The organism is Pelagimonas sp. (genome assembly GCF_050633425.1).
In the GTDB taxonomy this organism is placed as follows: domain Bacteria; phylum Pseudomonadota; class Alphaproteobacteria; order Rhodobacterales; family Rhodobacteraceae; genus Pelagimonas.
In genome coordinates this window covers 57,672-114,221 of sequence record NZ_JBOEGM010000013.1, presented here as the reverse complement: position 1 = coordinate 114,221, position 56,550 = coordinate 57,672, and the positions used below count along the sequence as shown (strand labels likewise).

At 53.5% G+C, this 56,550-nt stretch carries 57 protein-coding genes, 1 tRNA gene and 1 pseudogene (1 of these 59 cut by a window edge); 37 read left to right on the top strand and 22 right to left on the bottom strand.

Annotation, left to right across the window (positions count from 1 at the left end; genetic code table 11):
* The 7 genes from ACRBB0_RS11680 to ACRBB0_RS11650 all read left to right on the top strand — a co-directional run.
* On the top strand, positions 1-741 hold the 3' portion of the coding sequence (locus tag ACRBB0_RS11680) for a thiamine pyrophosphate-dependent dehydrogenase E1 component subunit alpha (protein WP_431374610.1). The gene continues 246 nt to the left of window position 1, outside the view; only the last 741 of its 987 coding nucleotides appear in the window; its start codon lies off the left edge, out of view; the stop codon is at positions 739-741.
* 20 nt (positions 742-761) lie between these two features.
* Positions 762-1,787 carry an alpha-ketoacid dehydrogenase subunit beta gene (locus tag ACRBB0_RS11675; RefSeq protein WP_431374609.1) on the top strand — a complete coding sequence of 342 codons (1,026 nt, stop codon included), beginning with the start codon at positions 762-764 and terminating at the stop codon, positions 1,785-1,787.
* A 70-nt stretch (positions 1,788-1,857) separates the two neighbouring features.
* Entirely contained in the window at positions 1,858-2,091 is a 234-nt protein-coding gene (locus tag ACRBB0_RS11670; protein ID WP_431374608.1) for a biotin/lipoyl-containing protein, read from the top strand.
* On the top strand, positions 2,088-2,774 hold the full coding sequence (locus ACRBB0_RS11665) for a 2-oxo acid dehydrogenase subunit E2 (RefSeq protein WP_431374607.1): 687 nt from the start codon (positions 2,088-2,090) through the stop codon (positions 2,772-2,774). The genes ACRBB0_RS11670 and ACRBB0_RS11665 overlap by 4 nt, the downstream gene beginning before the upstream one ends.
* The gene (locus ACRBB0_RS11660) at positions 2,771-3,469 is read left to right on the top strand and encodes a lipoyl protein ligase domain-containing protein (RefSeq protein WP_431374606.1); all 699 of its coding nucleotides are present in this window, start codon (positions 2,771-2,773) and stop codon (positions 3,467-3,469) included. The genes ACRBB0_RS11665 and ACRBB0_RS11660 overlap by 4 nt, the downstream gene beginning before the upstream one ends.
* A 33-nt stretch (positions 3,470-3,502) precedes the next feature.
* Positions 3,503-4,093: a hypothetical protein gene (locus ACRBB0_RS11655; protein ID WP_431374605.1), complete on the top strand. Its 591-nt coding sequence runs from the start codon at positions 3,503-3,505 to the stop codon at positions 4,091-4,093.
* Positions 4,094-4,108: 15 nt separating this feature from the next.
* Entirely contained in the window at positions 4,109-5,686 is a 1,578-nt protein-coding gene (locus tag ACRBB0_RS11650) for a GMC family oxidoreductase (protein WP_431374604.1), read from the top strand.
* A 67-nt stretch (positions 5,687-5,753) separates the two neighbouring features.
* On the opposite strand, the gene ACRBB0_RS11645 is transcribed toward ACRBB0_RS11650, so the two are convergent.
* Positions 5,754-7,472: a sigma-54-dependent Fis family transcriptional regulator gene (locus ACRBB0_RS11645; protein ID WP_431374603.1), complete on the bottom strand. Its 1,719-nt coding sequence runs from the start codon at positions 7,470-7,472 to the stop codon at positions 5,754-5,756.
* 117 nt (positions 7,473-7,589) lie between these two features.
* The gene (locus ACRBB0_RS11640) at positions 7,590-7,928 is read right to left on the bottom strand and encodes a carboxymuconolactone decarboxylase family protein (protein WP_431374602.1); all 339 of its coding nucleotides are present in this window, start codon (positions 7,926-7,928) and stop codon (positions 7,590-7,592) included.
* A gap of 642 nt (positions 7,929-8,570) precedes the next feature.
* Between ACRBB0_RS11640 and ACRBB0_RS11635 the strand changes: the two genes are divergently transcribed.
* On the top strand, positions 8,571-9,815 hold the full coding sequence (locus ACRBB0_RS11635; protein ID WP_431374601.1) for a hypothetical protein: 1,245 nt from the start codon (positions 8,571-8,573) through the stop codon (positions 9,813-9,815).
* 380 nt (positions 9,816-10,195) lie between these two features.
* Here ACRBB0_RS11635 and ACRBB0_RS11630 read toward each other — a convergent pair whose 3' ends face one another.
* On the bottom strand, positions 10,196-10,564 hold the full coding sequence (locus ACRBB0_RS11630) for a winged helix-turn-helix transcriptional regulator (protein WP_431374600.1): 369 nt from the start codon (positions 10,562-10,564) through the stop codon (positions 10,196-10,198).
* A 92-nt stretch (positions 10,565-10,656) separates the two neighbouring features.
* Here ACRBB0_RS11630 and ACRBB0_RS11625 point away from each other — a divergent pair, with 92 nt between their 5' ends.
* Entirely contained in the window at positions 10,657-11,103 is a 447-nt protein-coding gene (locus ACRBB0_RS11625) for a nuclear transport factor 2 family protein (protein WP_431374599.1), read from the top strand.
* A gap of 252 nt (positions 11,104-11,355) precedes the next feature.
* The gene (locus ACRBB0_RS11620; RefSeq protein WP_431374598.1) at positions 11,356-11,622 is read left to right on the top strand and encodes a transposase; all 267 of its coding nucleotides are present in this window, start codon (positions 11,356-11,358) and stop codon (positions 11,620-11,622) included.
* Between the two features lie 1,261 nt (positions 11,623-12,883).
* Here the strand turns inward: ACRBB0_RS11620 and ACRBB0_RS11615 are convergent.
* From ACRBB0_RS11615 to ACRBB0_RS11575, 9 genes are all read right to left on the bottom strand, one after another.
* The gene (locus ACRBB0_RS11615; protein ID WP_431374597.1) at positions 12,884-13,948 is read right to left on the bottom strand and encodes a serine hydrolase domain-containing protein; all 1,065 of its coding nucleotides are present in this window, start codon (positions 13,946-13,948) and stop codon (positions 12,884-12,886) included.
* Positions 13,949-13,960: 12 nt separating this feature from the next.
* Positions 13,961-14,944, bottom strand: a complete 984-nt coding sequence (locus ACRBB0_RS11610) for an alpha/beta fold hydrolase (protein WP_431374596.1) — start codon at positions 14,942-14,944, stop codon at positions 13,961-13,963.
* Positions 14,941-15,975 (bottom strand): serine hydrolase domain-containing protein, encoded by a 1,035-nt coding sequence (locus ACRBB0_RS11605; RefSeq protein ID WP_431374595.1) that lies wholly within the window; start codon positions 15,973-15,975, stop codon positions 14,941-14,943. The genes ACRBB0_RS11610 and ACRBB0_RS11605 overlap by 4 nt, the downstream gene beginning before the upstream one ends.
* A gap of 28 nt (positions 15,976-16,003) precedes the next feature.
* Complete coding sequence (locus tag ACRBB0_RS11600; RefSeq protein ID WP_431374594.1) at positions 16,004-16,666, bottom strand: hypothetical protein; 663 nt, start codon at positions 16,664-16,666, stop codon at positions 16,004-16,006.
* A gap of 33 nt (positions 16,667-16,699) precedes the next feature.
* Positions 16,700-17,551, bottom strand: a complete 852-nt coding sequence (locus tag ACRBB0_RS11595; protein ID WP_431374593.1) for an SDR family oxidoreductase — start codon at positions 17,549-17,551, stop codon at positions 16,700-16,702.
* A 28-nt stretch (positions 17,552-17,579) separates the two neighbouring features.
* A complete protein-coding gene (locus ACRBB0_RS11590) occupies positions 17,580-17,780 on the bottom strand; it encodes a hypothetical protein (RefSeq protein ID WP_431374592.1) in 201 nt (66 codons plus the stop codon).
* 11 nt (positions 17,781-17,791) lie between these two features.
* Positions 17,792-18,151 (bottom strand): glycine zipper family protein, encoded by a 360-nt coding sequence (locus ACRBB0_RS11585; RefSeq protein WP_431374591.1) that lies wholly within the window; start codon positions 18,149-18,151, stop codon positions 17,792-17,794.
* Positions 18,152-18,398: 247 nt separating this feature from the next.
* Complete coding sequence (locus ACRBB0_RS11580; RefSeq protein WP_431374590.1) at positions 18,399-19,592, bottom strand: helix-turn-helix domain-containing protein; 1,194 nt, start codon at positions 19,590-19,592, stop codon at positions 18,399-18,401.
* 364 nt (positions 19,593-19,956) lie between these two features.
* Positions 19,957-20,973, bottom strand: coding sequence for a helix-turn-helix domain-containing protein (locus ACRBB0_RS11575; RefSeq protein ID WP_431374589.1), 1,017 nt, complete (start codon positions 20,971-20,973; stop codon positions 19,957-19,959).
* 106 nt (positions 20,974-21,079) lie between these two features.
* Here ACRBB0_RS11575 and ACRBB0_RS11570 point away from each other — a divergent pair, with 106 nt between their 5' ends.
* A complete protein-coding gene (locus ACRBB0_RS11570) occupies positions 21,080-21,919 on the top strand; it encodes an alpha/beta fold hydrolase (protein WP_431374588.1) in 840 nt (279 codons plus the stop codon).
* 791 nt (positions 21,920-22,710) lie between these two features.
* Here the strand turns inward: ACRBB0_RS11570 and ACRBB0_RS11565 are convergent.
* Positions 22,711-24,594, bottom strand: a complete 1,884-nt coding sequence (locus ACRBB0_RS11565; protein WP_431374587.1) for a PhoX family protein — start codon at positions 24,592-24,594, stop codon at positions 22,711-22,713.
* A gap of 213 nt (positions 24,595-24,807) precedes the next feature.
* On the opposite strand from ACRBB0_RS11565, the gene pth reads away from it, so the two are divergent.
* The 3 genes from pth (at position 24,808) to ACRBB0_RS11550 (ending at position 27,105) form a co-directional block, all read left to right on the top strand.
* A complete protein-coding gene (pth, locus tag ACRBB0_RS11560) occupies positions 24,808-25,494 on the top strand; it encodes an aminoacyl-tRNA hydrolase (RefSeq protein WP_431374586.1) in 687 nt (228 codons plus the stop codon).
* A gap of 67 nt (positions 25,495-25,561) precedes the next feature.
* A complete protein-coding gene (locus ACRBB0_RS11555; protein WP_431374585.1) occupies positions 25,562-26,728 on the top strand; it encodes a serine hydrolase domain-containing protein in 1,167 nt (388 codons plus the stop codon).
* Positions 26,725-27,105 carry a DUF2237 family protein gene (locus ACRBB0_RS11550; protein ID WP_431374584.1) on the top strand — a complete coding sequence of 127 codons (381 nt, stop codon included), beginning with the start codon at positions 26,725-26,727 and terminating at the stop codon, positions 27,103-27,105. The genes ACRBB0_RS11555 and ACRBB0_RS11550 overlap by 4 nt, the downstream gene beginning before the upstream one ends.
* Before the next feature lie 28 nt (positions 27,106-27,133).
* Here ACRBB0_RS11550 and ACRBB0_RS11545 read toward each other — a convergent pair whose 3' ends face one another.
* The 6 genes from ACRBB0_RS11545 to ACRBB0_RS11520 all read right to left on the bottom strand — a co-directional run bounded on the left by ACRBB0_RS11545 (position 27,134) and on the right by ACRBB0_RS11520 (position 32,847).
* The gene (locus ACRBB0_RS11545; protein WP_431374583.1) at positions 27,134-28,288 is read right to left on the bottom strand and encodes a slipin family protein; all 1,155 of its coding nucleotides are present in this window, start codon (positions 28,286-28,288) and stop codon (positions 27,134-27,136) included.
* A gap of 467 nt (positions 28,289-28,755) precedes the next feature.
* Positions 28,756-28,832 (bottom strand) — tRNA-Leu (locus tag ACRBB0_RS11540).
* 274 nt (positions 28,833-29,106) lie between these two features.
* Complete coding sequence (gene trpB, locus ACRBB0_RS11535; protein ID WP_431374582.1) at positions 29,107-30,351, bottom strand: tryptophan synthase subunit beta; 1,245 nt, start codon at positions 30,349-30,351, stop codon at positions 29,107-29,109.
* A 66-nt stretch (positions 30,352-30,417) separates the two neighbouring features.
* Positions 30,418-31,743, bottom strand: a complete 1,326-nt coding sequence (locus ACRBB0_RS11530) for an MATE family efflux transporter (protein ID WP_431374581.1) — start codon at positions 31,741-31,743, stop codon at positions 30,418-30,420.
* A 163-nt stretch (positions 31,744-31,906) separates the two neighbouring features.
* Complete coding sequence (locus tag ACRBB0_RS11525; protein WP_431374580.1) at positions 31,907-32,425, bottom strand: PaaI family thioesterase; 519 nt, start codon at positions 32,423-32,425, stop codon at positions 31,907-31,909.
* Positions 32,425-32,847 carry a PaaI family thioesterase gene (locus tag ACRBB0_RS11520; protein WP_431374579.1) on the bottom strand — a complete coding sequence of 141 codons (423 nt, stop codon included), beginning with the start codon at positions 32,845-32,847 and terminating at the stop codon, positions 32,425-32,427. The genes ACRBB0_RS11525 and ACRBB0_RS11520 overlap by 1 nt, the downstream gene beginning before the upstream one ends.
* Positions 32,848-32,983: 136 nt before the next feature.
* Between ACRBB0_RS11520 and ACRBB0_RS11515 the strand changes: the two genes are divergently transcribed.
* The 22 genes from ACRBB0_RS11515 to selD all read left to right on the top strand — a co-directional run bounded on the left by ACRBB0_RS11515 (position 32,984) and on the right by selD (position 53,268).
* Positions 32,984-33,355 (top strand): MerR family transcriptional regulator, encoded by a 372-nt coding sequence (locus tag ACRBB0_RS11515; protein WP_431374578.1) that lies wholly within the window; start codon positions 32,984-32,986, stop codon positions 33,353-33,355.
* A 264-nt stretch (positions 33,356-33,619) separates the two neighbouring features.
* On the top strand, positions 33,620-34,024 hold the full coding sequence (locus ACRBB0_RS11510; RefSeq protein ID WP_431374577.1) for a MerR family transcriptional regulator: 405 nt from the start codon (positions 33,620-33,622) through the stop codon (positions 34,022-34,024).
* 29 nt (positions 34,025-34,053) lie between these two features.
* Entirely contained in the window at positions 34,054-35,829 is a 1,776-nt protein-coding gene (locus ACRBB0_RS11505; protein ID WP_431374576.1) for an acyl-CoA dehydrogenase C-terminal domain-containing protein, read from the top strand.
* 215 nt (positions 35,830-36,044) lie between these two features.
* On the top strand, positions 36,045-36,257 hold the full coding sequence (locus tag ACRBB0_RS11500; protein ID WP_431374575.1) for a hypothetical protein: 213 nt from the start codon (positions 36,045-36,047) through the stop codon (positions 36,255-36,257).
* 15 nt (positions 36,258-36,272) lie between these two features.
* The gene (locus ACRBB0_RS11495; protein WP_431374574.1) at positions 36,273-37,406 is read left to right on the top strand and encodes an acyl-CoA dehydrogenase family protein; all 1,134 of its coding nucleotides are present in this window, start codon (positions 36,273-36,275) and stop codon (positions 37,404-37,406) included.
* A gap of 361 nt (positions 37,407-37,767) precedes the next feature.
* Entirely contained in the window at positions 37,768-38,406 is a 639-nt protein-coding gene (locus ACRBB0_RS11490; protein WP_431374573.1) for a glutathione S-transferase family protein, read from the top strand.
* Positions 38,407-38,421: 15 nt separating this feature from the next.
* Positions 38,422-39,633: an acetyl-CoA C-acetyltransferase gene (locus ACRBB0_RS11485; protein ID WP_431374572.1), complete on the top strand. Its 1,212-nt coding sequence runs from the start codon at positions 38,422-38,424 to the stop codon at positions 39,631-39,633.
* Positions 39,634-39,641: 8 nt separating this feature from the next.
* On the top strand, positions 39,642-40,526 hold the full coding sequence (locus tag ACRBB0_RS11480) for a hypothetical protein (RefSeq protein ID WP_431374571.1): 885 nt from the start codon (positions 39,642-39,644) through the stop codon (positions 40,524-40,526).
* Positions 40,523-41,008 carry a hypothetical protein gene (locus ACRBB0_RS11475; protein ID WP_431374570.1) on the top strand — a complete coding sequence of 162 codons (486 nt, stop codon included), beginning with the start codon at positions 40,523-40,525 and terminating at the stop codon, positions 41,006-41,008. Before ACRBB0_RS11480 ends, ACRBB0_RS11475 begins: the two co-directional genes overlap by 4 nt.
* Positions 40,995-41,462 (top strand): cupin domain-containing protein, encoded by a 468-nt coding sequence (locus tag ACRBB0_RS11470; RefSeq protein WP_431374569.1) that lies wholly within the window; start codon positions 40,995-40,997, stop codon positions 41,460-41,462. Before ACRBB0_RS11475 ends, ACRBB0_RS11470 begins: the two co-directional genes overlap by 14 nt.
* Entirely contained in the window at positions 41,459-41,896 is a 438-nt protein-coding gene (locus tag ACRBB0_RS11465; RefSeq protein WP_431374568.1) for a hypothetical protein, read from the top strand. Before ACRBB0_RS11470 ends, ACRBB0_RS11465 begins: the two co-directional genes overlap by 4 nt.
* Positions 41,893-44,088 carry a 3-hydroxyacyl-CoA dehydrogenase NAD-binding domain-containing protein gene (locus ACRBB0_RS11460; RefSeq protein ID WP_431374567.1) on the top strand — a complete coding sequence of 732 codons (2,196 nt, stop codon included), beginning with the start codon at positions 41,893-41,895 and terminating at the stop codon, positions 44,086-44,088. Before ACRBB0_RS11465 ends, ACRBB0_RS11460 begins: the two co-directional genes overlap by 4 nt.
* A gap of 226 nt (positions 44,089-44,314) precedes the next feature.
* A complete protein-coding gene (locus ACRBB0_RS11455; RefSeq protein ID WP_431374566.1) occupies positions 44,315-44,599 on the top strand; it encodes an STAS domain-containing protein in 285 nt (94 codons plus the stop codon).
* On the top strand, positions 44,596-44,970 hold the full coding sequence (locus ACRBB0_RS11450; RefSeq protein WP_431374565.1) for a response regulator: 375 nt from the start codon (positions 44,596-44,598) through the stop codon (positions 44,968-44,970). Before ACRBB0_RS11455 ends, ACRBB0_RS11450 begins: the two co-directional genes overlap by 4 nt.
* Complete coding sequence (locus ACRBB0_RS11445; RefSeq protein ID WP_431374564.1) at positions 44,970-47,195, top strand: chemotaxis protein CheW; 2,226 nt, start codon at positions 44,970-44,972, stop codon at positions 47,193-47,195. Before ACRBB0_RS11450 ends, ACRBB0_RS11445 begins: the two co-directional genes overlap by 1 nt.
* Positions 47,188-47,655, top strand: coding sequence for a chemotaxis protein CheW (locus tag ACRBB0_RS11440; protein ID WP_431374563.1), 468 nt, complete (start codon positions 47,188-47,190; stop codon positions 47,653-47,655). The genes ACRBB0_RS11445 and ACRBB0_RS11440 overlap by 8 nt, the downstream gene beginning before the upstream one ends.
* Positions 47,652-48,539, top strand: a complete 888-nt coding sequence (locus tag ACRBB0_RS11435) for a protein-glutamate O-methyltransferase (RefSeq protein WP_431374562.1) — start codon at positions 47,652-47,654, stop codon at positions 48,537-48,539. The genes ACRBB0_RS11440 and ACRBB0_RS11435 overlap by 4 nt, the downstream gene beginning before the upstream one ends.
* Complete coding sequence (locus ACRBB0_RS11430; protein WP_431374561.1) at positions 48,539-48,925, top strand: response regulator; 387 nt, start codon at positions 48,539-48,541, stop codon at positions 48,923-48,925. The genes ACRBB0_RS11435 and ACRBB0_RS11430 overlap by 1 nt, the downstream gene beginning before the upstream one ends.
* Positions 48,922-49,281: a hypothetical protein gene (locus ACRBB0_RS11425; RefSeq protein WP_431374560.1), complete on the top strand. Its 360-nt coding sequence runs from the start codon at positions 48,922-48,924 to the stop codon at positions 49,279-49,281. The genes ACRBB0_RS11430 and ACRBB0_RS11425 overlap by 4 nt, the downstream gene beginning before the upstream one ends.
* Positions 49,282-49,366: 85 nt before the next feature.
* Positions 49,367-50,485, top strand: coding sequence for a CheB methylesterase domain-containing protein (locus tag ACRBB0_RS11420; protein WP_431374559.1), 1,119 nt, complete (start codon positions 49,367-49,369; stop codon positions 50,483-50,485).
* Entirely contained in the window at positions 50,482-51,015 is a 534-nt protein-coding gene (locus ACRBB0_RS11415) for a chemotaxis protein CheD (protein ID WP_431374558.1), read from the top strand. Before ACRBB0_RS11420 ends, ACRBB0_RS11415 begins: the two co-directional genes overlap by 4 nt.
* A 93-nt stretch (positions 51,016-51,108) precedes the next feature.
* The gene (gene selD, locus ACRBB0_RS11410; RefSeq protein ID WP_431374557.1) at positions 51,109-53,268 is read left to right on the top strand and encodes a selenide, water dikinase SelD; all 2,160 of its coding nucleotides are present in this window, start codon (positions 51,109-51,111) and stop codon (positions 53,266-53,268) included.
* A gap of 229 nt (positions 53,269-53,497) precedes the next feature.
* Here the strand turns inward: selD and ACRBB0_RS11405 are convergent.
* From ACRBB0_RS11405 to ACRBB0_RS11395, 3 genes and pseudogenes are all read right to left on the bottom strand, one after another.
* Positions 53,498-53,918, bottom strand: a pseudogene (locus ACRBB0_RS11405) (DDE-type integrase/transposase/recombinase); the annotation flags it as partial.
* The gene (locus ACRBB0_RS11400) at positions 53,905-54,081 is read right to left on the bottom strand and encodes a hypothetical protein (RefSeq protein WP_431374556.1); all 177 of its coding nucleotides are present in this window, start codon (positions 54,079-54,081) and stop codon (positions 53,905-53,907) included. The pseudogene ACRBB0_RS11405 and the gene ACRBB0_RS11400, both read right to left, overlap by 14 nt.
* Positions 54,082-54,735: 654 nt before the next feature.
* Positions 54,736-55,035 (bottom strand): hypothetical protein, encoded by a 300-nt coding sequence (locus ACRBB0_RS11395; RefSeq protein WP_431374555.1) that lies wholly within the window; start codon positions 55,033-55,035, stop codon positions 54,736-54,738.
* Positions 55,036-55,498: 463 nt separating this feature from the next.
* Between ACRBB0_RS11395 and ACRBB0_RS11390 the strand changes: the two genes are divergently transcribed.
* Positions 55,499-55,711: a transposase gene (locus ACRBB0_RS11390; protein ID WP_431374554.1), complete on the top strand. Its 213-nt coding sequence runs from the start codon at positions 55,499-55,501 to the stop codon at positions 55,709-55,711.
* Positions 55,712-56,550: the final 839 nt, after the last annotated feature.

Sequence of the window (56,550 nt, the reverse complement as noted above, 5' to 3'; positions counted from 1 at the left end):
GCGAAGGGCGTGGATCTGAAAAAAATGGCCGCTGAGATTTTCGGCAAGGCGACCGGCCTGTCCGGCGGGCGCGGTGGTCACATGCATATCTTCGATGCGGATGTGAACTTTGCCTGTTCCGGCATTATCGCGCAGGGTATGGGCCCCGCGGCAGGCGCGGCACTGTCGCGTCAGATTCAGGGTAAAACGGGTGTCGCCGTGTCTTTCATCGGTGAAGGTGCCGCCAACCAGGGGGCTTTTCATGAGGCGATGAACCTGGCTGCGGTCTGGAAGCTGCCGATGGTGGTGGTGGTTGAAGACAATGCCTGGGGCATTTCCGTGTCGAAAGAGGCCTCGACCGCAATCCAACGCAATTCAGATCGTGCGGCAGCCTACGGAATTCCTGGCCATTTCGTACCAGATAACGATCCTCTGAAGATTTACGAAGTCGCGGGTGAAGCGATTGAGCGGGCGCGCCGCGGCGAAGGTCCGACGCTGATCGAGATCGAAACCTATCGATTGGCCGGCCACTTCATGGGGGATGCAGAAGGCTACCGTCCTGACGGTGAAAAGGACGGGCTATTTGAGAAGGACCCGATCCCGACAATGCGCGCCAGACTACTGGCTGACGGCAATTTCACCGACGCCGAATTGGATGAAATGGAAGCCAAAGCACAGGCTGCTGTGGACGAAGCGATCCGTTTTGCCCGCGAAAGTGCCGATCCGAAACCGGAAGACGCGCTGACAGCCGTGTTCGCCTAAGCGCAGAGGGAGGAAAGACAATGGAAAACGAACGTAAACTGACGATTGCGCGGGCGATGGCCGAGGCCACTGCACAGGAGATGCGCATTGATGACGGTGTTTTTGTCATGGGCGAAGACATTGGTGAACTCGGCGGCGTGTTTGGCAATACGCGCGGCTTGCTCGAAGAGTTCGGCAAGGAGCGCGTACGCGACACGCCGATTTCTGAAACCGGCTTTATCGGCGCGGCCGTTGGCGCGGCGCAAGACGGTATGAAACCCGTGGTCGAGCTGATGTTCGTCGACTTTTTCGGCGTGTGCTTTGACGCGATTTACAACCTGATGGCCAAGAATACTTATTTCTCGGGCGGCAAGTTCAACGTGCCGATGGTGCTGATGACATCGACCGGGGGTGGCTATTCCGACGCGGGACAGCATTCGCAATGTCTCTATGGCAGCTTTGCGCATTTGCCGGGCATGAAGGTGGTTAGCCCCTCCAACGCTTATGACGCCAAAGGTCTGATGACAGCGGCGCTGCGCGACCCAAACCCGGTAATCTACATGTATCACAAGGGGTTACAAGGCATGGGGTGGCTTGGAACGGAAGCGGGTGCCATCACCCACGTCCCCGAAGAAAGCTACGAAGTGGAAATCGGCAAAGCCGCCATTGCCCGCGAAGGGCGCGACGTGACCATCGTGTCGATTGCCCAAGGCGTGCATCACGGGTTGAAAGCCGCCGAAACGCTTGCGGAACAAGACATCAGCGCCGAAGTGGTCGATTTGCGCTCTCTGGTGCCTTTGGACCGTGACACGGTTCGTGCCAGCGTGGCCAAGACCGGGCGCTTGATCGTCGTGGATGAAGATTATCACAGCTACGGCGTCTCGGGCGAGATCATCGCCACTGTGACCGAGAGCAACATGGCCGATCTGAAGGTGCCGCCCAAACGCATCGCCTATCCCGATGTGCCGATACCCTTTGCCCGTGTGATGGAGCAACATTGCCTGCCAAACGCGGACAAGATCGTAACAGCGGCCCGCGATATGTGTAAAGACCCGGTCCCGGCCTGATCCCATCAACAATTCCAGACAACCCAACCTCCCCGATCCGTCGGGGAGGCAACAATAGGAGTATGCCAAAATGGCAACGGATATCATCATAGATCGCGATCTTTGGGAAGGTGACGACGAGTGCGTCATCACAGCTTGGTTGGCAAGCGATGGCGCTCAGGTCTCCGAGGGCGCGTTGATCGCCGAGATCATGACCGCAAAGGTTCAGTATGAAGTGACAGCGCCCGCGAGCGGGACCCTGAGCATCGCAAAAGCACAGGACGAGGTCGCTGGCAAAGGCGATGTCATCGGGTCAATCTCATGACGCTCGAGCTTACTGAACAGACGATCGTCCCCCTTCGCGGTGCGCGGGCGATGATCGCAGACAAGATGGTTGCGTCGCTCCAAACGGCGGCCCAGCTGACCCACCATGCACGCGCCGACATGAGCGCTGTGCTGGCCGCCAAAGCGCGGTTCAAGAGCGACGGGATATCACTTTCGGTCGAAGACCTAGTGATGGGCGCGGTGGTTCAAACACTAAAATCGCACCCGGACATCAATGGAACAATGCAGGGGCGCGAGATAAATTTGTCTGCGGACATTGATCTTGGTGTGGCCATCGCCCTGCCGGGCAACCTGCTTGCCGCGCCTGCGATTTTCAGGGCGGGCGAGATGGACTTGCAACAGCTTCGGGCGGCACGTCGCGACCTGGCCGAACGGGCACGCACGAACAAGCTGACAGTGCCCGAAATGACGGGCGGCACCTTTACGGTGTCCAATCTGGGCCTGTCCAGGGTTGAGCAATTTACGCCGATCATCAATACGCCCCAGATCGCGATCCTTGGCATCGGCCGCGGTGTCGAAACGCCGGTTCGGGAGGGCGGTACACTGGTCTGGAAATCCTATGCCGGGCTGTCGCTAACCTTTGATCATCGCGCCATCGATGGTGCCCCTGCGGCCGATTTTCTGACCCATCTGTGCAAGACGATCGAGGACTTCTCACCATGATCATCGCGCCCTTCGCCTCAGCCGCCGATGGTATCGCGCGTGAGGCCGCGCTGTTGCAGGCCGGGCGAGCCGCCTTGCTGCTGTGGCAGGCAGATGAAAGCGCGCTTGTGCTGCCCTCTGCCATTGCCCGGCGCACGGGCACCCAGTCGGTGATGCGTGACATCAAACGCGCGGGGCTTGGTGTCGTGACGCGCGGCACGGGCGGCGGCATCGTGCCGCAAGGGGCCTGCACTCTGAACCTGGCCATGGTTTTGCCCTGTCCATCTGGCTTTACCCTTGAGGACGGGTATCGTCTGATTTGCGGGACGCTCACCGAGGCGCTGAGCAGATTTGATATCTCGGCTCATACGGGCGCATGTCCGGGGGCCTTTTGTGATGGTGCGTGGAATGTGCTGGCCGGTGAGCGCAAGCTGGCCGGCACCGCGCAACGCTGGCGCAGCACGCGCAGTGGCCGGGTGGCTTTGCTGCATGCGGCAATCCTGCTGCATCTGCCTGACCCCGGCCACTGGGCCGAGCTTTGCCTGCTGCACCAGGCGGCTTTTCCGGACGCACCGGTGCTACGCCCCGAAGCCCATGCGCCGCTTTTCGCACTTATGCCCGAAAATATGCACCAAACCAGCTTTCCCGGAGCGTTGATCAGAGCCGCGGAGGATCGGCTTTCTTCACTTTCGCTGCGCGAAAACCAAGCGGCTTGACCGCAAACAAGAACCCAATTGGGAGGAGACGACATGACTATACCCATTCACCGGCTGAACAGATCTGATGAGACGCACGAAGGCATGAGCCGCCGAATGTTCCTGATGACAACCACCATGGCTGGCATCACGACAAGCGCAATGCTTGGCGGCGCGGCCTTTGCGGCATCAAACGTCTTGAACGAAACACTGGGCGCAAGTCTGCTGCGCATGGTACAGGATATTTACCCGCACCCCGATATTCTGCAGCTGTCGCACTACAAGGCGATTGTCGCGACCGTCACCTCCAATGCCGTGTCCAATTCCGACATGGCCAAAGACCTGACCGAGGGTCTTGGCAAAATTGATGCCAAAGCGCAGGAGCTTTTTGGTGTCCCCTATGTCGACATAGAAAATCCCGATGCCCGCGAGGGTATTCTCAGGCACTTCCAGCATGCCAGCTTTTTCCAAGGAGTCCGCTGGACCGCCTATTTCGGCATCTACGACAATAAGGATGTCTGGCCGCTGCTCGGCTACGAGGGATCCTCGGTCGAGCATGGCGGCTATATCGACCGTGGTTTTTCCGACATCACATTCGTTCCAGAGGGTCCAACCCTCGAAGAACGCATGGCTGAAGTCCAATAGCGGGAGGGCGGAAAAATGGCACAATTTGATCTGAACGACGATAGCGTCGTTGTCATCATCGGCTCTGGCGCGGGTGGTGGCACCTTGGCAAACGAACTGGCCCAAAAAGGTATCAAGTCTGTGGTCCTCGAAGCGGGTAAACGTTTCGACATGGGCGACATCGAAAATGACGAATGGGCGATGTTCAACAAAATCTCCTGGCTGGACAAGCGCTATTCCGGCGGGGGCTGGCACGGGTCTGTGAACCACCCAAATCTGCCCGCCTGGATCGTGAAGGGCTATGGCGGTTCAACGGTCCACTGGGCAGGCGTTGCTCTGAGGTTCAAGGACTATGAGTTCAAAACCCGCAGCACATACGGCAGCATTGACGGGGCCAATGTCGAAGACTGGCCCATCGATCTGGCGGAAATGACGCCTTGGTATGAAAAGGCCGAACTGAAGATGGGCGTGACCGGCAAAACCACCGGCATGCCGCACCTGCCTTGGAACAACGGCTTTCGTGTGCTGGCCGAAGGTTGCCGCCGTACAGGCCGCAGCGATTATCGCTCCGGACCGATGGCGATCAACTCGGTTGAGCGCGACGACCGGCCGGCGTGCCATCAGATCGGCTTTTGTATGCAGGGCTGCGCTATTGGTGCGAAATGGTCGACCATGTATACCGAACTGCCCCGCGCCGAAGACACCGGCAAGTGCGAAATCCGCACCGACGCCATGGTTCTGCGGATCGAGCATGATGACGCGGGCAAAGCGAATGCGGTGGTCTACGCCGACAAGCAGGGCAACCAACATCGTCAGAAGGCGCGTGTGGTCTGCGTGGCCGGGAATTCCATTGAAAGCCCGCGCATGTTGCTCAATTCCGCGTCCAACATGTTCCCCGATGGCTTGGCCAACTCTTCAGGTCAGGTGGGCAAGAACTACATGAACCACACCACAGGTGGGGTTTACGCGGTGCTGCCCGAAAAGGTGCATATGTATCGCGGCACATCCGTGGCCGGGATCGTCGGTGACGAGGTCTATCACGACGCAGGGCGCGGCTTTGCGGGGGGCTATTACCTTGAGTTCCTGTCACTGGGCCTGCCGTTCATGGCGGCCTTCCTTGAGCCGGGCAATACCGGCTGGGGCCGCAGCGTGGCTGGCGCGTTGGAGAACTACGACCGGATGTCCGGCGTCTGGGTGCTCGGCGAAGATCTGGCGCAGGAGCGCAATGGGATCACCCTACATGACAGCGAAGTGGACCAATACGGGTTGCCGGTGCCGATCGTCTCGAAAACGCCGCATAACAATGACTATGAAATGACGTCGCATATGTATGAGACATCCGCTCAAATCTACGAATCCGTTGGGGCCACCGATGTCTATGAGCTGCCGGCCTATCCGGCGACCCACAACATGGGCACGAACCGGATGCATGCGGATGCGTCCAAGGGGGTGGTCAATGCTTTTGGGCAGGCGCATGACATTGACAACCTCTTTGTCTCGGATGGCAGTCAGTTCACGTCGTCGGCGGCCTGTAATCCGACCCTGACCATCGTGGCCTTGGCCATACGGCAGGCGGCATATATCGCGCAGGAGATGAACGCGCAGAACATCTGAGCGATCTGGAGTTACCTCCCTCAATACGGCCGGGCTCTGATGCCCGGCCGTATTTGTTTTGTGATCCCTATTCTGGCCGCTGCAAGCCTTCGGAGGCGATCCAGCGATTTACCGTTGCACGGCTCTTGCCCAATAGCCGCGCGGCCTTTGAGACGTTCCAGTTTGAACTGTCGAGTGCATCCTTGAGCGAAGCGCGCGTTTGGGCTTTGGCGTTTTCTTCGCGCGAGGCAAGCAAGCGCGCCGGTAAATCAGTCACATTGATCCGCTTGCCATTGCCGCAGATCACGGCCTCTCGTATGACGCTGCGCATTTCGCGCCGGTTGCCCGGCCAATGATAGCTGACCAACACATCACGGGCATTGTCGGCGACCTCGAGCGGGTCTGCAAACCCCTCCGCGATCACGTTTTCAAGCACGGTTTCAGGGTCCCGTGCCGCGATGGGCGGCAGTTCCACCACCGATTGACCCAAGAGGTAGAGAAGGCTTTTAGGAATGGTGTCGGCGGCTTCCAGCTCCGCCCAGTTTTTGTCTGTTGTGAACAGCACCGCAGGGGGCTCTGCCTTCGTTTGTGCCTCCATCGGGTCAACATCAAGAAAGCGTTCTAGGGTGATCTGCGCTTGTGGCGGCAGGCTTTCAATATTTCGCAGGATCAATGTTGGAACCACGTTGTCGACAGGATATTCACTGAGAAAATCTAGGCTGTTCAGGGCGTCTTCCAGGTCAACCTCGGCTTGGCTGTTGGCCGCATCGAGTGTTAGCCCCATGGGCGAAATCAGGGATTGTTCTTCCAGCAGGGCTCTTGCAAACCCATCCACGCCAACACCCGGTTCACCACAAATAAGCAGCGGTACGCGATGGGCAACGAGTTTGCGGGCCCGTTCAGCAAGAATTGCAAGCCCACCGCCCTCTGAAATCAGACGGCCCAGTGTTGTTTCTTTTTCCACACGCGCCGCGATGCGTGGCGTATTCGGCTGCGTTACCCTGCGTTGTGGTGGCACAGTGGCTGGCCCACGGAGGGTAATTTCCAGACCTTTAATATCAGATATGTGTTGCCCTGTCAGATTCTGATGCTCTGCAGGGCGTGCGCGATCGCGCCATAGCGGCAAATGCGAGATCACAGTTCCGTCTTCGTCACATGCCACCAGAGTTTCGAAACTTCTGCGTGCCTTAAGGTCGCGCGACAGCACCCGTCCCGTGAGTTTATCGGCATGAAAATTGCGGAAGAGCCGTGTTTGAAATTGCCGCGACGCGCGCCTGACGACCTGTTCACATAGAGCATGTTCTTCTTGCCGGCGGCGTGCTGAGCCGACCAGCGTTATGGTGCCAATCAGATTGTTTTCCGCATCGGCCAACGGTGCGGAACTGCAGCTGAAGTCATGAAAACAATTGTAGAAATGTTCCTCGCCGAAAACTGTCAGAACGCGCCCGCTATGCAATGACATCGCGATACCGTTTGTACCGGCAACACGTTCATCCCAAACCCCACCTCGGACAAGTCCGCTTCTTTGAAACTCCATCTTTAGACCTTCCGGCGCATAGGATTCGATGACAATGCCATCGGCGTCGGTAATCAGCAGACAATATCTTGACCGGCTTGGCAGCACGGCGGAGTTGTCGACCTCAGACACAGCCCCGCCAATCTGATCAAGAAACTTCTCGTTGCGATAAGCGATTTCATTGGCCTGCAATCGGAGGATCGGCGATTTGGTGCTCGAAGACAGGTTATGCAGGGACCGGCTCCGGTCCTTAGAGGACCGAAGTAGATTGTCTATCGATGACCTGTCCATAGACCCTGAAATCGTAAGTTCCTTTCGATTTTCAACTGTTCAAACGGCTTTGTCTTCACTGATGATTGTTGTTCATATATTGCGCTCTGTCCAATCTGGCGTGTCTCGGGCAGGCGATCACGCCAGATCCTCAAGCGCTTCCAGCGCACGGCCACCATAGACCACCGACGGGCCGCCACCCATTTCAATCGCGACCGAGATTGCTTCGATCACCTCTTCCCGGCTGGCTCCATGGTTTAATGCTGCGCGCAGGTGAAACACGATGCAGTCTTCACATCTAATGGCAATCGATATTGAAAACGCGATGAGCTCTTTGGTCTTACTCTGCAAAGCGCTGTCAGCGGAAGCCGCCTTAACGAGCTGGCTGTAGGGCATCATGACCGACGGCGCGGCCTTAAACAAAGCCCCCACTCGTTTGTCTATTGATGTTGCATTGTCTTTATAAGTCGCCGTCACTTTCCGTTCCCCCATCAGACTTATGAGGCCACGATGCAAATGCACATCGCATTCGATTGCGCCTCCCCTTACTACCAAGCATTCGAAACGAGTATTATCGGAGGCTGAAAATCGCGAAACCTCTGAAATGAGTTTCGCATTTGCACACTGAAAACTGTCTCATTCAGCACCAAATGAGACAGTTCTTCAAAGCCGCATGTGCGCCCGGACGCAGAAAATTATAGTAGCAGTCATCTTCCGTCCTAAAGAAATAGCGATGTTTGGCGCGCTCAAATTTTCGTTCGCGCAATGTCTGTTGCCTACACAATCTGTGTTTGGACGCCGTGCGAGAAAAGCGGATTATGACAACAACGAATTGGAGAATCGCGAGAGCGGACTCTCGTCTGAGGGCCAGAAATGTCGGCTTCGTCCGCTGTGCCACAACTCGCCTGTCAAAAATGCTGCAAGATGCTCAAACGGCAGTAATGCGAAAGCTGCATCGCAGCGTTGAAACACTCAGCCAAAGGCAGCTCCGGGCCGAAATTGATTGCTCGTCACTCGCGTCAGCCGAAAAACCAATGCCCCCCCAACATATCTCCTTGATAGTTCACAATATTGCATTCAGGTTTTCGAGGACCCTTGTCATCGTGAAAATGGGATCTGATGTACCTTCTCGTTTTAATTTTTTGCGTTAGCCTGATAGCGCCAGCTTCTGCGTGGGCCATGGATTTCTCGATAGAGAGACTTGATCTGCGGCCCATCCGCCAGCCGACCTTGCACATCACCGCCACTGGAGAAATCCAAACGGGTGACACCGACAAACTAAAGGCCAAGATCGAAGAAGCTGATGTTTCAGACGTCAGGGACGTCCTCATTATTTTCGATAGCCCAGGAGGTTCCTTGATGGAAAGCCTCAGGATGGGGGACTATGTCGCCGACATCCCAGCAATCGTTTCAGCTCAGGTGGGCGCTTCAGATATACCGGATGCGATCTGTGCAAGCGCCTGCGTGTACGCGTATATTTCTGCCGACTACCGCTACATCTCTAACGGTGCGCGTATCGGCATCCATCGGTTTGGATTCACGGAGACGGATCTTGATGGCAATGAGGGTGCCGCAATCGGACAAGCAGTCTCCGGAGTTCTCTCCGAGTACATTCGGAGCCACCGGGTGGAGCCAGATCTGTTCGAGACGGTGTCCTCAATCGATCACAACGATATCCTTTGGGTCTCGCAGAAGGATTTGGAAAAATGGCGTGTCGTCACCAATGGCATTTACGACGAACAAGCCTCCTACATCAACCTGAACGGAAAGATTGCACTGCGCATGAAGCAGGTTGCGATCACCGGAGACAGTTTCCTGACGCTCTTCTGCACGGAAACCGGGGTTGCTGGAGTGGCTGATCTCCATGAGCCTGAACTCGCAGTCTACGGAACTTTCGATCTGGGGATCGATGGTTCATGGTACCCAGTAGACCGCTGGGACCTCCTCGATCGGTCAGACATGCGCGGCAAAGTCGTATTTAATATACCCTCCGAAATGGTACAGCCTGCGATGAGAGCAGAGAAATTCGGCGCGAGGATTGTCTCGCCGGGCGGAGATTTGTTCTTCGGCTTCCAACAGATCATACGAAGCGGATTGCTGAACGAAATGATCCGTAGTTGCCCGACGCAAAACCAGATCGCGGTCCGAACAATGATCGATCAGCATGCCACAGACTATCCAGGGGCAGATCTAACAACTGACGGCATTCGCAATGTCAGCTTTGCACGGTGCAAGTCCATTTGCATGGAGTATGAACAGTGCAATGCAGTGTCATACGTTCAAAACAGATCATGGTGCTGGCCCAAATCTGGCGTAGAGCTCCAAAGGCCTACAGAGGGGGTGATCAGCGCATTCAAGAGATAACGCACGATAATGGCTTCAACCCCGCCCCCCCCCGCCGCGTGCGAGGGCACCGCAGGAAGGTGCCATACAGGTAATCCAGGCATCGCCAGGTGGCATTGACAAGATGAGTGGAAAAGTGTCCCGCACTGCCGAACTCAGTCAAGGTGTTGATCGCGCGAGCGCAGCGAAAGGCCCGTTCGGTGAAACTGCATCCGGCGCGTCCTCACCTGATGAATGTCTCTTATGGGCCGTTAGTGTTGATCGACACCAAGGGCGGAAACCAGACACTGGTTGCAACGGCACCGTCAATTACAGGGCGAAGGCGGTCGTTCAAAGGCCCAGGCTGCAAATGTGTTTGCTGCAGCCTGCATCAAGGTCCGCAATGCGCAGAGAGCTAAGTTTTATTGAGCTGGCGTTGCATCCGCCAAAGGCAGGTTTTCAATATTCGTTTCGACCCAGGTTGCCAGTGCTTTTACGTGCAACGAGACGCCTTGACCGTGTGATGTCAGGCTGTATTCGACATGCGGGGGCATCACATCAAACGATTGACGATGAACAAAGCCGTCCTTCTCCAACGTTTTGAGCGTCTGGGACAACATCTTTTCACTGACGTTCCCAATGATGCGGCGTAATTCACTGAATCTCAGAGGCTTTTCCTGAAGCGCGATCAGTGCCAACAGCCCCCAGCGACTTGTGACGTGGTTGAGCACAACACGAGACGGGCACATTTTGTCCATCACATTCGGCTCAATCTTTTTCTCAATGCTCACCGTGGCTCTCCATACTTACAAAATGGTGCGTACTTTCTTTTTGTTAGCTAGATGCTATCAGGACTTACGTCAACACAAACACGGAGCCCTCCATGAAACATACTTTTAGGACCGCCATTCTCTCGCTCGCGGTCGGCATTACCCCAATCGCGGCCTTTGCTGAAACCGCTCGGGATGTTGTGGTCAAGGCTGTGACAGAGATTTTCGTAAACGGGAACGTTGAGGCCATTGATACCTATTTCGCCGAAGACTACCTGCAACGGAATCCAACCATTCCTTCTGGCAGAGCAGTCATCAAGGAACTGTTTGGGCACATGCCACCAAATTTCAAATACGAGCCGGGAATGATCATCGCGGAGGGTAATCTGGTTGCGGTACATGCGCGCATTACCGGGTTCGGCCCTGAGCCACTCATCGGCGTCGATATTTTCCGCGTTGAAGATGGTCAAATTGCAGAACATTGGGATGTACTGCAGCCAGAGGTTCTGGACACGGCGTCGGGTTTGCCGATGTTCGACCCGATGTCAGAAATCAACTAAAGGCGGCCCGCCGAGGTTCGGATCTTCCGGCTCACGTTGGAGCAAGGTCAGCCCGGCGGCTACGTCATCGGTGTGCCTGCGCGCTACGATGCAATGCGGATATTGGGGGGGGGGCGAAGCTCGTCGACGCCGCAACGCGGAGATCGGGCGGATTGCTGATGGGATGGATGGCTCCTGCTTCAACCGGCGTCGCAATGCGCCATATGACAGCAACAAAATCAGAACCTTGCTGACCAACCAGAAGATCAAGCCATGCACCCACCGAAGAAAAACCGTAAAGAAACAATCGATTACTGCAAGAAAACCTACAAAACCCAGCACAAGGTGGAGAACTTGTTTGCCAAGCTCAAAGACTGGCGGCGTATCGCAACTCGATATGACAGGTGCGCACTTACATTCAAGTCGGCCATCTACCTCGCAGCAACGATCATTTTCTGCTTATCAGTCCTGACCCAAGTAGATGGCATTCCTTCGCCAGACCATCAACGCAAAGTGCCTTCCATCTCCAAGATAATTTGACAGCGAGACGCAATGTCGAAAACCTACCTGGTAGGAAATTCCAGTCGGGGCCAGCCCTGAACGTACTTGATGGTGCGGTTCATCGATGCATGAGCGTTGGAATGCGGTTGTGCCGGATCTTTCTCTTAGGCCGGGGAACCGTGTCGCAAACGCTACTCCTGCTAAGCCCTGTTTGACCGCCAAATCTTGTAGTGCGGTCAGAAGTGGGCCAATCTCTTTCGATACGTGGGCATGTCCCGGACCAGCTGTGTAGGTTAAGCGACTGACATACAGCCATTTCCCTCTTTTCTGATGGCCTAAAGTTTTTTCGCCATCTGTGACATCTGACCACGCGATTGGTTCTTCTATGGCCTTTGTAGAAGTACGAACTGCACACGCAAAACTGATAATGCGCTCGCCTTCTTCGCTTACGAAAATACCTTGCGGGTACATCGAAAAATACGCTTGTAGCGTTTCCTTGCTGTGGTTTGGGTGACAAAATGCCAATGATCTTGACCCGACGGAGTTACGGCCAGGTCGCTTTGTCACGCGTGACATTTCGGCCAAGTCTTCCAATTTTGCCCTTCGCGCAGCCGTGTACTTTGAAGGCATAGATTCCCAAGCTTGTCTTTAACAATGTACAAACAGCTTAACGATTTGATCGACCGAAGAAAGCAGACGTTGATTTCTTCGGTTCCAACGAAGGCTTTGTCCCGCTAAGCCGACCTTTAATACAAGGTTTCATCGACTTGCCCGACTGAACTTGTCAGATGTCGGCAGTGAGCCCTTATTGCAAATTTCTGCGTTTTGCATCAATGTCTGTTTTCTAAGGGATAGCCAATCGGATCGGTGGCATGGCATTACTCTGGCACAAACTGTCGAATAAGCAGAAAACCAAGAGGACAATTATCTTCGGAAGTTTGGCAATTGTTGCATGCTTGATCTGGTATGATGACATTCTTCAATGGCCTGGCGGGAGAGGTCCCTTGTTCTTAGCCACTTGTTTCATCGGTGCCCCACTACAAGCATTGTTCTTTTGGTTCAAATGGCACAGAGAGCGGAGCGGCTAAAGTCAAATCGGCTCAGTCTGTTTCTAATTGAACCTTGGCCAATTTCCCGAACCAAAGCCGACCTTCGTGGTGAGATATGAACGGTAGAAAAGTCCCGCTAAGCCGACAATCGCCCTTGAAAATCGGAAGTTTTCCCGATTGGTGTTGTCGGATGTCGGCTATAAACTCATATTACCGAATGCTGCGACTTGTACCCGTGTTCTCTTCGGCAGTCAGCCTGCCGTGAAATAGTCATGTGCTTGCCGCGTCGGGCTTGACCAACTGAGCTTGGTGCGCGCCCAGAGACTTGCCGCGACGCCATTGTTCGAAAGGATCGCAATTGCTCTCTCTTTTTCAGGGCAAAGAAAAAGCGCGCAGGTCGATCCAGCAGTTCCGCCGTTGGCAAAAAGACTTGTTGGGCCAGATGGGTCTGGCTTCATAGACATCCAGCCAGAGCACTGTGCGAATAGGTGTGAGCTCCCTCTTCGACCGACGCCAAAGATCGGTTTGGCCGAACGCTTGATCGCATAATCTAGAACCGTTTCCGGCGCATTGATCGCTTGGACAACGCTACGAGAGAAACGCGCGAGATCGCGCGCTGTCGAGCGAAGATAGCCTGCCCCCGCCAAGGCATCGAAGGTCCAGGGTATAACGGGTCTATCGGCCGTGTTTCGAGGAAACATGAAACGGGACCGTTGGTCGCCGTCCAAGTCACCGGTTGTGTCCGTCAGTCCAAGTGGATGGATGACCCGTTCCGCGAGCAGTTCGGTGAATGGTCTTCCCGCCTGCATCGCCATGGCCTCGCCCAACAGCCCTGCGCCGAGGTTTGAATAGCTGTGGCGCAGATTGCCACCGGAGTCTTTGGCATGCCAGTTGTGCAACCATGTGAACAGGTCTCTGCGCGTAAAGCCGGCATAGGGACCATCGGGCCGTTGTTGGAACAGAACTTTCCAAATCGGAGCATAAATATTGGGCAGGCCGCTGGTATGAGACGCCAGGCGCTCTGGCGTGATCGAGCTTGGCACATCAGACAGTGCATCCGACAACTCGGAGAAAGGCGCATGGGGATCGATTTTCCCTTCTTCCACGAGCACGCAAAGCAAGATGCCCGTGAACACTTTGGTGATCGAGCCGATCTCGAAAATGAGGTCCTCCCATGGTGCCTGCGTATCATTGGGACCCGACCCTATGATTTGAGGTTTGCTGGCAATCAGGCTGAAGGCAACGACTGTGTGCCGCGGGCTCTCATAAGGCATCATCATGCGGTGGAGTCGAGAGGTGTCTGTCTGATCGTTCATTGTGCAAGCGCCTCAGTCCAGAAAGGCGCGGATGGTTGCGAGCGTTGCGTCCGCGTTGTCCCAGACGACGTCGTGGCCGGCGTCAGGAATGATCGCCAAATCGGCGTTTGCGAACTGGGAAATATGCAGGGTTTGCAGCGGCCCGAGCCAATTGTTGCACTCTCCGGCGATCAATAAGACAGGACCTTTAAACGCGACAGTATTTGACCCGATCTGATCCACCGTTGCAGCCGACGCGCCCCGCCATGTGGTGCTGGACTGCGCTCCGAACCGCCAGTTGGGCGCAGAATACCCATTACCACAATGATATGGATTGTCGGGGTGATTGGCGAACGTGCGAACCATATGACCGATGAGAAAATCATCCGGCGCAGCGGCATCTGGACCGGACACATGTTGCGCGCGAAAGCCCGTGGTGATCGCCATCATGCCATAGCCTAATCCAGACATGTAGGTTGCACTTTCCGCCTCCCAAGCCTCGCGGCCCGCAGCATCGAGGTAACCCGGTTCGATCAGCACAGCGCTTTGAACATCGTTGGGATTCCGGCCGATGTAAGCCGCCGCCAGCATCGCCCCCCAGGAATGGCCAATTACGATCGGCGCTTGGCTTGGTGAAACGAGATCTATGACGGCCCCCAATTCGTCCAGATGGCCATCGAGGGTCAGGAAGTCCGCTGAAACACGTTCGGACAGTCCGGCACCGCGTTGATCGTAGAAAACCACACGATATTGATCGGACAGGGTTTCCAGTGCTTGCAGAGATCGGAAATCTCCGCCCGGCCCGCCGTGCAGAACGATAATCGTAGGCGCACTCTGCGGCCCGTCAACGACGCGCATGTGCAGTTGGACGCCGTTGACGATCTCTGACGGCAAGGATGGGTCGTCCGTCACCAGACGGGCGACCGCGTATTCGCCGCGGGTTCCCACATACAATGCGCTGACGGCGAACAGCAGGCAAGTTACGATGCTGACGATCCACTTTAATAGCGTTTTCATGACAATACTTCGTATTTAGCAACCAAGCGCATCACCTCAAACATAAAGCCGACGGGCCGACGTGGTGCATCTGTCTGATTGAACGTGCCGACCACGTATATGTCCCGCTCGGCCGCATAATAGGCAAACGCCCCGCTGGCCCCTGAATGCCCGATCAGCTCGGGGGTTTTGCGAAAAAGGGTCATCCAGCGGGGCAGCTTGATCCGCATGAGGCCGTACCCATAACTCATTGGGAAAAAGAGCCTGTTCCACTGACGCATTTGCTCAGCGGTTTGGGGAGAAAAAAGCCGGTTTTGCATGAAGGCGCGCAAGAAGGTCATCATCTCGTCCAAGGTCGAGATGATGCCGCCATCTGCCGACATGCTGGTCAGAAGCTGCGGAATGTTGAGCAATTGGTCCTTGTGGTAAACCGCAAGGCCCACGTCCGTTCCGCGCAGAACTTTCGTTTGCGTCAGCCCCAGCGGTACACAAATGCCGGTTTGCAAGGCTTGGTCAAAGCTCTGTGCTGTCACGCTTTCGATGACGGCACCAAGAAGTTGGAAGTTCGTGTCGGAGTAATGGGATCGCCCGCTGTCCGGTGCGGCCTGCGGCGGCAAGGCGCGCGTCATCTGCAACACATCTTCCAAACCGTAGCTGCGGTCATTGCCCGCCTTCAAATCTAACGCCAGGTCGCTTTCGTAGTAATCCGCCAACCCAGAGGTTTGGTGAAGCAGATGGCGGATGGTCAACTTGGACCCGTAATCCGTCCCACTCACCACATGAAGACACGACAAGTCCACATGTGGCAGGATGCTCTGGACGGTCTGGTTCAGGTCAAGTCGACCTTTCTCCACCAATTGCATAATCAGCGTTGCCGTGAACATCTTGGTGATGCTTGCAATTGGGAAACGCGTGTCGTCCGTGACTTCACCGGCGCTGGCTTTGACGTCCACGCGTCCATCGCTGGATCTGAGGTGCAATATCAAGGCATGGGTATTCGCCTTTGCGGCTTCCGCGTCGATGAGCTTTTGCAGGTCTTGGGCGAGCGTCATAGGTCTCTTCCTTTTGTACTTGGAACACTCAAGCGTCGCCGCGGCGCAAAGCCAGCGCCAGACCAACCGCAATAAACCATGCAATCCCGCTGAGCCCAAAGACCGCGCCGGCAATGTCTCCGATCGCGGGAAACAGCGTCAGCAACCCACCGGAACCAGTCAACAAACCAACGACGACAGTCACTTTGCCAAGGCTGCGCGCGATCAATCCTGCGATGCTGACGCAGCCGATCCAGACGCCGCCTGCAATCTCATTCCCGCCGCCCAAGCCCAGTTCGACCGCGTGCAGCGTCTCCCAAAGCATGACCGCACGATCGAGATCAACCGGCGCTAGTCGGGCTGCCTGTTCCACGGCGACATTGGCAATCATCCCTGCCCCGATCACAAGGGTCGCCCAGATGAGACCGAACGCGCGGGTCACCGCCGCCCAACCCGGAGTTTTCAGGCGCAGCCTTGCGTGAATGGCGACAACAAGAACAGCCAGCGCAAGCGCATTCAGGATGTAGATCACCGTATTCCACAAAATCAGAATTGCGGGATTGGCCTCGATAAAGCCGACAACGGCATGGGCGTCGATGTCGCTCGAACCAAAGCCCAAGGGTGCAAGCAGCGTTACGAGCAATGTGAACCCGAACAGATAGGTTGCCGCGCATGTGAAAGCAGCAAGGCCGCCGAGTGTTTGAAGTGTCATGTTAGCCTCCGATTAGATTGTCCGGTTATTGAATCAGTTGGAACGGTCCACCAATGATTTGAAATGATCTACCAGCTTGCGTGTCCCTGAAGGTGGGGCTGTCATATTCATCGCCCCCGCAGTCAAGAAGAACTGCGCGGGCCCTGCAATCCTGCGTGGTGCAAGGCGCGGCAAAAGATGCAATGCCCCCCGCCGTAGAACGTCCGGAAGATGCGTGATGCGGGGGGGCGTGCCCAGGGTTTCGAAACAAAGCTTCGCCAAGTCGTTCTGTGTAAACGTATCCGGCCCGCCGATCTCTGCCAAGGCAGCACCATCTTGCACCGCGTTGAAAAGCGCGGCGGCGAGGTCGGCCCCATGGATTGGGTTTATCCTTTGTTGTCCGCTTCCAAACAACCAGACGCGACCGGCCATCGCCATTTTCAGGAAATCACCCATATCAGAAAAATAACCGGTAGGTGCGATGACGCTGGTTTGAATATCTGCGGATCGAAGCTTGCGCACAAAGGCCGCTTTTGCCGCAACGAGGGGCACGCTTTCCATCCGATCCGCATTCAAGACATGGACAAAAGCAAAGCGCGTGACATTGCTGCGGAGCGCTTCTTCCAACAGGTTCACATTGGCCTGATAATCCACTTCCCAATATCCAACACCGTCCGCCTGACGTGTGATTCCCAAGGCCGACACCACCAAATCAACATCTTTCATGGTCCCAATTAGGGTCTCAGGCCATGTAGCCTCTGCCTCAACTATCCGATCCGCCGCCAGGTGAACATCCTTGTTGGACTTGCGCACCAACGCGGTGACATGCCAACCGCGGGTTTGATATTCCTTGCAGATGAATTGACCCAGATAGCCGGTCGCTCCTGCGATAAAAACACGCTTCATTGTGGGGTCTCCTTGTTTTGGCGCGCTGCTACAGACCAAGTGGTTTGGTTGTAATCGTCTCAAGCCGAGCGATCGTCTGACTGCGTCGGTGTTGCTCCGGTAATCCGACATATTTTTTCGGCTTGTCTGAGACTTGGTAGGGTATGGGCAGCTCGTGATGAGCCGCCCCTGTGAGGAGTAGATAGAGCGCGTTGAACCGGCGCTCTCGAAGGCGAATGATGTCAACCATGATGTTTCGCCTTACCCGACGACGCGGTGGCCACGGTTACGTAGGCATTCCACGACAATAGATTCACGCCGCTCGCTCGCGTTGACGGCACCGGCGGCACCTCCTGCAATTGCACCGACGATGGCCCCGCTCAAAGCATCGCCATCTTCATCAAGCTCACCGAGGACCGCGCCAGCACCGCCCCCGACGACAGCAGCACCAAGGGTTTCTTGGTCAAACTGTTTCTGATTGCGAGCCAGCGATTGGCAAGCGGCAAGATCAGATTGGAAGGCCGCAGATGGCGGCCCATCCAGAATGGGTTGATAACTTGCCCCACTGTCGGCGCATGCGGCGACGACAAGGACGGCGGGAAGTACGATCAGATGTTTCATAAGTCAGGTCCTTTTCAACATATTGGCAACCACGCCTGCCGGATGTTCCCAACAGCGCATTGGCGATATGAAAAGGGGTAGCGGCGGCCCGATGCCTTCCGCGACCGAACAGGGTGGCCCGAACGTTCGAACAAACTGGATCGAACCAGTTACATGTTTTTGTACTTTTACTTCAGACGCTTACATTCGGGTGATTTTGCAGCGCCGAGCCCGTTCGGCCAGCGCATCCGAACGTTTGCGTCCCTGCCTATGGCTTATGGGCCGCCCGCCATTGCGAGGGCGTTTGGTCAGTAATCTTTTTGAAGCTCGTGTTGAAGGTCGATTTCGCGTTGAAGCCTACGGTCTCGCTGATCTCGATGATGGTATCATTGCTGTGGATCAGCAGGTCACAGGCATCGCGGATACGGCATTGGTTGACGTAGTCATAGAACGACATGCCGACTTTGGTATTGAGGACTTCGGACAGGTGAATGGGTGGGATCGCGATTTGCGACGCGAGCCCGCGGAGGTTAAGCCCGTGATCGCGCCAAAGTTGCCCATCCGCCATCCGTTTCTCCAAACGAGCTGCAAATCGATCAACGTCCGCCTCCGTTAAACCGGACCGAGCATAGCGCGACGATGGTTTGTCTTGCGGATCTGGTTCTTCCGGCCGAGGGACATCTTCCAGGACGGCTTCGGTCCACTCAGGCAATGGCGGGTTCGCCCGCAAGGCAAAAATGCCGAACGAAACGGGCATGATCACATCAAATAACAACGACCAGATGCCGTCACGCAGGGGCCTCTGCCCCACCAATTGTCCAATTTCGTCGATGATGACAATCAGTGCGATGATCAGAATGGTCGCGACCAAACCGTCAAGCCAGCGCAGGGTTTTGCCTTCGAGGTCAGAAAACACATCGCGAATGTTACGCTTGTGCAGGATCAGCCGTCGAATACAAATCGCCCCGTAAACCGCTAATGTGACCACCCAAACAATCCAGAACGCCGTCTCGCCAATGTCGACGAGCGCCGCGTGTCCATCTGTGACTTCACCCTCGACGAGGCCGAGCCGCACCTCTCCTGACAAGAGCAAGGCTGGGGCAAGGCAAAGAAACCCTGCAAGAAAGGGCAAGAGATGGACCAGGTCGACCGCGAACAGCTTGGGCGCAGCACTGGTGAGTGCCCTCACATAGAAATAAAGTGCAACCATGAACCCGGGGATAATGACATCGTTCCACCGGTAGAGCGCAGGCGGGCCATTGAAGGTATCGGAATAGGCAAATGAGTTCAGCCCGTCGCATATGTTAACCGTAAAAAACGCGATCATGGCCCAGATGTGCATGCGAGGCTGCGGTGTCTCGCGCAATCGGAGCATCAAACCCAGGAAAACAAATGCCGATACGGCCAAGGCACCGGCCACGCCGAGATGTTCCGAATAGAGACTTTCGCTAATTTCCATCATCCCGCGCCCCCACTTGACGTCTTTCTAACACCTGCATCGGAAAATAAAAGGCAGCGGCGTTTCGTCAGCCCTTTGTAAAGTGAGGATAGTTTTTAATGCCAAGCCCGTGCCCAGTGTGTCGACGCTTGTGATGATCTGGATCGTCACTATCGGTCTTGCGGCCGGGCGTGTGCAGCCTGAGGATGTCAGCGAATGGATCGGTATTCCTGCCGTCAGTTCTCAAACAACAAGGTGGGCGCATCGTCGGCTATACACTCAATACCCTCGAACGAAAGCCTTGTCCCGCATAGCAGACCTTCGACACGAAAAACCATCGATTTGACCCACTAAACTTGTCGGATGGCCGGAGTGAGCCCGAAATGACCTAACGTGTTTGCCCTAAGGACATGCGGGTGGTTGAGGGCAGCTCGCCGAACTGACGGTGGTATTGATTTGTGAACCGGCTCCAATCCCAAAATCCGTGCCTTGCCGCAATGTCCCCGATGGAGTGGTCTTGAAAAGACGCATCAAGGATCACCCGCCGAACATTGTGCAGTCGGACAACGCGCATATAGGTCAACGGCCCCATTGAGACATATCTGGAGAAGGAGTGTTCAACGGATCGCCGGGACGCGTGGGTGATATCGAAAATATCATCGTTGTTCACCAGCAGTGTTTCGTTTTCGCGCAGCCAACGCCGACACAGATCAAATCGCGCGTAAACTTGGTCCTCGGCTGCGCCGTCCCCGCTGATCGTGTCGTTCCATTCCAAAGCAAGCCGCGAAGTGATACTGGCCACCAGCGCTTGACCAATCAGTGCGCAAGAGGCCGGGCTGTTATTTTGTGCGAGACCTTCGATTGCGGTCAATGCGTCTTCGCGCACCCGTTGTGCGAATGTCTTGGCATGAAGAATTCCAATGTTGCTGTCCAACTTCAGAACCCAGTCCATCATGGCTGGCGAAATCACGGGCTGGTTCAGAAAGAGACTTTTTTTGATCGCGATTGCCATGACGACCCCGCAGTTCGGGCTGATAAAATGAAGGTTCCCATTCGGTGGCAGCAAAAAGACATCACTGTCACTGAAGCACCGCCCCTTACTTGTGAACCCGGCGGCTTCCTCAAGTATCACACCGAAAGTATAATGGTCCGGTGATCCACAGACCTCCTCTTCAAGCGCCTGATTGCAAAATTCCAGATGAACCGAAACATCCGGCCCTAAAAAGGCAGACAAAAACCGCCCGTGAAAAGCACCTGGCGTCAGTTGCAGATAGCTTTGATCGTGCCCGGAAAGCTGTTCGGCCTGCTGGTCGAAATCCTGGTACACTTGGTCGCAAAGCCCAGCCTGACCTTCGCAATACCCATAGGTAGGAAACCAACGTGTTGATATTGCGTAATTTTCCAAAATCACCTCATGTGAAAGGTTTGCGTTTCGTGCATAACGGCCAAGTCTGGTTCCGGCTTAACCTTGGATCAGGTCCATTAGGACACACACAAGGTTGGAGAGCAAAATGTTTTCAAAAATACTGACCCTTGCTGCGTTTTTCGTCGCAAGCGCCGTTCATGCTGAGGATCGCTGGATGTCGATTCCGGCCGCACCTGCAATGCCGGAAGCGGCAAGCAGCGGCACAAGTACCCTCAACGGGATTGAGATGTATCACGCCGTATATGGGGACGATGATGGAACGCCGATCCTGATGATCCACGGCGGGCTGGCACATGCCGACATCTGGAGCGCACAAGTTGCTGATTTGATGACGGATCACAAAGTGATCGTTGCCGATACGCGTGGGCATGGCCGTTCCACGAACGACGGAAGCGACTATAGCTATGATTTGCTGGCCGCTGATTATCTGGCGCTTCTTGATCAGTTGAACGTCGACAAGGTGCATCTTGTGGGTTGGTCAGATGGTGCGAATATCGGTTACGTCCTATCGCAAACCCACCCAGAACGCCTGGCGAGCCACTTTGCACACGCCGGAAATGTGACGTTGGATGGAATTGATCCGAACGTCGAAACCAACGAGGTGTTCGGTGGGTATATCGAAATGATGGCAGCTGACTATGGCGCGATGTCCCCAACCCCTGAAGAGTTTGATGCCTTTCTTAGCGGCGTCGCAACCATGTGGGGGACCTCTAAACCCGGCGGAACCGAGGCGCTTAAATCGGTTGCGGTGCCGACATTGGTGGTACAGAGCGAATTCGACGAGGCGATCCTGATGGAACACTCCGTTATGATTGCTGACCTCATTCCCTCTGCTGAATTGCAGATCCTTGAGAACACCAGCCACTTCGCAGCCTTTCAAGCGCCGAACGAATACACCGCAGCGATCAGGGCGTTCATTGAGTAACAGTTAAAGTCGATAAGACTGCGAACGATAAAGACAAAGCCGTCTTAGCAATGACGACGGCTTTGTCCGCCGACCCGTCTTTCAGCCACAAATGGTGCGACTTTCTCAGATCAAGTTTGTCGGATGTCCCCTGTGAGCCAGTTGTTTCGGATGCGGCCCAGTGTGCCATCGCCAGCCTTCAGCTTGAGTTAGTTGGTCCGTTCCTTCTATTAATTGTCTTGTGCAAGACCCAAGTAAAACATTGAAATAAAAGCTCAGTCCTTTCGCTGTCGCATCAGTCGTGGTTGAACTTTGGGTTATAGCCAGCCAGACAAAGGCCGCCCCATCAGGGAGCCATACCTGCAAGAAAAAGGTTTCTGATGGACGCGGAGGCGGAATAACTCAGAGCATATGTCTTTGGTTTTATCGTGTTACAAATGCCGTTCTTGATGAAGGCGTGAAGGTTTTGATCTTCGACTCCTGGTGCAACGGGACGAAGAAAATTCATACAATCAGCAACTTAGCAAAGAAAATCGAGTTCCAAGCCAGCTTGGCCCCCTTCAACTTTCCTGCACAGCCGATTGTGAATGGTCCCAAGGCGCAATTCATGAAAGTTCAGAAATAAAGCGACGATTTCCAAAAATTTGGCCATTCGACTGGATGTCGCGACCGTCGACTTTTGCCCCCAGCTCAGAACTCAGAGGCATTCTGACTGCATTGTCATCGACGTTGCGCGGCCCCCCGCCCCATCATGCAAAAATGCGGCTCCCAAGCAGGAGCCGCATCTTGTCTTGGACAAACGAAGAACCGACTTAGCCGATAGTCGCGCCATCTTCACGCCAAACGGCGACCACCGAAGACCGTGGTTTACCTTCACCATCCGGCCACTGGCCACCTGGGTGCTGTACGCCAACAAACGCAACAGTCTTGTCCAAGTTCCAGCACAGTCCGGTCACTTCGGCACCGTAAGGGACAGTCATGAAGCGTGCGATCTCACCGCTTTCCGGATCACCAACCAGCATTTGGTTGTTGCCCATACCGGCAAAATCGCCTTCGTTCTTGTAGTTCCCGTCTGTCTGGATCCACAGCATCCCCGTGCTGTCGAAAACCATCCCATCGGGTGAGTTGAACATGTTGCCTTCGTTCACGTTGTCAGACCCAGCATAGTCATTGTCATAAACGGTAGGGTTACCGGCCATGACATACAGATCCCATGTGAACGTGTCGGAGGCATGATTTTCTTCGGCTGGGGTCCAGCGCACGATCTGACCGTAGTTGTTGGTCTCGCGCGGGTTAACAGCATTGACCGATGTGTCATCGCCACCCGCGTTCGGCTTAACACCACGGTTTTTGTTATTGGTCAGAGCACAATAGCTTTCAACCTTGATCGGGTTCGTCGCAACCCATTCAGGACGGTCCATTGTGGTCGCGCCAACAGCCGAGGCCGCCATACGGGTGAAGCACAGGATATCAGCAGCGTCCATGCCGGTTGTTTCCGGTGTCAATGCCAGCCATTCGCCAGATTGGTCATCGTTGAACTTGGCTGCGAACAAAGTGCCTTCGTTTAGCAGATCACCGCCGTCAGTGCCTTTTTCCCAAACACCAGCAGACACGAATTTGTAAAGGTATTCGCCACGCTCATCGTCGCCCATGTAAACAACAACACGGCCGTCCTTGGCATGCGCCATGGATGCGTTTTCATGCTTGAAACGGCCCAGAGCAGTGCGCTTTTTCGGGGTTGAGGTTGGGTCTGTCGGGTCGATTTCAGTGATGAAACCGTGACGATGCGGTTCATTCGGCTCTTTAGAAATGTCGTAACGCTCATCGAACTTTTCGTACGCATAACGACCTTGGCCACCGATACCGTAACGGGCATAGCCTTCGCCCTCTGGCATGTCACCAGTGGCCCCAAAGTAACCGTTAAAGTTCTCTTCGCAGGTGAGATAAGTGTCCCAAAGTGTGCGACCTGACCCACAGTTGTTCATAGTTCCTTTGACGGTCATCCCCTCTGGGTCAGCGTTGGTTTGAACCAAGGCGTGACCCGCCAACGGACCTGTCAGAACCATTTCGGTTTCATGCGTGATGCGCCGGTTCAGCGGGCTGTCTTTGACAACGGCATAACCGTTTTCTCCCTTGGCGATTTCCATCACCGTCACGCCCTGCAGGTTCTTAAGCAGCTGAACTTCTTCAGCTGTCTGCGGGACACCTTCGGACGCGGCAGGCAAATTGATTTTTGGGTTCACATATTCGGAGTTCACGGTGATGACTTCTTTGCCATCAACGTCAAACAGCTCCATACCGTCGGTGTTTTCGCCAAAAACCTTGTCAGACATGTCAACGGACACACCGGTCTCGCCATTGTAAGCGCCGTCGGCTTCGCTCCAAAGCGCGTCACCCCAGCGAACCAGAATCTGGCTCTGATAGCCTTCGGGCACATGAACGGCGGCGTCTGTGGCCGTCGCAATTGGCTTGAAGGCGAAATGCATGTGGCCATCCGCGCGAGCGGCCGTTGTTGAGGAAAACAGACCCGTGCCAAATACGGCGGCACCTGAACCAAAGGCCAAAGCCCCGCCCAGAAAACCACGGCGGCTCACGGCGCGGTCGACCACTTGATCAAATTGGTTTGTTTCAGGGCGCGGGTCACGGTGTTCGTCGAAATCGTCCCACGACAGGTCAACCAGAGTTTTATCGGCCATGTTTTCAGTTCCTTGCTAACAGTAAGTTTGCTGGGCGCGCGGCGGTCGTCGTGACCCAACGCACAGTTTTCCTGCGCGGGTTTGAAGGTTCTTTGTATATTTGACATGTCGGTTTTGTAACGTTTTAACGACGAGGTCTGGAAAAGAGCATGCCCTTTACCTGCCCACAGCGCCTGTCGTATATCTGCGCCGACATTTAACCGGAGACGATCCATGCAACTTTTTGTCGGCCTCGGAAACCCTGGCAGCAAATATGCCAAAAACCGGCATAATATCGGCTTTATGGTTTTGGATCAGATTGCTTCCGACCACGGTTTTTCGCCTTGGAAATCAAAATTTCAGGGGCAGATTTGCGAAGGTCGTCTGGGCGGCGACAAAGTCCTGCTTCTCAAGCCCGAGACCTTTATGAATCTATCTGGTCAATCCGTTGGCGAGGCGATGCGCTTTTACAAATTGGAGGCTGGCGATGTGACGGTGTTCCACGACGAGCTTGATCTCGCCCCTGGGAAATGCCGGGTCAAACAGGGCGGTGGACATGCTGGTCACAACGGCTTGCGGTCGATCCATGCGCATATCACCGAGAATTATCAACGTATTCGGCTTGGCATCGGACATCCGGGGCGCAAGGAGTTGGTGTCCGCCTATGTCCTGCATGACTTTGCAAAAGCCGATGATGACTGGCTGAATGACCTGCTTTGGGGGCTAAGCGATGGTGCCGCATCTTTGGCAGATGGGGACACAAGCAGGTTTCAAAACGCGGTTGCGCTTCGTGTGAACCCACCGAGATCATCGACCTCCGCAAAAGCCAAGGACAAACCCAATAAACCGGTTGAAATCACGCCGCCCGCAGAACCGGATTCCCGATCAACGCTACAAAAGCTGGCTGACAAGTTCCGTTAGGAAAATGTCTCTGAGGGCTTGCCCCAACGTGATGCTGCGCGCACTCTGAAGCCCTTGGAGGTGGCACATGTGGAAAACAATTTTGCGCGGTTTGGCCGGACTGGTTTTAATCGCGGTGGCTTTGGGCGTTTGGAAACGAGAAGAACTCGTGCGGTTAAATGCGGTAAACACGCTATTTTCGGAAGAAAAGATCGTGCACAACTTCAGCCATATGGCTGACCTGTTTCACAGCAAACCCATCGAAATTTCCGGTACCCCGACTCCCCTGTTGTCTTCCCAAGACATGACCCCTCCGCAGGGGTGGGAGGAGTGGCTGAACAGACGCTCTGTCACGGCAATCGTGGTTCTAAAAGACGGTGACATCCATTACGAGAGCTATTACCAAGGCACCGGACAAAACGATCCCCGCATCAGCTGGTCAGTCGCGAAATCCTATCTCTCAGCCCTTTTCGGCGTTGTCCTGGCAAATGGCGATATCGCCAGCCTAGAGGACACGGTCACCACTTACGCCCCGTCGCTCAAAGGCAGTGCCTACGAAAACGCGACTATTCTCAATGTCTTACAAATGTCATCGGGTGTCACTTTTGACGAAGACTATCTCGATTTTTGGAGTGACATCAACAAGATGGGCCGCGTTCTGGCATTGGGTGGGTCCATGGATGGCTTTGCGGCCGGCCTGACGGAAACCTTTGAAGCCCCCGGTGCGCAATGGAAATACGTGTCAATCGACACACATATTCTTGGAATGGTGCTTCGTGGGGCAACCGGCCGCGATATCCCGGATCTTCTGGGAGAATACGTTCTTGGCCCCCTCGGCACTTATGGCGCCCCCCATTATGTGACAGATGGTGACGGTGTTTCATTTGTATTGGGTGGATTGAACCTAACCACGCGCGACTATGCTCGTATGGGCGAGATGTTTCGCAACGATGGCGCGTTTCAAGGCCGGCAAATCATTCCCGCAGATTGGGCAGTGCAAAGCACAACCCCTTCGGCGAAAACCAAACCCGGAAACCTAAAATACGGCTATCAGTGGTGGATGCCCGCAGACGCGCAGCCGGGTGAATTTCTCGCACGCGGGATCTACGGACAATATGTTTATGTAAACAAGGAGGCTGGTGTTGTGATTGCGGTCAATGCGGCGGACCGGGCCTTTCGCGAAGAGGGCGCAAATGAGGATAGCATCACCATGTTTCGTAAAATCGCCACTCACCTAAAGGAGCGAGAATCATGATGAAACAACCTTCTATCAATGCCTTGGGAGGCACCCTTGAAGCCTGCTCGCACGATCCTTTGACCGGCTATTATCGGGATGGGCATTGCAATACCTGCGCCCAAGATGCCGGAAGTCACACCGTTTGCGCCGTTATGACAGCTGAGTTTTTGGCCTATTCGGCCTATGTTGGAAATGATCTGTCAACGCCCCGCCCCGATTTTGGCTTTGCTGGATTGAAGCCGGGGGATCACTGGTGCTTGTGCGCGGCTCGTTTTTTGCAAGCCCATGACGAAGGGTGCGCGCCAAAGGTGAACCTCTCTGCAACCCATCGGAATGCTTTGGAGATTGTTCCACTCAAAGTGCTCCAAGAACATGCGTTGCCGATGAATGAATAAGGGCGACACGTAACGCGCCGCCCTTGGTTTAAGGCTTATCCGCCAAGCGAACCAACCCGTTCATCAACCCTTCTGTCCCGTTATGCACGGTCAGCTGGTCAACCTTGCCAGCAATGCTTTCCAATGCCTCAAGCTCTTTGAGGCGCAGCATCACAGGGTTTTCAGCCATCACCTTGGCGGTGTTCAAAAGCGAACGGGTTGCGTTCGTTTCTTCACGACGCCGGATGACATTGGCCTCGGCTTCTTTTTGCGTTGCAACAACCTTGTTCAAGATGTCGCGCATCTCACCGGGCAGGATCACATCTTTCAATGCGATATCGCCCACTTCGATGCCGATCTCGGCCATTTCGCCACGCACCTTGGCGGCGGCTTCTGCATCGACACTCACCTTATCGGCCAACATCTGATCCAATGTCAGCGCGCCAAGGGTTTTGCGAAACGCAAGCTGCAAGGCCCGGTGCAAGGATTCGGCAAAATCCCCGACGGTCGACACCGCACGCACAGGGTCCGTGACACGGAAATCCGCGCTCAGATTGACCCGCAATGAGACGCGATCCTTGGTCAGGATCTCTTGACCGGTCACATCCTTGGTCTGCCAACGGGTATCCACCAGCTTAACCAAATGTTTGCGACCCAGCTGCCAGAACCAATACGTTCCGGGCTCGAGCACCGTCTGATGCACTCCGTCAATCGACCAAAGACCAACCCGTCCCAGCCCAATCTCGACGCAAGTCATATTCCGCATCAAAACTTGACCGCGTTCGGTTTGCCCCAAACGACGGACCAAATCTTTGGGCACGTCATGTGTGTCGGACAAGGCAATGCATTCGACCTTCCAGTCCCCCGCATCGCGCCACAAAAGCAAACGCTTGTCAGGCAAAAGCAGGTCCCAGACCCGGCCATTTCGGCTCAGAACAGCGATCTCATTTGCGCCGGTTTCAACCGCCATCACATGAGGTTCGGCCAGATCGGGCCGCGTGCGCATCAGGGCATCGGAATATTGCGACGTGAAAACGGGAGTTGTCAGGTCAAATACAATCACCTCGGCCTTGTGCGCACTCAGCCGGTGTTCGCCGGGGCCAAGCACAGAGTCAAAGCAACCATTCAACAGGACAAGTGCCCGTTGCGTTTCGGTCAGGGTGAGACGCTGCTTACCTTGCAGCTTATCAATCAACATTTTCATCATATTCTCCAATACGTCTTCATGCGCGCAAAACGCGTTTTCTCCTTTTGGTGTTTGGGGTTGCGCCGGGATTGGCGGCAGGTGTGACGCGCCGGCACGATTACCAAAGCGTGAAATGAGTGGGTCCGAAACCACCCCATTGCCAAGGCAAGTGGCGGAGGATGGGGCGAGCGGTGCCGCGACCCCATGGTGCGCCCTGCCCCATTGAGGCGTGGCGGGCCAACAGGTGGCGGCACGTCTCCCGATCCCCGGCCAATGGCCTGAGCGGGGTTGGGTCAGGCGCGGGTCGTGACCTTTGCCATGATCCACCCCCGCGAGGATGGTTTCGGAACCCGATGTGTTGGACCGCTTAACGCGGGCCGGCGTGATAGGCCGGTGCTCACTTAAGAGCTTTGAAAAACGACAGGAGTCGAACCTGCGACAACCAAATTATGAGTTTGGGGCTCTACCAGACTGAGCTACGTTTGTGGATATGTTGACGGGAGTCGAACCCATGACCTGCGGAACCTAGCCCCGCTGCTCTACCTGACTGAGCTACAACACACTGTGCAACCCCACTGTCTCAGCCTTGGCATACGGGAATGGCAGAGCCAACCGCACCGGGTGAGCAACAACTCAGCCCGCAAAGGTCTGATCCATCAGGACCACGAGGGGGAAATAATCCGCAAGAGATGAGTCGTTCAACCGGTTGGTTGAATGTCCCACAGGGGCGTTGCGCCTGCGCAACATTATTACCCACCTGCGCAACAAATGAAAAAGGCGCTCCGAACCGAAGCGCCTTTTGCCAATTTCCAAAGCGGTTGCGCTTTGCAAAAATATCAATCCGATGTGCGGCCTTCGGTGTCTGACATGTCAAAGCCAAGGTGTTTGGCGACGGTAAAGATATCTTTGTCGCCGCGCCCACACATATTCATGACAATAATGTGGTCCTTTGGCAGGTCAGGCGCGATTTTCATAACATGAGCAAGGGCATGGCTTGGCTCAAGCGCGGGAATGATACCTTCGGTCTCGCAGCTTAATTGAAATGCGCTCAGCGCCTCTTTGTCGGTGATCGCGACGTATTTGGCGCGGCCAATATCGTTGAGCCATGCGTGCTCTGGTCCAATGCCCGGATAGTCGAGACCCGCAGAAATACTAAATCCTTCAAGGATTTGACCGTCATCATCCTGAAGAAGATACGTGCGGTTGCCATGTAAAACACCGGGGCGACCACCAGTCAGCGATGCGCAATGCTCCATCTTGTCATTCACGCCCTTGCCACCGGCTTCGACACCAATGATGTTGACGTCCTTGTCATCAAGGAACGGGAAGAACAGGCCCATCGCGTTGGACCCGCCACCAATGGCGGCAATCAACGTATCGGGCAAACGCCCTTCGGCCTCCATGATCTGCTCTTTGGTTTCTTTACCGATGATGGATTGGAAATCACGAACCATGGCCGGATACGGGTGCGGCCCGGCAACGGTGCCGATGCAATAAAACGTATCATGCACATTGGTAACCCAATCCCGCAAAGCATCGTTCATCGCGTCTTTGAGCGTGCCGCGACCCGAGGTCACCGGAATAACTTCGGCCCCCAAGAGCCGCATACGAAAGACATTGGGAGCCTGGCGCTCAACGTCGTGCGCCCCCATGTAAACCACGCATTTCAAACCGAATTTGGCACAAACGGTGGCGGTTGCCACACCATGCTGCCCAGCGCCGGTTTCGGCGATAATCCGGGTTTTACCCATGCGGCGCGCCAAAATGATCTGGCCGAGCACATTGTTGATTTTATGGGCTCCGGTGTGATTTAGCTCATCCCGTTTGAGATAGATTTTTGCCCCGCCAAGACGTTCTGTCAGACGTTCTGCATGATAAAGAGGCGATGGGCGACCAACGTAATGCTTCCACAAGAAGTCCATCTCATCCCAGAAGGTCTGGTCGGTTTTGGCACGCTCGTATTCTTCTTCAAGTGACAAGATCAGCGGCATCAGGGTTTCAGAAACGAAACGCCCCCCGTGAATGCCAAAACGCCCTTTTTCGTCAGGGCCAGTCATGAAGCTGTTGATGAGGTCATCCATCGCGTCTCTCCCACATGGTCTGAGGGCTTAAATAGGGCAAATCGCAGGGCAAAGACCAGAGCCAAATCACGCCTCTGCCTCTGTCGCCCGCTCAAGGCTTGGATAGCGCGCACCCAAGGTGAGCGCACGCACAACAAATGACACCATCAACGCCGCCCAAAGACCGTGATTGCCCCACGCGGGCAACATCAAAGACACAGCAATGAAATAGGCTGCCGCAGAGATCACCATCATGTTGCGCATATCGCGTGTACGGGTTGCTCCGATGAAAATGCCGTCAAGCATCCAACTGGGCAGGCCCAGGATCGGTGTCATCGCGATCCAGACAAGGAAGAGCCGGGCGTTTGATTGCACCTCGGGGTCTTTGGTGATCATGTCGATGATTAGCCCGCCGCCGAACCAAAAGCCCAAGGCAAAACCGAAATTGCAGATAAACGCCCAAAGCGAGCTCATCACAGCTGCGCGGCGCAATCGGCCTGCCGCCTTTGCGCCGAATGCTTGTCCGACAAGGGCTTCGGCGGCAAAGGCGAACCCATCCAAGGCGAAGGCCATGACTTGGATAAATTGCATCAACACCTGATTAGCGGCGAGCATAACAGTGCCAAGCCCAGCGCTGTAATAGAAGGTAAAGGACAGAAATACCGCCTCAAGCAGCAAAGATCGCAGCAGAATGTCGGTGTTGACCAGAGCCATGCGGCGCATGGCGCTTGTGTCAAAGATCCGAGGCCAGTCTCGGGCCGATGGATGCTTTAGGGCATTTCGACAGAGCCACAAGCCAAGGGCCAATCCGCTCCATTCGGCGACAAAGCTGGACACCGCCACCCCTTCGACGCCCCAGCCAAGACCGGTGACAAAGAGCAAATCCAAGCCGACATTTATAAATGTCACGCAAAGCTGCAGCACAAGCACAGATCGCGCCCGCTCGCGGGCTATGAGCCACCCAAGGATACCGTACATGGCCACAGCCGCAGGGGCCGACCAAATGCGGATTTGCATATAGCGGCGTGACAGGTCTTCGACCTCTTGCTCAACAGGGGAAACCCCAAAAGCCAGCGCAAGGATCGGCTGTAACAACAGGATCATGGCCAAGCCACCGAGACCGCCGATCATCAAAGAACGCACCAACAGTGCGACGACTTCACCGCGATCCCCTGCCCCTTCCGCCTGCGCCGTGAGCCCCGCCGTGCCCATGCGCAGAAACCCAAAAACCCAATAGATGGCTGATAAAACGATGGCCCCGATGCCAACCGCTGCGATCGGTTCCGCCCTCGGGATTTGCCCAACCACGGCTGTGTCCACCACCCCAATCAATGGCACGGCAACATTGGCCAACATGATTGGGATCGCAATTTTCAGGATGCGCGCGTGGGTAATCGTGTCGCTAGATGACATGCCGGGCACTCATTGTTTTGTGGGGCGCAAGAGAACAATTCTTGCTGCATCCTTAAGACAGGTTCCAGAATGAAGCAGGCCCAAAAGTCAAAAAGGCCCAAAAGAAGCAGGCCCAAGAGTTTTCGAAAGGAAAATTCCCAACCGTGGAATTCGCATGCAACGTCTAGGTGTTATGGTCCTTCTGCCTTGGCATTAAGAAATGTGCCGTGGCTTGGGCGATTGGGCGATCTTTGTTGTCTTGCCAGGCTTCGGCTTGAACGGATGCATACCGACGCCCCGACCGAGTGACCCGCGCCCGTGCATAGGCATCACGAGGGAGACCCGAACGCAAATAGTCGACCGTGAAATCAATGGTTTTAGGCAGGCGCGGCAGATCCCCTCGTGCCAATGTATCAGGATCCAAATTGCCGTTTTCGATGTCTTCCCACAGGTAGGACCAGCTCAGTGTGATAATGGCCGCCGTTTCCAAAAACGCCGCTGTGACACCGCCATGCAAGGCAGGTAACAGCGGGTTCCCGATCAGTTTCTCGTCGAAGGGAAGGACGGCTGTTAGCTCATCACCATGGCGTTCAAACTGAATCCCGAGGTAGCGCATATAAGGAACACCTTCGACCAAGGCGGCAAGGGCCGAATCGCGGCGCTGTTTGACGATTTGAACCGGTTCAGGGGGTCTGCGCGCCATTATTTCGCCTCCACGGTAAAGGCTCCGGTCGCCGTTGCGACCGGGTTCTCAAAATCGTCGTCAAAGGCCTTGGCCCGAATAAAGGCGACATTGCGGGTGATGTGATAACACTCGGCATGGGCGGTGATTGTCTGTCCGGGGGTGGCCGCACGCATATAGTCAATGCGCAGATTGATTGTCGCCGTGCCCCCGGGGCTATTGGGATGGCTCATTACGGCCGCGCCGGAACAAGTGTCCATCAATGTCGATACAGCACCGCCGTGAATCACCCCGGTTTCGGGGTCACCGATCAGGGCTTCATCATAGGGCATAGCGATTTCCGCCAACCCATCTTCCAGTCGCGTGATCTTCATCCCGAGCGCCCTGGCATGCGGGATAACTTCGATGAACTGCTTGGTTATCGTGGCCTTATCAACGGTCATGGCGCACTCCTTTGCAGTATTTATGGGCACCAACCGCGCCAGCCGCAAGCGAATAGGCTGACGCAATGGAGCGTTGCGTCACCAAAGGTTGTCAGAGCGATTTTAGAGCCTTAGGTTGCGGGCAAGGGAGTTTGCTATGGAAGATGCCCGTCTTAGCTTCAAAGACATGTGTGAGCGGTTCGACGTAACGCCGCGCACCTTGCGATACTACGAATACATCGAGCTTTTATCGCCCGAGCGGCAAGGCAGATCGCGTTTCTATGGGGCCAAGGAAGTCGCGCGGATGACGCTGATTCTGCGGGGCCGAAAATTCGGGTTCCAGCTCGAAGACATCCGCCAGTGGCTTCTTATCTATGAAAAAGAAGGCAACGAAGCGCAGATGCGGGCTTGGATTGACATGGCCGATGGGCAAATGCGTGAGCTGGATGAGCAGCGCAAACAGCTGGATGAAGCCATGAATGAGCTAAAATCGCTGCGGGATGATGTGGCCTCCGATCTGGGAATTTGATTCTCAGCTTTCCTTCAAGCACCTCTTTAGGACAGGGCGCACTACACGTTAGGATAGTGCGTTAACCCTTTGTTGAGATTTGCAATTCATACGTTAACCACAACTGATTAGAAGATTGTTACAATTTATAGGCCTTGACGTTGCCTGATCTTACGTCAACTTCAAAGTGACGCGGCGTATGAGTTACGTCAACGGTTTTTCCCATTGTATGAAAGGGACAGATTTAGCACCTCATGGCAATCGTTAGCCACCGAGGATGATCTGATGAGCGAAGACAGAGTAATGACGATTAGGGAGATGTGCGACGCGTTTGAGGTAACCCCACGCACTTTGCGCTTTTACGAACAGAAAGAATTGCTGTTCCCAATTCGCGAAGGCCAAAAGCGCCTCTTTACCAAACGTGACCGTGCACGACTGAAACTGATTTTGAGAGGCAAGCGCTTTGGCTTCAGTCTCGAAGAAATCCGCCAGTTGCTTGATCTGTACGATGTTGGAGACCAGCAGCAGTCGCAGCTGGCGCAGACTTATGAGATCGCCCGGCAACGTTTGGCGGATATGGTTCATCAACGTGATGAGCTGAACGTCGCCATCGAGGAGCTGAAAGAACAAATGGTTTGGGGCGAAAAGATGCTCGCCACAGTCCAACACAAGAAAAGCGCGGCTGGGTAAGACCGGCCGGTCACTCTAGGGAGAGAGAGATGCCTTCATATACGGCCCCGACCAAGGACCAGCAATTTGTTCTGCACGAAGTGTTGAACGTTTCAAACGCCGGAATTCCCGGCTATGAAGATCTGGACCGCGACACCACTGGCGCAATTTTGGAAGAATCCGCAAAAATTGCAGAACAGGTGATGGCCCCCCTTAACGTAGTGGGTGACCAACAGGGTTGTAAGCTTGAGAATGGCATCGTTCGGACCCCCGACGGGTTTAAGGCCGCGTTTGACGAAGTGCGCGCTGGCGGTTGGACCGCGCTTGATTGTGATCCAGAATATGGTGGCCAAGGTCTGCCATACCTCATTGCGACCGCTGTCGGAGAGCAGTTTTCAGCCGCAAATATCGCGTTCAATATGTATGCTGGTCTCACGCACGGCGCATATTCAGCCATACACGCCCACGGTACAGATGCGCAGAAAGCCACCTACCTGCCGAAAATGGTCAATTGCGACTGGACCGGCACCATGAACCTGACCGAGCCACATTGTGGCACTGATCTGGGACTGATGCGCACCAAAGCCGTGCCACAGGACGATGGCACGTACAAAATCAGCGGTCAGAAAATCTTTATTTCAGCGGGGGATCATGACCTTTCTGAGAACGTGATCCACCTTGTGCTGGCGAAAATTCCCGGCGGCCCTGAGGGCATCAAAGGCGTGTCACTGTTCATCGTGCCCAAATTCATCGTCAAAGACGATGGATCACTAGGCGATCGTAACAGCGTTTCTGTTGGCAAGATCGAAAAGAAAATGGGGATCAACGGCAATTCGACCTGCGTTCTCGATTATGATGACGCAACTGGCTTCTTGCTCGGAGATCTTCACAAGGGCATGCGCGCCATGTTCACAATGATGAACGAAGCCCGCTTGGGTGTTGGCCTGCAAGGCTTTGCCCAAGCCGAAGTTGCCTATCAGAACGCCGTTGCATACGCCAATGACCGCCTGCAAGGCCGTGATGTCACCGGCATCAAAAACCCAGATGGCCCAGCCGATCCGCTGATCGTACATCCTGATATTCGCCGCAACCTGATGGATCAAAAGTCCTTCATCGAAGGTGGTCGCGCGTTTATTTACTGGGGCGCACAGATGCTCGACCAGTCGCATCGCAACAATGACAAAGACATCAACGGTCTCGTATCGCTGCTCACACCTGTCATCAAAGGATACCTGTCGGACAAGGGCTTCGATTATGCGGTTGCCGCACAGCAAGTTTATGGCGGTCACGGCTTTATCGAAGAATGGGGAATGTCCCAATTCGCCCGCGACGCCCGGATCACGATGATCTACGAGGGTGCCAACGGAGTTCAAGCGCTTGATCTTGTCGGCCGTAAACTGGCCACAGATGGCGGCAAACATGTCATGGCCTTCTTTGATCTGGTCAAATCCTTTTGCAAAGAGAACGGCGAGGACGACACTCTGGCCGATATTGTTGGCCCGCTCAAAGACGCATCCAAAGATCTGCAGGCTGCGGGCATGTACTTCATGCAAAACGGTATGAAGAACCCCAATAACGCGCTCGCTGGATCCTATGACTTCATGCACATGTTCGGTCTGGTGTGCTTGGGGTTGATGTGGGGGCGCATGGCCAAAGCTGCGACGCAAAAACTTGCCGAAGGCACTGACGACGCAGCGTTCTATGAGACGAAACTGGCAACCGCACGCTATTATATGGCACGTCAATTGCCGATGACCGGAACGCATCTACGCCGCATCGAATCCGGTGGTGACACTGTGATGGCGCTGGCTGCTGATCAGTTCTGATATCTGTGATGGCGAGGCCTTTGCCTCGCCACGCATGTCACCGGGTTTGGGAGGAACCGGAATGCGAATAGTGCTCAAACAAAGCTCACCCGACGCGTTTCGGCCCTACGCGTTTCGGACGGTGCTGTTTTACATGTCGCACTTTATGCTCCCCTCCTTTTTAGTACCGGTATTGGATGACCACGCCCGCAGACCGCGGTTGAAAAGGATCTGACATGCCAAAACGGTTTCGCCTGACCCGCCGATTTCCTGTTGCCATGACAGAAGACGGATACCGTGGCCTCAAAAAGTTCGCTCAAGATGCGGGGTTGGACGAAGGCGAAGCCTTGTCGTTTTTGTTCGAGCATTTCGACAGCGTGACGGACTCTGAGGTTTTGATGATCAAACTGCGCCAATTCAATTCCGAGCTTGAAGCTCGTAAGAAGTAAGAAAGAGATCCATCTATGAGCTGGATGACAGACGAGCACAAAATGCTGGCAGAGATGACCCAAAGGTTCATCGAAACCGAATGGGCTCCGCTCTATGACAAGTGGCGCAAGCAAGGTGAGATGGACAAGGAAATCTGGCGGCAGGCCGGAGACCTGGGTCTTCTTGGCCCATCTATTCCCGAGGAATACGGCGGTGCTGGTGGTGATTTTGGCCATGAAGCCGTGATTCTGATGGAAAGCAACCGGGCCAATTTGGCCAGTTGGGGCGTCGGCATCCATTCAGGTATCGTTGCGCATTATGTCTTGGCATATGGCACAGAAGATCAAAAACAGCGCTGGCTGCCCAAACTGGTTTCCGGCGAAATGGTCGGCGCATTGGCCATGACAGAACCCTCGACGGGCTCGGATGTTCAAGCGATCAAGACCAAGGCGGTCAAGGATGGCAACGCATACAAGCTGTCCGGTCAAAAAACCTTTATTACCAATGGCCAACACGCAAATTTGATCATCGTAGCGGCAAAAACAGACCCGACAAAAGGGTCAAAAGGCGTGTCCTTGATGGTCGTTGAGACCGAGGGGGCAGAAGGTTTCCAACGGGGGCGCAATCTGGAAAAAATCGGGTGCCACGCCGCCGACACCTCCGAGCTCTTCTTCGATAACGTTGAAATCGCGCCCGAAAACCTGCTTGGTGGAGAAGAGAACCAAGGCTTTTACCAATTGATGCAACAACTGCCGCAGGAACGTATGGTGATTGCCTGCATGTCGATGGGGGCGATGGAGGGCGCGGTGGAAAGAACCATCGCCTACTGCAAAGAACGCGAGGCCTTTGGTGGCCCTCTGACCCAGTTTCAGAACACCCGGTTCAAACTTGCTGAATGTGTGACGAAGACCAAGGTGTGCCGAGCCTTCCTTGATGAATGCATGGGCGAGCTTATTGCCGGCGAACTCACAGTGGATAAGGCCGCCATGGCCAAGTACTGGCTCACGGATGCTCAAGGTGAGGTGTTGGATGAGTGCCTGCAATTGCACGGCGGATATGGTTACATGCAAGAATACGCAATTGGAGAAATGTGGGCCGATGCCCGTGTGCAACGCATCTATGGCGGCACAAACGAGATCATGAAGGAATTGATTGCGAGGGCACTTTGAGGTTTGAAGCAATAGACTTTGGGGCAAGGATTGGACTGGGGGTTTCTCACCCCCAGACCCCCGTTGAGTTTATCTGGCAAGATGAACCTAGACCGCATATCGAGCCCGGCAGCTGGGCAGCAATCGGTCCATTCATGCACCCGGCCCAATCGTCAAGCGAGGCCCAAGCGCGGCGACAGAGCTTCACCTCGCATGTTGCTCAGCTCTCCAGCCTGCAACACAGCTATGATTTAGCAACAACAAGCTTAAGAAACTCTCAATTTGGCCACGCTTTACCTTGCCAAATAAACTCAGAAAGGATGCGGGACTGCGCGCCCCCTGCACCGACCCGAGACACAAGCGCCATCGGAGGACACGCGCCATGACCATGAAACTTTATTGCTTTGGTGAAAGCGGAAACGCTTACAAAGCCGCGCTTGCGTTACAACTTTCGGGTTTGAACTGGGAAGCGGTGAAAGTCGACTTTTTCAACGGCGAAACCCGATCAGCAGACTACCGCAAAGACGTCAATGAGATGGGAGAGGCCCCGGTGCTTGTTGATGGGGACACCCGGTTGGCCCAATCCGGGGTGATCCAAATGTATATCACCGAGAAAAGCGGCAAGTTTGGGGGCCACACCCCCGAAGACGCACGTGAAGTGATGCGCTGGGTGTTTTGGGACAATCACAAATTGTCTTCTCAGGCCGGAATGACCCGTTTTTTGATGAATTTCCTTCCCGAGGATAAGCGCCCTGCCCCAGTCATCGACTTTATGCAGGGCCGGTTGAGTGCCGCTTACAAGGTGCTCAATGATCATTTGCGCGGGCGCGACTGGATCGTTGCCGATGCTGTCACAAACGCCGACCTGAGCTGTTGTGGCTACTTGTTTTACCCAGAACCCTTCGGTTTTGACCGCTCGGACTGGCCCGAAATTGACCGCTGGCTCTCAAATATCGAGGCGCTGGACGGTTGGAAACATCCCTATGATTTGATGCCCGGCTCCCCCGCGGACCGTGCTTGACCAAGGAAGACAAGAATGACCGAAGCATATATTTATGATGCCGCCCGCACGCCGCGTGGTAAAGGCCGCAAGGATGGCAGCCTTCATGAGGTGACCAGCCTGCGCTTGTCGGCGCAAATGCTCAACGCAATAAAAGAGCGCAATAATCTTGAAGGCCATGCCGTTGAAGATGTGATCTGGGGCAACGTTACGCAGGTTATGGAACAGGGGGGATGTCTGGCGCGGTCGGCGGTTTTGGCCTCTGATCTTGATCAATCTATTCCCGGTTTGGCGATCAACCGGTTTTGTGCCTCAGGCATGGAAGCTGTGAATTTGGCGGCCAACCAAGTCAAAGGGGGCGCAGGCGATGCCTATATCGCTGGTGGTGTCGAAATGATGGGCCGCGTTGCCATGGGCTCGGACGGGGCTGCCATTGCCGTTGACCCCAGCCTGGCCATGGACAGCTATTTTGTTCCTCAGGGGATTTCAGCAGATATTATCGCGACAGAATACGGGTTTAGCCGCGAAGACGCGGATGCACTGGCCGTTGAATCGCAAAAGCGGGCCGCGGCCGCTTGGGAAGACAATCGTTTCGCCAAGTCGGTCATCACTATCAAAGATCAAAACGGTCTGACCATTCTGGATCGCGACGAATACATGCGTCCGGGCACTGGTGTGGACGATCTGGCCAAGCTCAAAGCGTCGTTCAAAGATATGGGCGAAGTCATGCCTGGCTTCGACAAAATCGCCTTGATGAAATACCCGCATCTTGAGCGCATCAACCATATTCACCATGCGGGCAACAGCTCTGGTATCGTTGATGGGTCCGCTGCGGTTTTGATCGGGAACAAGGAATTTGGTGAAAAGCACGGCCTGAAACCGCGCGCCCGTATCCGTGCAACTGCCAAAATCGGCACCGACCCGACGATCATGCTGACCGGCCCGGTTCCCGTGACGGAAAAAATCTTGGCTGACCACGGGATGACGATCAACGATATCGACCTGTTTGAAGTCAACGAAGCCTTTGCGTCTGTGGTGCTGCGTTTCATGCAAGCCTTTGATGTCGATGACAGCAAGGTCAACGTCAACGGGGGATCTATTGCAATGGGTCACCCATTGGGGGCGACCGGAGCGATCATTATTGGGACTTTGCTCGATGAGTTGGAGCGCAGCGGTAAAGGCGTCGGTCTCGCCACGTTGTGTATCGCGTCAGGTATGGGCGCAGCCACCATTATCGAACGCGTCTGAGGCAGCACATGCAACACACCTCCGCCATAAAACTGTATCAAAACCACCTTGATCCGCTGTCACGCGCAATCATGGATGGTGATGTTACAAGATTTATGGCGGGGCTGCACTTGCCCCACATCCTCCGTACGGTGGACTCGCAGATTAGCTTTGAAACCGACGACGATCTGCGCCAAGGCGTGACCTATTATATGGAGTCGCTTCAGGCGGCTGGTGTCACGCGTTTGGAACGCCGGTGCAAAAGTGCTGTGTACAAAAGCGAGACCCAGATTGAGGGGTACAATTCCGTTCGGGCCTATTCCGGCGAAGCCCCTGCAATTCTGCCATTTCTGGCCCGCATGGTGTTGGAATTTCGCGATGGGGAATGGCGGATCAGCGAGACCGATATGGCGGTCTTACGAGATAAATGGGATGTTCTCCCACAGGTCGGGGGGAAGGTCGAACCTCTTCCAAACGCCCCTTCCAGTGAGAGTGAATTCAACCTGGCGTGCTTTCAAGTGCTTCTGAATTGGTTATCTCAGGCTGCACTGTGCAATGATTTTGATGCTTGGTCACGCGCCTGTGCGCTTCCTTTGACCGTGACAGGCAGGACAGGACAAACTGTCTTTGAGACCGAAGAGGCGCTGCGCAACGAATTTCAATACTACATGTCCGCATTCGACGTGCATAACGTGACCGATATCATTCGCAGGCCTTTGGATGTTCATATGGTCGGAGAAACCCGGATGACCGGAACTTGTCGAACCTATGTTCTGAGCCACGCCAATCTGGTGGTACAGCCTTACGACTCAGAGATCACGTTTGAACGGGTGAGCAACGGGTTTTGGCAAATGGTCAAGATGGACAACATCATTGGCCACCGTGACTGGACCACCGAGGGGGCAGAGTCATGACGCAGCTTTCGGCCAAGGCGATTTATCAAGCCAATCTTGATCACGTGAGCGAAGCAGTCTGGTCAAGAGATTGGGACGAGCTGGTAAATCAGTTTGTATTCCCCCTGGTGATTAGAACTTTGGACACAGGGTCACACATCACATTGCCGTCCCAACTGGTCCAAACAGCTCAGGCCTTTCGCGACAGCTTGGCGCTTGCCAGCGCGCAATCGTACCATAGGGTTTGCATAGAGGCTCAGTTTTCTAACCCTGAGACAACCATTATCATCGGGCAACACCGTACAATTGCCTTGCGCGGTGGGAGCTATGTTCTCCCCCCTTTTGAAAGCGACATGCGGTTAGAATTACGAACAGGTCAGTGGTTGACCGGCAGTTTGTTCGCCCGCGTCAACAATCACGATTTGACAGTAGTCAGCCCAGAACTGGCTCGTTTTTCTAAGCAAGATTTAGACAATGATAGGTTTTTAGATGCCCAAAATTGATATTTCGAACGTGCCATTCAAAACTGGGTCCTCTTATCCAGAAAAATATGCCGCGCAAATGGAAGGGCGCAGTCAGCAGTCCCTTGGCGATGCGGGCGGCATAAGCCAGTTTGGCGCAAACTTGGTGCGCCTAGCCCCCAACGCCTTGTCATCCTTGCGCCATTGGCATGAACAGCAAGACGAGTTTTTGATCGTCACCGAAGGCCATTTGGTCTTGGTCGATGACACCGGTGAAACGCCTCTGAGTGTTGGCGATTGCTGCGCCTTTCCAGCGGGCGATGGCAACGGTCACCATATTGTAAACAAGTCGGAGTCTGACGGCGCTTTTCTGGTGGTTGGAACACGAACGGCAACTGAAACCGGTTGGTATTCTGACATCGATATGAAGGTCGAAGCGGCAGACGGTAAAATGACGTTCACCCGCAAAGACGGAAGCCCGGTGGATGCGTCATGACGTTTGACGATGATCAATTCGATGCGTTTCTGGCCGATATTACGGACCCGTTCCTAACTGGGGATATCACCCGTTGGATCGCCCGTATTCGGCTCCCCTTCGCCTTGATCACTCAAACCGGGCCAGTCACGCTCACAACTCTGCAAGAGGTTACCGAGAACTTCAATCTGTATCTCGTCGCGATGAAAGCACTCAAGGCCGACTTGATCATACGCGAAAAAGTTGGCTCTGAACACTGCCATGACGGCACGGTCATCGCCACCTATCGCAGCCATTTCCTGAGGCAGGGCAACCGCTTACGCGCGCCCTATACCGCCTCAGCCCTACTCCACCCCGACGGCGGCCTATGGCGCATGTCGTCGATTTTGAACGCGCTGGGACACCATCACTGGACCGGCAAACACCCATATCCATCGGGAGAAGAAGAAACGTGACCGATTTCACTATGGAAACAGACGCCAACGGCGTTGCAGTCATCACTTGGGACGTCAAAGCCAAGTCGATGAACGTCCTAAGCCTTGAGGCACTCGAAGCTTTGAACAGCTTGGTCGACGAGGCTCTGGCTGATGATGCTGTCAAAGGCATTGTCATCACCTCAGGTAAAGACAGTTTTGCCGGCGGCATGGATTTGAACGTTATCGCAAAAATGAAGGACATGGCCGGGACAAGCCCCGAGCAAGGTCTTTTTGATGGCATCATGAACATGCACAGCGTCCTGCGTAAAATTGAACGCGCGGGTATGGATCCGAAAACCAACAAAGGCGGCAAACCGATTGCAAGCGCCCTGCCCGGCACTGCGCTTGGTATTGGTCTAGAAATCCCACTGTCAACGCACCGCATTTTTGCGGCAGATAATCCCAAAGCCAAAATCGGCCTACCCGAAGTTATGGTCGGCATTTTTCCCGGTGCAGGTGGCACGACCCGCTTGGCTCGCAAACTTGGGGCGATGGGCGCATCGCCTTTCTTGCTCGAAGGAAAGCTGTCTGATCCCAAGCGAGCCAAAGCCGCAGGTTTGATTGATGAGGTTGTTGAAGACCCGTTGGCCGCTGCCAAGGAATGGGTTCTCACTGCCAAAGACGCAGACATCCTGAAACCGTGGGATGCCAAGGGCTATAAAATGCCCGGCGGTGCCCCCTACCACCCAGCAGGTTTCATGACTTTTGTTGGTGCCTCAGCCATGGTCAATGGAAAAACCCAAGGCGTGTACCCGGCCGCCAAGGCCATGTTGTCGGCAGTCTACGAAGGGGCGATGGTGCCCTTTGATACGGCTCTCAAAATCGAAGCACGCTGGTTTGTGAACGTGTTGATGAACCCAAGTTCGGGCAACATGATCCGCTCGTTGTTCATCAACAAAGAAGCCTTGGACAAAGGCGCCGTGCGCCCTGCAGATGTTTCAGACCAGTCTGTTAAAAAGGTCGGCGTTCTAGGCGCAGGCATGATGGGTGCTGGCATTTCGCTCGTTTCGGCGCAGGCTGGCATCGAGGTTGTGCTGATCGACCAAACCCAAGAAGCAGCCGACCGCGGTAAAGCCTATACTGAAACCTATGCTGATAAAGGCATCAAGCGCGGAAAATCGACACCTGCAAAGAAAGACGCGCTGTTATCGCGCATTACTGCGACCACTGATCTCCAGGCGCTCAAAGGCTGCGATTTAATCATTGAGGCAGTTTTTGAAGACATGGCCGTCAAGGCGGAGATGACCAAAAAGGTGGAAGCAATCATCGACGAAGAGTGCATCTTTGCAACGAACACGTCGACGTTGCCAATCACCGATCTGGCCAAAGCCTCAAGCCGGTCCGATCAGTTCATCGGTATTCACTTCTTCTCGCCCGTCGAGAAAATGATGTTGGTCGAGATCATCAAAGGTGCAGAAACGGGTGATCGCGCGGTCGCCAAATCCCTTGATTTCGTGCGCCAAATTCGCAAAACACCAATCGTTGTGAACGATGCCCGGTTCTTCTACGCCAACCGCTGTATCATCCCTTACCTGAATGAGGGGATTCGCATGGTCACAGAAGGCGTAGCACCGGCGCTCATTGAAAACGCGGCCAAAATGGTCGGTATGCCCCTGGGACCGCTCCAATTGACCGATGAAACGTCGATTGATCTTGGTGTCAAAATCGCAAAAGCCACCAAGGCTGCGATGGGGGCAGATTATGATGATGCGTGTGACGACATCCTGTTTTGGATGGCGGATTCCGGTCGGTTGGGTCGCAAAGCCAAGGCTGGCTTCTATTCTTATGACGAAAAGGGCAAACGAACAGGGCTTTGGGCCGATATTGCCGACAAATATGCCCCCTCTGACGATCAGCCTGATCTGATTGAAGTACAACACCGTTTGCTATTCGCCCAAGTTCTGGAGGCAGTACGGGCGCTTGAAGAAGGCGTTTTGATGGACATCCGCGAAGGTGATGTTGGCGCAATTCTGGGCTGGGGTTTTGCGCCTTGGTCGGGTGGCCCCCTAAGCTGGCTGGACATGATTGGTGCCGAATACGCCGCCGAGCGCTGTGATCAACTGCAAAAAGCATTCGGTGACCGCTTCGCCTGCCCTGACCTTTTGCGTGACATGGCACAAAAAGGTGAAAGTTTTTATGGCCGATTTGGTGGTGACGCGAAGGCCGCCTAAATAAAAAATTGCCAACTTCGGCATAAGATTTGACGCCGGGCCGGTCTATTTTGACCGGCCCGGCCTTGTTTTATTTGATTTTTTTCACTTTCTTGGCGACATCGTTCCAATTGAACAGAACATCGCAAAGCGGAACCCTTTGTTAAGACAGGGTGCTTATTCCTTAGTGTCATCAGACGTGCCGTCCTATCGGCGCAATTGGTGCCGAAAGGGAAGCAGTATCACAATGTCAGATATCCATTTCCATGCCTTGGGAACCGCTCGTGCCCGATCGGGAGAAGACCCTCTTGTCCCGTTCCTCCTCAGTGCGCGGAGCAACCCGGTGACCGTCTCTGCACGCGATGTGCGGCGGCTCGATTCACACCGGCTGCAACTATTGTTGGTCGCAGAACAACAATGGCTCGTCGACGGAGCCGACTTCAAGGTTACAGATATGTCCCCGTCATTTCGAGAGGGGCTCGAACGACTGGGACTAGACTCCGCCTATTTCGACAAGGAGAATCCGCAATGACCACCAAAGTGTTGGCGATAGATGACTCGCGCACCATCCGTAACCTGCTGCGCGTATCGCTCGAAGGCGCTGGGTTTGAATTTCATTCGGCCTGCGATGGGCAGGAAGGTGTCGAAGTCTTCCCGGATGTTGATCCAGATGTCGTGATTACCGATATTAATATGCCCAAAATGGATGGGTTTGGCGTGATTGACAGTTTGCGTAGCGGGCCAAATCGCACAAATGTACCCATTTTGGTTCTGACGACTGAGAGTTCGGATGACTTGAAATCCCGGGCCCGTGGTGCTGGCGCTACCGGTTGGATTGTTAAGCCATTTGACGACACGTCACTGGTGTCTGTTTTGCGGCGGCTAACAGGACACACAAGCTAATGTCCATGAATTCCATTCGCGATACATTCTTTGAGGAATGCGAAGAGCTGCTAGAAGCTCTTGTCGAAGGTCTCTCCCAAATGGAAGAGGCTAGTGATGACATGGAAGTCATCAATGCGGTTTTCCGCTCTGTGCATTCGATCAAGGGCGGCGCAGGTGCCTTCGCCCTAGATCGCCTGGTCAATTTTGCTCATACTTTTGAAACCGTTATGGACAGGGTCCGTGACCGCGAAATTAGCGTCGATGAGAAACTAATGGCGTTGTTTCACCGCTCGGGTGATCAACTTTCCGACTTAGTTGCCTCAGCACGTGATGAATCTGATCTCGACCCGACAGCTGAAAGCGGAATCGTAAAGGAGCTTGAAGGCTACCTCGACCCGAAAGCTGCAGCGGAAGAGTTTGATTTTGCGGCAGTTACTCTAGACTTTGACGGTCCAGCCGCAATCGAATTGCCCGACATCCCGATGGATATAGAACCCTCTGAGGAAGAGCAAGCTCCCTCAGAAAGTGTTTTTGATATCCATTTCAAACCTGAGCGTTCTCTTTACGAAAACGGGCATGAACCGCTTCTCTTGTTCGATGCGCTGGCAGAACTGGGCACTTTGTCAGTGGAAGCCGACCTTTCAAAACTGCCAAACTTCGACTCCTTCGATCCAAACGACGCCGTCATCGCGTGGAACATGACGTTGGTGACAAGTGAAAGTGAAACGACACTGCACGACGTATTCGAGTTTGTGGAAGGTTTATGCGAGCTTCAAATTTCAATGAATAGCGAAGCCCAATCAGCCCCAAAGCCTAAGGCGCTGCCCGTGGAGACTGTTACTGAGCCCGATCCGGTTCAATTAGCTGAACCTGTAGCTACAGTACAAGAAGACTCGCAACCAAATGCGACGACTTCAGTCGACACGCCCGCTGCGAAACCGGAAATACCCGTTCCCGGTAAAAACGTTCCTACACCTGCTCCTGCAGTATCGAACGCGGCAGCGCCTAAAGAATCCCGCGGACCAAAACCGACCTTGCGCGTAGACTTGGATCGAGTCGATCGTCTCATCAATACAGTCGGTGAATTAATCATCAATCAAGCCATGATTTCGCAACGCATAGAGGAACTAGACCTTCCGACAGTTGCACACTTAACAAACGAACTTGAGGCCTACAAACTGTTGGCCCGTGACATTCAAGAGGGTGTAATGGCGATCCGTGCTCAGCCGGTGAAGCCACTGTTCCAACGGATGTCGCGTATTGTGCGAGAAGCATCCGATGCCACTCATAAAAAGGCCAAACTTGTAACTGTTGGTGATTCCACTGAAGTGGATAAAACAGTGATTGAAAGGTTGGCAGATCCGCTGACACACATGATCCGAAATGCCGTCGATCATGGGTTGGAAACTGCCGAAACTAGAGAAGCCGCTGGAAAAGACCCAGTGGGAACAATTCGCTTATCAGCAGCCCATAGATCTGGAAGTGTGTTTATTGAGATTTCCGACGATGGGGCAGGCTTGAACAGAGAACGCATTCTCGCCAAGGCCATCGAAAAGAATCTCGTTGCACCGGAAGTTGAGCTGTCAGAACCGGAGATTGACAATTTATTGTTTCTACCCGGATTTTCGACTGCAGGCCAAGTTTCAAATTTGTCCGGTCGCGGTGTTGGAATGGATGTTGTCAAAAATGCTGTACAGGCATTGGGCGGCCGAGTGTCGATCTCATCAGCTCCAGGAAAAGGTACAACCTTTACAATTGTGCTACCGTTAACACTTGCAGTAATGGATGGTTTTGTAATTTCGGTGGGCAACCAAACTATGGTTATACCGATTTCCTCTATATTAGAAACAATACGGCCTAACTCAAAAGATATTCACATTGTTGGAACCGACAGCCAAGTAGTAAGCGTACGAGGATCGTATGTTCCTATCGTCGATGTCGCTCATAGCCTTGGGCTACAGGAAGAAAAATCTTTAGAAACAAACGGAATACTTCTTTTGGTTGCAACGGAGTCTCAAGACTTAACAGCAATGAGAGTAGCCGCAATACATGATCAACGACAAGTTGTAATTAAGAGCCTTGAAAGTAACTACACCGCAATTCCTGGGGTTTCGGCTGCCACAATTCTAGGTGACGGGAAAATAGCACTCATCTTGGACCCCGAGGAACTAATAAAACTCGCCCACTCCAACCCACTAGACCCGTTTGCTCAAAACACCAGAATGGAGCTCCGTCATGCCTGAGACTGCTGAAATACTTGCAGATACACAATTTGAATTCATCACATTTTCAGCCGGTGGACAAAACTACTGTCTGGAGATCACTCAGATTCGAGAAATCCGCAGATGGACTCCAGTAACTGCACTGCCGCATACTCCGGACGATGTACTAGGAGTAATGAATCTGCGAGGCGCTGTTATTCCCATATTCGACTTGTCAGCAAGGTTTGGTCTAGGGTCAACTCCAGGAAACGAACGAAATGTTGTAATTGTCGCGGCCGTAAACGGCACAACGATTGGTCTACTTGTTGAGTCTGTTTCCGAGATTTTATCTGTTGAGAAAAGCGCGATACAAGAGACACCAGATATAAAGTCTGAGGCGACTAAGCACAGTATTCGCGGAATGATTTCAGTTAATGATACGATGGTTCGTGTCGTAAATTTGGACGCCGTCCTAGAAACAGACACCGGTGCAAGTCAATGAATTTTTCGCCGCCAGAAATAAAACAAGGTGAAATTCCATTTAGCGACGATGATTTTAGATCTCTTGCTAACTTGGCGAAATTACAGTTTGGTCTTAACTTAGCAGAGAGCAAAAAACCACTGGTATACTCTCGGCTCTCAAAGCGTCTTAAGGCCCGAGGAGTTTTCAGCTTTCCAGAATACATTTCACTGCTAGTGAAGCCGGGAGAAGAAAATGAAAAATTTGAACTGATCTCAGCATTGACAACAAACGTCACGAGCTTTTTTCGTGAAATACATCATTTCAAAACACTGGAAGAAGAAATAATTCCAGACATTATAGAAAATGCGAAAAATGGAAGGCGAGTTCGACTTTGGTCTGCCGGTTGCTCAGCTGGCCCCGAACCATATTCACTTGCAATGACATTACTCAAAGCATTCCCAGAGGCAAAAGAATATGACGTTCGTATTTTGGCAACAGACATCGACCCGAAGATTATAGAGAGGGCACGGATCGGCAGATACACAGCAGAAGAAATTGATGGTATCTCTCCAGATTTCCGCTCAAAATGGATCAACAAAATCGCCGAAAAAAACTCCTTTGAGGTTTCTTCAAACTTGAAAAAACTGATAACATTTAACGAATTAAATCTTGTATCCGAATGGCCATTCAGTGGATCGTTTGATGCAATTTTTTGCAGAAATGTGGCGATATATTTTGATCAGGAAACACAGCAAAAACTTTGGCAAAAATTTTGCAACCACTTAACCTCGAACGGTGTACTTTTTATTGGGCACTCGGAGCGCGTAACTGGATCAGCAACCCGCCAGCTAGAGGGTATTGGAATTACTAGTTATCGCAAGGTCAGCAATTCTGCAGAAGACTGCAAGAATAGGAGAGAATAATGGGTTTAAAGGAATCTCTTAGGGTTATGGTTGTAGATGACATGGCCACAAGCCGTGGTCTCATCACCCAGGCGCTAGATGACATTGGCGTAAAGAACTACGTCACTGAAAACGATGGACGTCAAGCCTTGGATAGGCTAACTACTAGCCCGGTTCATTTAGTGTTATCCGATTATAATATGCCGGGGCTTGATGGTCTTGGTTTACTAAAGGCAGTTCGAACGCACCCGCCAACGCAAAAAATTGGATTTATACTTGTAACCGGCAGGCCGACTCCGGAAATTGTAAATGAAGCCAAGCGCCTTGGCCTAAACAACATGATTAAAAAACCATTTACGGCGGCATCCATGAAGCAGTGCATCGAAAGTGTTGTGGGCCGTCTATGAAAGTGGTCTCGGAATACCGGCTGCCGATACAAATAGCTACAAGTAGAGTGGCAAATGAGCTGAACGCGCTTCGCGAAAGGTTAGAACGTGTTGAGCACGGATTAGAAGCAGTTTTTTTGGAATCAGAAAGTGTGCCAAGCGGGCAAACAATAGGAATGTTGCAGGAGTTGGATGTTTTACAACAATCCGTAGGCGCATTGGCCGACTACTTGGACAAACTATCCAACCTAGTCAACTTGGAAGGTGAAGTTCTTGTCGATGATGCAGTTAAAGTCGTTCCGCTTAGGGAAATGGCCGCACGCCTAAAGGGAAAGGTTGCTCAGTCTGGCCTTCCCGGTCAACCTGAATTGTTCTAGATTCAAAAATCGTCCACAACAGGCGATTATCCGAGTTTACAGTCTAACCAGGTATTTTTATCAACGCGAGTCCGGGAGTCCTTTTGTGGCAGGAAAATCAATCATAGTTGCAACTGCAAACACTACGCAACGCAATAATATATCAGCGCTGGTTGACGCGATTCCTGACTTCGTTGTCATTGCGCGAACAGGTGATTTAATGAACACCTATAATCAGGTGGAAGCTCGCTTGCCCACAGCTGTTTTGATTTCAGATTCTTTGGCGCAATTGCCTGAGTTCGAAGTGATGCGCGCCTTGTTCTCAGCTCTGGACGTACGTTGGCTTGTTCTTACTGCACCTAATAAATCCCACCGTTCACCTGTAAACACTGATCCTGGATCTGACCTTTTTTCCGTGCCGGGTAATGCTAGTGCGAAAGTCATTGAGGGCCAGCTACGTAGTCTGACACGCTCGGGCCCTCAAAGACTGAATTCTGCGCAAAAAAGTCGCCTGACTTCCAAAAACGTTTCTCCTACAATTTCAAAAAAAATATTCTCAAATTCAGTTTCCAATCTCGATGCCGGACGAAAATTTTCTTCCATATCCACCCCGAAAGAAGATACAAAATTTGACTCCCTGATCTTAATTGGTGCAAGTACAGGAGGTGTTGATGCACTTTTGAAAGTACTGTCCACGTTTCCTGCCGATTGTCCACCGACTCTCATAGTTCAACACACCGGGGCCGGCTTTGGCGTTAGCTTAGCAGGACTACTCAATAGGCAATGCGCCCCTGAAATTTCATTAGTAGAGGGCGAAAGTCTCCTAAAACGCGGTAACATTTTAATTGGAGCCGGAAACAAATCGCACCTTGTTCTAAAGGACGCAACCTGCTTGACGGCAACCCTCAAGAAAGGAAGTCAAGTCTCGGGACATCTTCCTTCGGTTGACATGTTATTTCAGTCGGCGATTGGCCAAGCACATAAGGTGACTGCAGCCATTCTAACGGGGATGGGCAAAGATGGAGCTGAAGGGCTTTTGGCTTTAAGATCAGCTGGTGCAACGACATTCGCTCAAGACGAAGCAAGCAGCGTAGTTTATGGTATGCCGCGAGCAGCCGTAGAAAACGGAGCAGCGCAACAAGTCCTTTCTCTAGAGGAAATTGGTCCTGCGCTTCTCAAGGGGCCAAACAGGCACGGGAACCAGCTGAGAAAGGTGCATTCATGAGCTTTCATCGCGAAAAGCTAGTCAATGTAATCCAAGGCGATTATATCATTTCGGACGATGCCGAAGCTGTTTTGACAACTGTTCTTGGCTCTTGTATCGCCGTTTGCCTGTCTGACACGGTTCGAGGAATCGGCGGAATGAATCACTTTCTGCTTCCCAACCGAGAAGGCGTCGGCGGAGAGAACGTTCGATACGGTGCGTATGCAATGGAACTTTTGATCAACGGTCTTTTGAAACAAGGTGCCGAGCGAGGTCAGTTGCAAGCAAAGGTGTTTGGGGGCGGCAATATGATAGGCACATTGCGGGACATTGGAGGCTCAAACGCCGAGTTTGCGCGTCAATTTTTATCGGATGAGGGCATACCTTGTCTGGCAGAGAGCACCGGAGGCACTCAGGCTAGGCGTATTCGTTTTTGGCCGACAAGCGGAAAAGTAAAACAGCTCTTGGTGAGCAGTGATGCGGCCCCAGTTGAAGCACCAAAACCTGCCGCCCTGCCGAAGACGCCAACAGACGACATCACTCTTTTCTAGAAACTGCGAGCATTGCGTTTGGCAACTCTTCCGCAACTCCTCAATAGTTTTTGACAGGAAGACGTGCTACTCGGTTTCTGTAGGGAGACCGAGATGAATTCTAAGCCATTGTCGCTCTCGCGGGATCTGGTGCTGGTCGGTGGTGGGCACACGCACGCTCTGGTTCTGCGAGAATGGGGAATGAAGCGGTTGCCAGGAGCGAGGGTGACACTCATTAATTCGTGTCCTACGGCACCATATAGCGGGATGTTGCCCGGCTTTCTTGCCGGTCACTATGAACGTCGCGATCTGGACATCGACCTTGTCAAACTGGCGCGTTTTGCCGGAGCTCGCATTGTCATTGGATCAGTCCAAAACATTGACTTAGACAATCGCACCGTATCAATACAGGGCCGCCCGGACATCTCGTTTGATATAGCTTCGATCAACGTCGGCATAACAACCAAAATGCCGAATCTGAAAGGTTTTTCGGAGTTTGGAGTGCCGGCAAAACCTCTAGATGTGTTTTCTCGTAAGTGGGAAAGGTTTCTGAAACAAAAAGGACCTGCCCGAGTTGCAATAATAGGCGGAGGGGTCGCGGGATCGGAAATCGCGCTCGCCTTTGCCCATGCACTGAGGTCACGAAGCCGCGACTACTGCATTTCAATTCTGGACAGTGGGACCGCCTTAAGTGCCATTCGGGCCGGTACGCGCAAACGCATTTTGTCAGCACTGCAGGGCAATAAAATTGACCTTCTTGAAAAGGTGGAAATTTCTGAAGTCACAGCAGACGGTTTGCGGATGGTTAGTGGTGATTTTCTGTCAGCCGACTTTGTTTGTGGTGCAGCAGGCGCGAACCCGCAAAACTGGCTCACCCAAACCGGGCTGGAGCTCCACGATGGATTCATTAAAGTTTCTGAACACTTACAAAGCTCAGACCCTTCGGTTTTTGCTGCCGGAGATTGTGCGCATATGACGAACTCTCCGAGACCGAAAGCAGGTGTATTTGCGGTTCGCCAGGCGAATGTCCTATTTCCAAACCTACGGGCGCGCTTAACTGAAACAAGCCCAATGCGGTCTTATTCTCCCCAAAAGGATTATCTAAAACTTGTGTCCTTAGGTGGGAAAACCGCGATCGGAGATAGATTTGGTTTTTCGTTTCAAGGCACATACGTGTGGCGACTGAAGAACCGAATTGATCGGTCATTTATGGCTAAGTTCAAGTCCGCCCACCCTGCCCTTCCGAAACATGTGCCAAAGGCAATCGCCTCAGGGTCCACGCAAAATGGCGATGATAAACCACTATGTGGCGGCTGCGGATCCAAGGTAAGCCAGTCGGCATTGCAAACCACTCTATCCAGGCTTCCGCTGTCAAACAGACAGGACATCATCCCATTACCTGGTGATGATGCGGCACTGCTCCTTACAGGCGGTGTGAAACAAGTCATCAGCACGGATCATTTGCGGGCCTTTGTCGAAGATCCCGTCACCATGACCAAAGTTGCGGCAAACCACGCCTTGGGCGACATTTGGTCAATGGGAGCAACTCCACAAGCTGCTACGGCCAACATTATCCTGCCCCAAATGACAACGGATTTGGCCCAACGTAGCCTTCGCGAAATTATGGTTTCGGCAAACCAGTGCTTCACAAAGGCAGGAGCCGCGATCGTTGGTGGCCACACATCGTTCGGTTGCGAACTAACGATTGGGTTCACCGTGACAGGAATCTGTGAAACCCCTCCAATCACTCTGTCAGGTGCAGGCCCTAATCAGTTCATAATATTAACCAAACCGATTGGAACCGGCGTCATCATGGCGGCCGAAATGATCGGCGCGGCAAAGGGGGAATGGGTTGCAGCGGCGATTGAGGCGATGTGCCAGTCTCAAGCAAGTGCCGCCAGAATCCTCAAGGGGGCTTCTGCAATGACCGATGTCACTGGCTTCGGTCTAGCCGGTCACATGATGAATATATGCCAAGCTTCAAACGTCGGGGCCGTTTTGCAAGTAAACGAGATTCGCACATTGCCGGGTTCTCTCGAATTAGCCCAAACCGAAATTCACTCTACTCTTTTTGAGGAAAATCGAAAGATCTTACCAGAGTTGTCACAGAGCCCGCTGCATGACCTTTTGTTCGATCCTCAAACCGCCGGCGGGTTACTGGCGGTTGTGAAATCTGCGCCTGAACAGACTTTAAATGACCTGCGCGACGCGGGCTATGACGCGTCGCTAATTGGAACAACAACAGATCGCGTTGGTCATATTTCGATCACGTGAATAGCCCGAACGGAGTTCACGACCCGTTCAAATCTCAGACCATTGGTTTCATGCCTCAGGCACATGTAGGGGGTCTTGGAGGCACACCGCATACCGAAAAGAGGGCGGTTGGCCCCAATAGGATTAAGTCCCGCTTCGGCTACTCGTTTATGCCAACTTCGGTTCGAATGCGATGGGGCTTATCCAGCTGAACCTCCCCGGTTTTGCAGGAGAATGTTGAGTTCGCATTTCAAGCTGCGGTTTTGTCTGATTTCAAGGCCTGTTCGTTTTTCCCCTCAGATTCGGTTGGCGTGATGTATGCCAGAGGCGCAAGCAGGCGTTCTTTGTTGAACCAATCGACCCACTGCAGGGTGTCCCGCTCAACTTGATCCTTTGGCTTTCAAGGACCGAGGCAGGTGATAATTTCCGTTTTGAACAAGCCGATTATCGTCTCGGCCATCGAGTTTGCGCGCGTAGATGGTTTGTTCCAAAGCATCCAAAACAAACTGCGTGTCCTTTTTCATCGATGCCTTCCAGCCGACGATGCGATTCGCAAAGGTGTCGATGACAAAGGCCACGTAGACAAATCCGCGCCAGGTGGACACGAATGTAAAATAGGACACCCACAACTCGTTTAGCATTGAGGCCCGGAACTGCTTATTCACCGTGTCCAATCGCCTGTAGGTTAATATCGTCCTCTTCACCCCATTTGGACAAGATCAACTCGTTGGTTTGATCAATAACACCGTCACCTGTATCCAACACATCTCGGGTGCTTCCATCAATTTCGGAGACAGCAGAAGGATCAAACCCAGCCGCCAAATCGATGACCAAGAAACCATCGGCATCAGCGGCCTAAGACGTTTCCTTACGGAAACCGTCGTTGTCCATGTCAAAGTAAACAGACGTGCCGAAGGCGATTTCCACACCGTCACCACCGAGATCGAGAATGACGAGGCAAGGATTACAAGACATATCAAGAACGTCACCAGGCAGTTCCGTGGAAGGCGAACTTCCAACAACGTGCGTATTGGTCTCCAAGACTTAATTTGGGTCGCTAGTCCTTCCTGTGCTGGAAGGGCCATTAGTTTCGGAGACATTGTTAGGGTCAGATCCAGCGTTAGCTCGTTCATCTTAATCCAATTCATCCCGCACATTGCTAGGCACATTTGGTTCGGAGGATTATTATGGATGAGTTGGTCCAGCAGGCGTCCCCGACGATGTTCGGTCTAGAGATGTTCCAGACTCTAGCGCCTGTTAATGTGGGGAACACTCCAGACTGCGGATCGATTGGATGGCCTGCCCAACTTTCGTACACCGGCACGATCTGCTGTGCAGTTAACCCTGGATACAACTCCTTCAAAGCTTGAACGCCGAGGGTGTTGCGCTTCATTTCAGGTACAAGGACTTCCTGCACATATGCATCTCCGACAAGTTGAGGTATTCCTTCCCCTTTCCCCAACGATAAAACCGCTTGAGATACATTGCTTAAGTTTCCGCCCCCCCTGTAACACCAGCTACAAATCCACCCGTGACCAATATGCCTCCTGCTTCCACCATCACGGTTTTTGCCAGACCCAGTCGAACCGCCCCAGCTATCCCCCCACCTCCGGGAATCGTCAGACCAGATCCCAGCCTGACCAGCGCTTCGAAAAGCACTTCAGTTTCTGCGATGGCCTCAAGACTTGCCAAATCTTTTTCTGGAACATTCTCCAACAGTTCCGCTGCATTCAAAATTTGCCCAGTATTTGTATCAATAATAGCGTCTGGGTAAACATCACTTCCCATTACTAATCTTTCCCACTAATTTAAGAATTAAAAAGGCGCTCACAACAAGAATTACAATTGATAGCAAGGGCATGTGATATCCAAGCACGTGCATCACAAATAGGTTTGAAATGGACAAGAAAATTATGGCTATTTGAGGCCCATTCTTTGACAGCTTTTTCATAACACCAACTGTTAGTTGCGACGTCAAAAGACTAAGTCGATTCTAGAAAAAACCCAATATGCAGAGTTTGTTTCCCTGGATTTTTTATCTAGTATCAAACGGCCATCTCGACCCAGTCATTTACGCCAGTAAAAATCCGATTTTATCGGCAGATCTAAAACGGTCGATACTGGAGAAAAATCTATTACTAATTAAAAATCAAACCACTGTTTCAATCTCTCCAAATATTAGAAGAACTCAGAGATGATGGGACAGCCAGAAACGCAAAAAATCAGTTTTAACGGTTCAGGCTTGAGAATCATGTCCCTAAAAAACCACTTACTTCGCAAAATCGATTGGCTTCTAGGTTTCGACGCGGTTCGCAATGAGTTGGCGTCCCTGTACACTCATACGGGCCGCCCGCCTGTCTACCCTGACTTCATGTTGCGCATGACGTTGGTGGCCTATCTGTATGGCTTCCGCTCAGAGCGGCGCTTGGTCGACGATGCCCATCTAAATCTGGCGTATCGGTGATTTTGCAAGTTGAGCCTGGACGGCCGCGAACCTGACCCTCAAAGTTTTCGAAAAACCGGCATGCATTTGCCCGGCAGGCGTATCAAAGGGATGCTGCCGAGGGGACCGTTTTGCCGATGGCGATATTATGTGTCGCCTGTTTGAGAACGTTGTTGAAAAATGCGTGGGCTACGGCTTTGTCGGCGGCACAGACCCAGCTGTTGATGGCAGCACCATTGAGGCTGACGCCACTCAGATCGCAAGGTCTCCCCCCAAGAGATCGAGAAACTGTGGTCGCGAAGAGAACAAGTACAGCACCCGATGGCAGAATGCCTCACCAAGCTCGTAGACGCGGAGCAAAAACGGTAAACATGGCATCAGCCATTTCCAATATGGTGCAAAAAACGCCACAAGCTCCACTTACTTCGAAGGCCACAAACTGACGCTTCGCACCACAAACAAAACCAAACGAATAAAGTGTAGTGGATGAGATTTGATCTGACAGTTTTCCGTTTTATGGGCGGTGCCAGTCAAGCGAAGTTCATGAACTTTTCCCGCCAGATTTTTTCCCCTAGATCATAGTTTCAATGGGTGTTCTGCAGTAACACATTTTCACTGATACGTGCGCTCGTGGTTTTATAGGCGCAGCCAGTCATCCAGATCGGCCCGCACCGCGTAGAGACAAAGACGCCAAACTGCACAACTCATTGGTCGTGCGGACCTGGCCATACTCAGCGAAGTAGATAGCGGATTTCATCACGGCCGATTTTGTAGCCTCATCGACGCGATTAGCAAAATTAGGTGTGCTTGTGAGACTGCAGATCAGAACGTTTCACGTCGAATCCACTCGAAACTCTTCC

What these genes read in the sequence shown, in the direction of transcription:
- ACRBB0_RS11580 (WP_431374590.1), bottom strand. Translation starts at nt 19,592, where the DNA reads ATGATGGAAATTAGCGAAAGTCTCTATTCGGAACATCTCGGCGTGGCC.
- ACRBB0_RS11520 (WP_431374579.1), bottom strand. Translation starts at nt 32,847, where the DNA reads ATGACCGTTGATAAGGCCACGATAACCAAGCAGTTCATCGAAGTTATC.
- ACRBB0_RS11430 (WP_431374561.1), top strand. Translation starts at nt 48,539, where the DNA reads ATGGGTTTAAAGGAATCTCTTAGGGTTATGGTTGTAGATGACATGGCC.
- ACRBB0_RS11555 (WP_431374585.1), top strand. Translation starts at nt 25,562, where the DNA reads ATGTGGAAAACAATTTTGCGCGGTTTGGCCGGACTGGTTTTAATCGCG.
- ACRBB0_RS11465 (WP_431374568.1), top strand. Translation starts at nt 41,459, where the DNA reads ATGACGTTTGACGATGATCAATTCGATGCGTTTCTGGCCGATATTACG.
- ACRBB0_RS11510 (WP_431374577.1), top strand. Translation starts at nt 33,620, where the DNA reads ATGAGCGAAGACAGAGTAATGACGATTAGGGAGATGTGCGACGCGTTT.
- ACRBB0_RS11645 (WP_431374603.1), bottom strand. Translation starts at nt 7,472, where the DNA reads ATGGACAGGTCATCGATAGACAATCTACTTCGGTCCTCTAAGGACCGG.
- ACRBB0_RS11500 (WP_431374575.1), top strand. Translation starts at nt 36,045, where the DNA reads ATGCCAAAACGGTTTCGCCTGACCCGCCGATTTCCTGTTGCCATGACA.
- ACRBB0_RS11620 (WP_431374598.1), top strand. Translation starts at nt 11,356, where the DNA reads ATGCACCCACCGAAGAAAAACCGTAAAGAAACAATCGATTACTGCAAG.
- ACRBB0_RS11670 (WP_431374608.1), top strand. Translation starts at nt 1,858, where the DNA reads ATGGCAACGGATATCATCATAGATCGCGATCTTTGGGAAGGTGACGAC.
- ACRBB0_RS11600 (WP_431374594.1), bottom strand. Translation starts at nt 16,666, where the DNA reads ATGACACTTCAAACACTCGGCGGCCTTGCTGCTTTCACATGCGCGGCA.
- ACRBB0_RS11435 (WP_431374562.1), top strand. Translation starts at nt 47,652, where the DNA reads ATGAATTTTTCGCCGCCAGAAATAAAACAAGGTGAAATTCCATTTAGC.
- ACRBB0_RS11530 (WP_431374581.1), bottom strand. Translation starts at nt 31,743, where the DNA reads ATGTCATCTAGCGACACGATTACCCACGCGCGCATCCTGAAAATTGCG.
- ACRBB0_RS11665 (WP_431374607.1), top strand. Translation starts at nt 2,088, where the DNA reads ATGACGCTCGAGCTTACTGAACAGACGATCGTCCCCCTTCGCGGTGCG.
- pth (WP_431374586.1), top strand. Translation starts at nt 24,808, where the DNA reads ATGCAACTTTTTGTCGGCCTCGGAAACCCTGGCAGCAAATATGCCAAA.
- ACRBB0_RS11395 (WP_431374555.1), bottom strand. Translation starts at nt 55,035, where the DNA reads ATGGGAAGTGATGTTTACCCAGACGCTATTATTGATACAAATACTGGG.
- ACRBB0_RS11625 (WP_431374599.1), top strand. Translation starts at nt 10,657, where the DNA reads ATGAAACATACTTTTAGGACCGCCATTCTCTCGCTCGCGGTCGGCATT.
- ACRBB0_RS11455 (WP_431374566.1), top strand. Translation starts at nt 44,315, where the DNA reads ATGTCAGATATCCATTTCCATGCCTTGGGAACCGCTCGTGCCCGATCG.
- ACRBB0_RS11650 (WP_431374604.1), top strand. Translation starts at nt 4,109, where the DNA reads ATGGCACAATTTGATCTGAACGACGATAGCGTCGTTGTCATCATCGGC.
- ACRBB0_RS11445 (WP_431374564.1), top strand. Translation starts at nt 44,970, where the DNA reads ATGTCCATGAATTCCATTCGCGATACATTCTTTGAGGAATGCGAAGAG.
- selD (WP_431374557.1), top strand. Translation starts at nt 51,109, where the DNA reads ATGAATTCTAAGCCATTGTCGCTCTCGCGGGATCTGGTGCTGGTCGGT.
- ACRBB0_RS11545 (WP_431374583.1), bottom strand. Translation starts at nt 28,288, where the DNA reads ATGAAAATGTTGATTGATAAGCTGCAAGGTAAGCAGCGTCTCACCCTG.
- ACRBB0_RS11550 (WP_431374584.1), top strand. Translation starts at nt 26,725, where the DNA reads ATGATGAAACAACCTTCTATCAATGCCTTGGGAGGCACCCTTGAAGCC.
- ACRBB0_RS11610 (WP_431374596.1), bottom strand. Translation starts at nt 14,944, where the DNA reads ATGAAAACGCTATTAAAGTGGATCGTCAGCATCGTAACTTGCCTGCTG.
- ACRBB0_RS11490 (WP_431374573.1), top strand. Translation starts at nt 37,768, where the DNA reads ATGACCATGAAACTTTATTGCTTTGGTGAAAGCGGAAACGCTTACAAA.
- ACRBB0_RS11515 (WP_431374578.1), top strand. Translation starts at nt 32,984, where the DNA reads ATGGAAGATGCCCGTCTTAGCTTCAAAGACATGTGTGAGCGGTTCGAC.
- ACRBB0_RS11440 (WP_431374563.1), top strand. Translation starts at nt 47,188, where the DNA reads ATGCCTGAGACTGCTGAAATACTTGCAGATACACAATTTGAATTCATC.
- ACRBB0_RS11390 (WP_431374554.1), top strand. Translation starts at nt 55,499, where the DNA reads ATGTCCCTAAAAAACCACTTACTTCGCAAAATCGATTGGCTTCTAGGT.
- ACRBB0_RS11425 (WP_431374560.1), top strand. Translation starts at nt 48,922, where the DNA reads ATGAAAGTGGTCTCGGAATACCGGCTGCCGATACAAATAGCTACAAGT.
- ACRBB0_RS11505 (WP_431374576.1), top strand. Translation starts at nt 34,054, where the DNA reads ATGCCTTCATATACGGCCCCGACCAAGGACCAGCAATTTGTTCTGCAC.
- ACRBB0_RS11585 (WP_431374591.1), bottom strand. Translation starts at nt 18,151, where the DNA reads ATGAAACATCTGATCGTACTTCCCGCCGTCCTTGTCGTCGCCGCATGC.
- ACRBB0_RS11570 (WP_431374588.1), top strand. Translation starts at nt 21,080, where the DNA reads ATGTTTTCAAAAATACTGACCCTTGCTGCGTTTTTCGTCGCAAGCGCC.
- ACRBB0_RS11565 (WP_431374587.1), bottom strand. Translation starts at nt 24,594, where the DNA reads ATGGCCGATAAAACTCTGGTTGACCTGTCGTGGGACGATTTCGACGAA.
- ACRBB0_RS11525 (WP_431374580.1), bottom strand. Translation starts at nt 32,425, where the DNA reads ATGGCGCGCAGACCCCCTGAACCGGTTCAAATCGTCAAACAGCGCCGC.
- ACRBB0_RS11480 (WP_431374571.1), top strand. Translation starts at nt 39,642, where the DNA reads ATGCAACACACCTCCGCCATAAAACTGTATCAAAACCACCTTGATCCG.
- ACRBB0_RS11415 (WP_431374558.1), top strand. Translation starts at nt 50,482, where the DNA reads ATGAGCTTTCATCGCGAAAAGCTAGTCAATGTAATCCAAGGCGATTAT.
- ACRBB0_RS11655 (WP_431374605.1), top strand. Translation starts at nt 3,503, where the DNA reads ATGACTATACCCATTCACCGGCTGAACAGATCTGATGAGACGCACGAA.
- ACRBB0_RS11595 (WP_431374593.1), bottom strand. Translation starts at nt 17,551, where the DNA reads ATGAAGCGTGTTTTTATCGCAGGAGCGACCGGCTATCTGGGTCAATTC.
- ACRBB0_RS11470 (WP_431374569.1), top strand. Translation starts at nt 40,995, where the DNA reads ATGCCCAAAATTGATATTTCGAACGTGCCATTCAAAACTGGGTCCTCT.
- ACRBB0_RS11660 (WP_431374606.1), top strand. Translation starts at nt 2,771, where the DNA reads ATGATCATCGCGCCCTTCGCCTCAGCCGCCGATGGTATCGCGCGTGAG.
- ACRBB0_RS11495 (WP_431374574.1), top strand. Translation starts at nt 36,273, where the DNA reads ATGAGCTGGATGACAGACGAGCACAAAATGCTGGCAGAGATGACCCAA.
- ACRBB0_RS11675 (WP_431374609.1), top strand. Translation starts at nt 762, where the DNA reads ATGGAAAACGAACGTAAACTGACGATTGCGCGGGCGATGGCCGAGGCC.
- ACRBB0_RS11485 (WP_431374572.1), top strand. Translation starts at nt 38,422, where the DNA reads ATGACCGAAGCATATATTTATGATGCCGCCCGCACGCCGCGTGGTAAA.
- ACRBB0_RS11615 (WP_431374597.1), bottom strand. Translation starts at nt 13,948, where the DNA reads ATGAACGATCAGACAGACACCTCTCGACTCCACCGCATGATGATGCCT.
- trpB (WP_431374582.1), bottom strand. Translation starts at nt 30,351, where the DNA reads ATGGATGACCTCATCAACAGCTTCATGACTGGCCCTGACGAAAAAGGG.
- ACRBB0_RS11450 (WP_431374565.1), top strand. Translation starts at nt 44,596, where the DNA reads ATGACCACCAAAGTGTTGGCGATAGATGACTCGCGCACCATCCGTAAC.
- ACRBB0_RS11605 (WP_431374595.1), bottom strand. Translation starts at nt 15,975, where the DNA reads ATGACGCTCGCCCAAGACCTGCAAAAGCTCATCGACGCGGAAGCCGCA.
- ACRBB0_RS11590 (WP_431374592.1), bottom strand. Translation starts at nt 17,780, where the DNA reads ATGGTTGACATCATTCGCCTTCGAGAGCGCCGGTTCAACGCGCTCTAT.
- ACRBB0_RS11475 (WP_431374570.1), top strand. Translation starts at nt 40,523, where the DNA reads ATGACGCAGCTTTCGGCCAAGGCGATTTATCAAGCCAATCTTGATCAC.
- ACRBB0_RS11635 (WP_431374601.1), top strand. Translation starts at nt 8,571, where the DNA reads ATGTACCTTCTCGTTTTAATTTTTTGCGTTAGCCTGATAGCGCCAGCT.